The organism is Flagellimonas sp. 2504JD1-5, from assembly GCF_053618295.1.
In genome coordinates, this window is the sequence record NZ_JBSIOU010000001.1 from 1,104,008 (window position 1) to 1,161,678 (window position 57,671).

45 protein-coding genes and 1 tRNA gene (2 of these 46 running past the window's edge) are annotated in these 57,671 nt (G+C 40.5%); 22 read left to right on the forward strand and 24 right to left on the reverse strand.

The features are described from left to right. Nucleotides 1–633: the 3' portion of an aspartate kinase gene (locus ACULLG_RS05015; protein ID WP_452125664.1), read on the forward strand. Its footprint begins 618 nt before the window's first position; only the last 633 of its 1,251 coding nucleotides appear in the window; the start codon falls outside the window, past its left edge; its stop codon occupies nucleotides 631–633. A 78-nt stretch (nucleotides 634–711) separates the two neighbouring features. Further along, the gene (locus tag ACULLG_RS05020) at nucleotides 712–2,532 is read left to right on the forward strand and encodes a GNAT family N-acyltransferase (protein ID WP_452125666.1); all 1,821 of its coding nucleotides are present in this window, start codon (nucleotides 712–714) and stop codon (nucleotides 2,530–2,532) included. A gap of 16 nt (nucleotides 2,533–2,548) precedes the next feature. On the opposite strand, the gene ACULLG_RS05025 is transcribed toward ACULLG_RS05020, so the two are convergent. The 19 genes from ACULLG_RS05025 to ACULLG_RS05115 form a co-directional block, all read right to left on the reverse strand. Beyond that, nucleotides 2,549–2,971: an arsenate reductase ArsC gene (locus ACULLG_RS05025; protein WP_452125667.1), complete on the reverse strand. Its 423-nt coding sequence runs from the start codon at nucleotides 2,969–2,971 to the stop codon at nucleotides 2,549–2,551. A gap of 57 nt (nucleotides 2,972–3,028) precedes the next feature. Continuing rightward, complete coding sequence (locus tag ACULLG_RS05030) at nucleotides 3,029–3,520, reverse strand: N-acetyltransferase family protein (RefSeq protein WP_452125668.1); 492 nt, start codon at nucleotides 3,518–3,520, stop codon at nucleotides 3,029–3,031. Nucleotides 3,521–3,531: 11 nt separating this feature from the next. Next, nucleotides 3,532–4,035: a DUF6428 family protein gene (locus tag ACULLG_RS05035; protein WP_452125670.1), complete on the reverse strand. Its 504-nt coding sequence runs from the start codon at nucleotides 4,033–4,035 to the stop codon at nucleotides 3,532–3,534. Between the two features lie 2 nt (nucleotides 4,036–4,037). Next, on the reverse strand, nucleotides 4,038–4,361 hold the full coding sequence (locus ACULLG_RS05040) for an ArsR/SmtB family transcription factor (RefSeq protein ID WP_452125671.1): 324 nt from the start codon (nucleotides 4,359–4,361) through the stop codon (nucleotides 4,038–4,040). Nucleotides 4,362–4,454: 93 nt separating this feature from the next. Then, complete coding sequence (locus ACULLG_RS05045) at nucleotides 4,455–4,826, reverse strand: NINE protein (RefSeq protein WP_452125672.1); 372 nt, start codon at nucleotides 4,824–4,826, stop codon at nucleotides 4,455–4,457. Between the two features lie 52 nt (nucleotides 4,827–4,878). Then, nucleotides 4,879–5,265 (reverse strand): VOC family protein, encoded by a 387-nt coding sequence (locus ACULLG_RS05050; protein WP_452125673.1) that lies wholly within the window; start codon nucleotides 5,263–5,265, stop codon nucleotides 4,879–4,881. Continuing rightward, complete coding sequence (locus ACULLG_RS05055; protein ID WP_452125674.1) at nucleotides 5,266–5,733, reverse strand: DUF1801 domain-containing protein; 468 nt, start codon at nucleotides 5,731–5,733, stop codon at nucleotides 5,266–5,268. Between the two features lie 7 nt (nucleotides 5,734–5,740). After that, complete coding sequence (locus tag ACULLG_RS05060) at nucleotides 5,741–6,247, reverse strand: DUF4199 domain-containing protein (RefSeq protein WP_452125675.1); 507 nt, start codon at nucleotides 6,245–6,247, stop codon at nucleotides 5,741–5,743. A gap of 77 nt (nucleotides 6,248–6,324) precedes the next feature. Next, nucleotides 6,325–6,741, reverse strand: coding sequence for a response regulator transcription factor (locus ACULLG_RS05065; RefSeq protein ID WP_452125676.1), 417 nt, complete (start codon nucleotides 6,739–6,741; stop codon nucleotides 6,325–6,327). Nucleotides 6,742–6,750: 9 nt separating this feature from the next. Then, the gene (locus ACULLG_RS05070) at nucleotides 6,751–7,683 is read right to left on the reverse strand and encodes a 2-hydroxyacid dehydrogenase (RefSeq protein WP_452125677.1); all 933 of its coding nucleotides are present in this window, start codon (nucleotides 7,681–7,683) and stop codon (nucleotides 6,751–6,753) included. A gap of 20 nt (nucleotides 7,684–7,703) precedes the next feature. Further along, a complete protein-coding gene (locus tag ACULLG_RS05075; protein ID WP_452125678.1) occupies nucleotides 7,704–8,069 on the reverse strand; it encodes a cupin domain-containing protein in 366 nt (121 codons plus the stop codon). A gap of 11 nt (nucleotides 8,070–8,080) precedes the next feature. Beyond that, complete coding sequence (mgtE, locus tag ACULLG_RS05080; protein WP_452125679.1) at nucleotides 8,081–9,433, reverse strand: magnesium transporter; 1,353 nt, start codon at nucleotides 9,431–9,433, stop codon at nucleotides 8,081–8,083. Further along, the gene (rsmA, locus tag ACULLG_RS05085) at nucleotides 9,420–10,292 is read right to left on the reverse strand and encodes a 16S rRNA (adenine(1518)-N(6)/adenine(1519)-N(6))-dimethyltransferase RsmA (protein ID WP_452125680.1); all 873 of its coding nucleotides are present in this window, start codon (nucleotides 10,290–10,292) and stop codon (nucleotides 9,420–9,422) included. The genes mgtE and rsmA overlap by 14 nt, the downstream gene beginning before the upstream one ends. Nucleotides 10,293–10,310: 18 nt before the next feature. Beyond that, nucleotides 10,311–10,619, reverse strand: a complete 309-nt coding sequence (locus ACULLG_RS05090) for a gamma-glutamylcyclotransferase family protein (RefSeq protein WP_452125681.1) — start codon at nucleotides 10,617–10,619, stop codon at nucleotides 10,311–10,313. A 4-nt stretch (nucleotides 10,620–10,623) separates the two neighbouring features. Continuing rightward, complete coding sequence (locus ACULLG_RS05095) at nucleotides 10,624–10,941, reverse strand: DUF4286 family protein (RefSeq protein WP_452125682.1); 318 nt, start codon at nucleotides 10,939–10,941, stop codon at nucleotides 10,624–10,626. A gap of 34 nt (nucleotides 10,942–10,975) precedes the next feature. Then, a complete protein-coding gene (locus ACULLG_RS05100; protein ID WP_452125683.1) occupies nucleotides 10,976–12,763 on the reverse strand; it encodes a tetratricopeptide repeat protein in 1,788 nt (595 codons plus the stop codon). Nucleotides 12,764–12,843: 80 nt separating this feature from the next. Further along, a complete protein-coding gene (serS, locus tag ACULLG_RS05105; protein WP_452125684.1) occupies nucleotides 12,844–14,115 on the reverse strand; it encodes a serine--tRNA ligase in 1,272 nt (423 codons plus the stop codon). Nucleotides 14,116–14,166: 51 nt separating this feature from the next. Then, nucleotides 14,167–15,483, reverse strand: a complete 1,317-nt coding sequence (locus ACULLG_RS05110) for an HTTM domain-containing protein (protein WP_452125685.1) — start codon at nucleotides 15,481–15,483, stop codon at nucleotides 14,167–14,169. 1 nt (nucleotide 15,484) lies between these two features. After that, complete coding sequence (locus tag ACULLG_RS05115) at nucleotides 15,485–16,414, reverse strand: bifunctional riboflavin kinase/FAD synthetase (protein WP_452125686.1); 930 nt, start codon at nucleotides 16,412–16,414, stop codon at nucleotides 15,485–15,487. Nucleotides 16,415–16,597: 183 nt separating this feature from the next. Here ACULLG_RS05115 and ACULLG_RS05120 point away from each other — a divergent pair, with 183 nt between their 5' ends. Both ACULLG_RS05120 and ACULLG_RS05125 read left to right on the forward strand, forming a co-directional pair. Then, on the forward strand, nucleotides 16,598–20,263 hold the full coding sequence (locus tag ACULLG_RS05120) for a reprolysin-like metallopeptidase (protein ID WP_452125687.1): 3,666 nt from the start codon (nucleotides 16,598–16,600) through the stop codon (nucleotides 20,261–20,263). Next, nucleotides 20,260–20,946: a hypothetical protein gene (locus tag ACULLG_RS05125; protein ID WP_452125688.1), complete on the forward strand. Its 687-nt coding sequence runs from the start codon at nucleotides 20,260–20,262 to the stop codon at nucleotides 20,944–20,946. Before ACULLG_RS05120 ends, ACULLG_RS05125 begins: the two co-directional genes overlap by 4 nt. 2 nt (nucleotides 20,947–20,948) lie before the next feature. Here the strand turns inward: ACULLG_RS05125 and pth are convergent, their stop codons facing one another. From pth to ACULLG_RS05140, 3 genes are all read right to left on the reverse strand, one after another. Further along, nucleotides 20,949–21,578 carry an aminoacyl-tRNA hydrolase gene (gene pth, locus ACULLG_RS05130; protein WP_452125689.1) on the reverse strand — a complete coding sequence of 210 codons (630 nt, stop codon included), beginning with the start codon at nucleotides 21,576–21,578 and terminating at the stop codon, nucleotides 20,949–20,951. A 92-nt stretch (nucleotides 21,579–21,670) separates the two neighbouring features. Further along, nucleotides 21,671–22,327 (reverse strand): 50S ribosomal protein L25/general stress protein Ctc, encoded by a 657-nt coding sequence (locus ACULLG_RS05135; RefSeq protein WP_452125691.1) that lies wholly within the window; start codon nucleotides 22,325–22,327, stop codon nucleotides 21,671–21,673. 80 nt (nucleotides 22,328–22,407) lie between these two features. Then, nucleotides 22,408–23,349, reverse strand: a complete 942-nt coding sequence (locus tag ACULLG_RS05140; RefSeq protein WP_452125692.1) for a ribose-phosphate pyrophosphokinase — start codon at nucleotides 23,347–23,349, stop codon at nucleotides 22,408–22,410. Nucleotides 23,350–23,512: 163 nt separating this feature from the next. Here ACULLG_RS05140 and ACULLG_RS05145 point away from each other — a divergent pair. The 6 genes from ACULLG_RS05145 to ACULLG_RS05170 all read left to right on the forward strand — a co-directional run bounded on the left by ACULLG_RS05145 (nucleotide 23,513) and on the right by ACULLG_RS05170 (nucleotide 36,273). Further along, nucleotides 23,513–23,594, forward strand: a tRNA-Leu gene (locus ACULLG_RS05145). 323 nt (nucleotides 23,595–23,917) lie between these two features. Then, nucleotides 23,918–25,906 (forward strand): glycoside hydrolase domain-containing protein, encoded by a 1,989-nt coding sequence (locus ACULLG_RS05150; protein ID WP_452125693.1) that lies wholly within the window; start codon nucleotides 23,918–23,920, stop codon nucleotides 25,904–25,906. Nucleotides 25,907–26,031: 125 nt separating this feature from the next. Then, on the forward strand, nucleotides 26,032–30,069 hold the full coding sequence (locus ACULLG_RS05155; RefSeq protein WP_452125695.1) for a hybrid sensor histidine kinase/response regulator transcription factor: 4,038 nt from the start codon (nucleotides 26,032–26,034) through the stop codon (nucleotides 30,067–30,069). A 197-nt stretch (nucleotides 30,070–30,266) separates the two neighbouring features. Then, entirely contained in the window at nucleotides 30,267–31,787 is a 1,521-nt protein-coding gene (locus ACULLG_RS05160) for a GEVED domain-containing protein (RefSeq protein ID WP_452125696.1), read from the forward strand. 17 nt (nucleotides 31,788–31,804) lie between these two features. Further along, nucleotides 31,805–34,825, forward strand: coding sequence for a SusC/RagA family TonB-linked outer membrane protein (locus tag ACULLG_RS05165; protein WP_452125697.1), 3,021 nt, complete (start codon nucleotides 31,805–31,807; stop codon nucleotides 34,823–34,825). Nucleotides 34,826–34,836: 11 nt separating this feature from the next. Beyond that, nucleotides 34,837–36,273 carry a RagB/SusD family nutrient uptake outer membrane protein gene (locus tag ACULLG_RS05170; protein WP_452125698.1) on the forward strand — a complete coding sequence of 479 codons (1,437 nt, stop codon included), beginning with the start codon at nucleotides 34,837–34,839 and terminating at the stop codon, nucleotides 36,271–36,273. A gap of 674 nt (nucleotides 36,274–36,947) precedes the next feature. Here the strand turns inward: ACULLG_RS05170 and ACULLG_RS05175 are convergent. Together ACULLG_RS05175 and ACULLG_RS05180 are read right to left on the reverse strand one after the other, a co-directional pair. Further along, nucleotides 36,948–37,148 carry a helix-turn-helix domain-containing protein gene (locus ACULLG_RS05175; protein WP_452126531.1) on the reverse strand — a complete coding sequence of 67 codons (201 nt, stop codon included), beginning with the start codon at nucleotides 37,146–37,148 and terminating at the stop codon, nucleotides 36,948–36,950. A 77-nt stretch (nucleotides 37,149–37,225) separates the two neighbouring features. Continuing rightward, on the reverse strand, nucleotides 37,226–38,440 hold the full coding sequence (locus ACULLG_RS05180) for a phage integrase SAM-like domain-containing protein (protein WP_452125699.1): 1,215 nt from the start codon (nucleotides 38,438–38,440) through the stop codon (nucleotides 37,226–37,228). A gap of 335 nt (nucleotides 38,441–38,775) precedes the next feature. Between ACULLG_RS05180 and ACULLG_RS05185 the strand changes: the two genes are divergently transcribed. The 12 genes from ACULLG_RS05185 to ACULLG_RS05240 form a co-directional block, all read left to right on the forward strand. Beyond that, nucleotides 38,776–39,186, forward strand: a complete 411-nt coding sequence (locus ACULLG_RS05185) for a nucleoside deaminase (protein WP_452125700.1) — start codon at nucleotides 38,776–38,778, stop codon at nucleotides 39,184–39,186. A gap of 4 nt (nucleotides 39,187–39,190) precedes the next feature. Further along, nucleotides 39,191–39,817 (forward strand): pyridoxamine 5'-phosphate oxidase family protein, encoded by a 627-nt coding sequence (locus ACULLG_RS05190; RefSeq protein ID WP_452125702.1) that lies wholly within the window; start codon nucleotides 39,191–39,193, stop codon nucleotides 39,815–39,817. A 431-nt stretch (nucleotides 39,818–40,248) separates the two neighbouring features. Further along, a complete protein-coding gene (locus ACULLG_RS05195; RefSeq protein WP_452125703.1) occupies nucleotides 40,249–50,370 on the forward strand; it encodes a PKD domain-containing protein in 10,122 nt (3,373 codons plus the stop codon). 37 nt (nucleotides 50,371–50,407) lie between these two features. After that, nucleotides 50,408–51,328 (forward strand): PorP/SprF family type IX secretion system membrane protein, encoded by a 921-nt coding sequence (locus tag ACULLG_RS05200; protein ID WP_452125704.1) that lies wholly within the window; start codon nucleotides 50,408–50,410, stop codon nucleotides 51,326–51,328. A 1-nt stretch (nucleotide 51,329) separates the two neighbouring features. After that, nucleotides 51,330–53,282 (forward strand): OmpA family protein, encoded by a 1,953-nt coding sequence (locus tag ACULLG_RS05205; RefSeq protein WP_452125705.1) that lies wholly within the window; start codon nucleotides 51,330–51,332, stop codon nucleotides 53,280–53,282. A gap of 158 nt (nucleotides 53,283–53,440) precedes the next feature. Further along, complete coding sequence (locus ACULLG_RS05210) at nucleotides 53,441–53,980, forward strand: RNA polymerase sigma factor (RefSeq protein WP_452125706.1); 540 nt, start codon at nucleotides 53,441–53,443, stop codon at nucleotides 53,978–53,980. Next, the gene (locus tag ACULLG_RS05215; protein ID WP_452125707.1) at nucleotides 53,980–54,525 is read left to right on the forward strand and encodes a hypothetical protein; all 546 of its coding nucleotides are present in this window, start codon (nucleotides 53,980–53,982) and stop codon (nucleotides 54,523–54,525) included. The genes ACULLG_RS05210 and ACULLG_RS05215 overlap by 1 nt, the downstream gene beginning before the upstream one ends. Then, nucleotides 54,506–55,594, forward strand: coding sequence for a hypothetical protein (locus ACULLG_RS05220; protein WP_452125708.1), 1,089 nt, complete (start codon nucleotides 54,506–54,508; stop codon nucleotides 55,592–55,594). The genes ACULLG_RS05215 and ACULLG_RS05220 overlap by 20 nt, the downstream gene beginning before the upstream one ends. 93 nt (nucleotides 55,595–55,687) lie before the next feature. Continuing rightward, on the forward strand, nucleotides 55,688–56,350 hold the full coding sequence (locus tag ACULLG_RS05225) for a hypothetical protein (protein ID WP_452125709.1): 663 nt from the start codon (nucleotides 55,688–55,690) through the stop codon (nucleotides 56,348–56,350). Next, complete coding sequence (locus ACULLG_RS05230; protein WP_452125710.1) at nucleotides 56,343–56,522, forward strand: hypothetical protein; 180 nt, start codon at nucleotides 56,343–56,345, stop codon at nucleotides 56,520–56,522. Before ACULLG_RS05225 ends, ACULLG_RS05230 begins: the two co-directional genes overlap by 8 nt. Nucleotides 56,523–56,556: 34 nt before the next feature. Then, complete coding sequence (locus ACULLG_RS05235) at nucleotides 56,557–57,387, forward strand: GIN domain-containing protein (RefSeq protein ID WP_452125711.1); 831 nt, start codon at nucleotides 56,557–56,559, stop codon at nucleotides 57,385–57,387. A gap of 80 nt (nucleotides 57,388–57,467) precedes the next feature. Next, nucleotides 57,468–57,671 carry the 5' portion of a DUF6958 family protein gene (locus ACULLG_RS05240; RefSeq protein ID WP_452125712.1) on the forward strand. Its footprint extends 84 nt past the window's final position, so the window shows 204 of its 288 coding nt (coding positions 1–204); its start codon is at nucleotides 57,468–57,470; the stop codon falls past the right edge of the window.

Genomic DNA, 57,671 nt, shown 5'->3' on the forward strand with positions numbered 1-57,671 from the left:
TTGGCCTACTGTCTTAATGCTGACTCCGCTACCATCTGGAAGGATGTCCCAGGAGTTTTAAACGCCGACCCAAGAAATTTTGAAGAAACCCAGTTATTGGATAAGATTTCATATCGTGAAGCCATTGAACTTGCATTTTATGGTGCCTCGGTAATTCACCCAAAAACGCTACAACCTTTACAACGAAAAGAAATTCCACTTCATGTAAAATCCTTTGTAAACCCAAAAGGAAAAGGAACTAAGGTGTGCAAAGGGGTGGGAATCTCGCCTGAGATACCTTGTTTTATTGTTAAAAAGGACCAGGTATTACTAAAGCTATCATCACTCGATTTTTCCTTTATTGTGGAAAACAACATAAGCGAAATCTTCAGGTTGTTCCATGACCATCGAATGAAAGTGGATATGATTCAAAACTCCGCGATTAGTTTTTCGGTATGTTTGGATAACAAATTTAATGGACTTCAACCTATGTTGAACGAATTGCAGAAAAGGTTCAAAGTCGTGTGTCACGAAAATGTTTCCCTTTACACTATTCGACATTTTGATGATAATGCTGTAAAATCACTCCAAAACGGACGGTCTGTTTTGGTGGAACAACGTGGTAAAGAGACAGTTCAGCTTGTGGTGAAATAAAAATATCCACATTAGTCAAACGAAGGAAATTCCAAACTCGGGTTTTTTCTATCTTTACGCTTACCTAATTTAATTTTTATGGGGCTGGTTTCCGCTAAAGAGGTAGCAAAGGTCATTAATCTAGAAAAATACGGGTTTTTTGGCACCTTTGTTGGTTGGCTTTTGATGGTGGCCACGAAGATCACTACCATTAACCGTTTTTATAATAAGAACAGATCACTTTCAGGAAAGGATTTTTTGGATGAGATTCTGAATCATTATGAAATTGATTTTGATATCCCCGAGGAAGATTTAAAACGTCTTCCAAAATCAGGTCCCTATATCACCATAAGTAATCATCCACTTGGAGGAATTGATGGTGTTTTGCTTTTAAAACTCATGCTCCAGGAACGAGCGGATTTTAAGATAGTCGCCAATTTTTTGTTACACAGAATAGAGCCACTAAAGCCATTTATTATGCCGGTGAATCCTTTTGAAAACCATAAGGATGCAAAAAGCAGTATCATGGGTTTCAAAAATGCACTCTTGCATTTAGGAGAAGGGCATCCTTTGGGGATTTTTCCTGCTGGAGAAGTGTCAACATACCGGGATGGAAAGTTGGTGGTTGACAAACCATGGGAAGAGGCTGCACTAAAACTGATAAGGAAAGCTGAGGTTCCGGTTGTCCCCATTTATTTTCATGCCAGAAATAGTCGTCTCTTTTATAGATTGTCCAAAATAAATGATGTGTTCAGGACAGCCAAATTACCTTCAGAACTAACATCGCAGCGTAACAGACCTATAAAGGTTAGAATAGGGCAACCCATATCGGTTAAGGCACAACAAGAAGAACCGACTTTGGAGTCTTTTACCGAGTTGCTCCGCAAAAAGACCTATCTGTTGGCCAATGTGTTTGAAAAAGAACGTTTGATCGATAAAGTCCCCACAACTTTAAAAATCCCAAAACCACCAAAGAAGATTGCAACCGCAGTGAGCTCAAAAGTGCTTCAGGGAGAGATTGACAGACTGCGGGAAAAGGACTGCCGAATGCTACAGAGCAAAAACTACGAAGTTTTTCTGGCCCAGCAATCGGATATGCCCTTTATTTTAAATGAAATTGGAAGGCAACGAGAGATAACTTTTCGTGAAGTAGGGGAGGGAACAAACAATTCCATTGATTTGGATGAGTTTGATACTTACTATCACCACCTGTTTCTTTGGGACAATATTGAGCAAAGCATTGTAGGGGCTTACCGTATGGGATTGGGCACCGAAATTTTTAAAACCTACGGAATAGATGGGTTTTATCTGCAGGATCTTTTCCGTTTTGAGCCTGAGTTGTATGGAATGATGGAAAAGTCCATTGAAATGGGGCGGGCATACATCATGAAAGAGTATCAGCAAAAACCTATGCCACTCTTTTTATTATGGAAGGGTATTGTGCATACCACATTAAGGCATCCTGAGCATAAATACTTGATAGGAGGGGTAAGTATCAGCAATCAGTTCTCCAATTTTTCAAAATCGTTGATGATTGAATTTATGAAATCCAACTATTGGGATCCATATGTGGCACAATATGTAAGACCGAAAAAAGAATTCAAGGTTCAGCTGAAGGATGCGGACAAGGAATTTGTGTTTGATGAGACCCAGGCAGACCTAAACAAGTTTGATAAACTAATCAGCGAAATCGAAACCGGCAGTCTTCGCTTGCCTGTTCTGATAAAAAAATACATCAAGCAAAATGCAAAAGTAGTGGCCTTCAATGTGGATCCGCTATTCAATAATTCTGTGGATGGATTGATGTATATAAGAATTGCGGACTTGCCAGAAAGCACGGTAAAACCCGTAATGGAAGAATTCCAGGCTGAACTGGAACGAAAACTGACAGAAGGAAATGCCCACGCCACTCTTGAATAGGATAAAAACAGCCAGTTTAATTCAGTAGTTCCTCCTTTACAAAAACATGACAAAACTCTTTAATTTCATCCCTAGCTTTTAAAAAGGCCGCATGTTTAACATCGGGCGTACCTTCAACCTTAGAAGGGTCAAAAAAGTTATGGTGAATTCGTTCTGCGTTTTTAGAGGGGATAAATGGGCAGTTTTCCTTGGCATGGTCACAGACCGTGATGATAAAATCCCATTCAATGCCATCATACTCATCAACATGATTGGAGGTATGGCCTGAAATATCAATACCGTCCTCTTTCATGATGGAGACCGCTCCAGGATTAAGTCCATGGGTCTCAATTCCCGCGCTATAAATATTTGCGAGTGAATCTTGAAAATAGTTCAAATACCCATGGGCCATTTGACTACGACAGGAGTTTCCGGTGCAAAGCACCAATACGTTTTTCATTTTTTAATTTGTTCTTTTTTATGTCTATCTCGACAGTGCTCGATATGACAAGTTTGTTTAATCTATTCCAACTTTGGTACTTCTTCTTTCAAATAACAGGTTGTCTTTCCAAACCCCACCAATCTTACCCACTTTTTCGCGTTTTCCGATGAAACGAAAGCCAACTTTTTCATGTAAACGAATGCTTCCTTCGTTTTCTGGAAAAACCCCAGATTGTATGGTCCAGAACCCCGCTTTTTCACTTTCAATGATTAATAGCTCTAGTAAAAGTCTTCCAACACCTTTGCCTCGGGCATTTTTTGCAACGTAAACGCTGACCTCTCCCACGCCTCCGTATACACATCTGCTAGACACTGGAGATAAAGCTGCCCAACCAATTACATTCCCATTTTCTTCTACTACCAAACGACATTTCTCCAAATGGGCTTGGTTCCATTCGAGATAACTGGGTGTTTGCTGCTCAAATGTAGCAAAACCGGTGGCAATTCCCTCTTGATATATTTGAGAGACTTGCCCCCAGTCAGTAGCTTTCATTTCCCGGATATGCATGGTCAATGTTTTTAGCAGCAAGCACTAGTGCCTGTACAGCATCCTTCTTCGGCCGCTACTTTTTCCATCTTTTCTGTCTTTTCCGAAACTCCGCAGGTTTCTTTGGCCTTGCAATCTGTTTTTTGAACGGATAGCTTAAATGTCAATTTGTTTGAATCCAAGGCATAATCGTTCACAAACAGTTGTGCCGTATGAAAGCCGTCATTGCTATATTCAAATTTGACCTCCGCCTCTTTGGTCATGGGTTTAATACGGTCCACTTTGTTTAAAATGGCCAAAGCCTTATAGGCCGACATATATTCAGTTTTCCCAATTTCCTCAGGGCTTTCCCAAAGTTGTACAATGGTCTCTTTCCAAAAGTCGGTTTGGGCACCACAATCAATGGAATCAATAGTGATGTTTTTAACTTCGGTAATGTGGTAGTTTGCGCCAACAAATTTACCATCGGTATACTCAAACAATAGACTTTTGTCTTGGTGCTGTTTTAATAGTGATAAAAATTCTGAAGTATTCATGATTAACAACAATTAAAGTTAATATTGGAAAAGAACAGCTGAAAAGATTGTTGTAATTCTTGCCAGCGTTCTTCGTTTATGCAATAACAAAGATTTTTGCCCTCAAAAGTTCCTTTTAAAAGGTCAAGTTTTTTTATTTCATTCAAATGTTGGGAGATGGTGGGTTGGGCAAGGCCAATAACATCTACCAAATCGTTACAAATACAGCCTTCTTGTTTACTTATATATTCCAAAATGGCGATTCTAGCAGGATGTGCTAAAACCTTGGCAACTTGCGCCAACTCATTCTGTCTAGTTGTGAACATATGTGTCTTGGTAACTCCCATTTGAGGACAAATATATACAAATTATTTAATATTGCAATATTACGATAATAAAAGCAAATAAAAAGCCGAAGCGTATTTCTCCGGCTTATGGTTTTAGAACCAAGGTTTCTTTCCTACTTGGTATGTGTTATAGAATTCCTCATCTGATTTGGTGAGGTAAATAATTCCTTCAACCAAAGTTACTACCCAAACTATCATATTTGCAATGCCACAGGTAACAATACCAAGGATTATGGTGCAAACCAAAAGGATAATCCCTTCTTTGTTGTAGCCCAAAATAAATTTATGAACTCCGAATCCGCCTAAAACAATGGCCAAGATTCCCGCAAGAATCTTTTTGTTGTCTGCGTTAAGGGTTTCTTTAACCCCTTCACTAAATTCTTTGGCGGTTTCTTTTGCTTCTTCCGCAAACTCATTGGCTGCATCTTTGGCTTTATCTCCTAAATCTTTTTCTTCTTCGGACATGACATTGTTTGTTGGTTAATACTAATTCTAAATGTAACAAATAATTCAATATCTACAGAAAAGCTTTATCAACAGGTTCCCAAAGCTCCAATTTATTGCCTTCGGGATCTAGGACCCATCCAAATTTACCATAGTCGTATTCTTCTATTTCACCTACTATTGTAACACCTTCTTCTTTTAGAGCGGCCAAAAGCTCCACTAAATTTTCAACCCTGAAGTTCATCATGAACTGTTTTTCACTTGGTTGAAAATAGGTGGTATCATCTTTAAACGGGCTCCACTGGGTCATACAATCCTTTCCGTTTTTGTCTTTCCACCAAAAACTCCAGCCATATTGATCTGTTGGAATACCTAGATGCTCTTTGTACCACTTTTTAATATTGTCCGGATCTTTTGTTTTAAAAAAGAAGCCCCCCAATCCAGTTACTCTGTTTTTCATCTATTTAGTTTTTCGATTTTTTACGTTCTTTTCATAAAGCGCAATCCAAGAGTTTGGCGTCATTTTTTGGCATAGCTCCGCAATAAGGTCGTAGGGAATGGTTTCCATTTTTTTAAAACGAATACAGCTTTTGCCCATATCCAATTTGGTCTTTACATGTTTTGGATATTCACCAACAAACCAATCCAATAGGTTTTTGTCCGCATAAATTCCGGAGTGGTATAGGGCCACAAAATGTTTTTGTGATGCAATGTTTATAAAGGGGAGTGGAAGCTTTGTGTCACAATGGTATCCATCCGGATACAACGAATGCGGCACTACAAAACCTATCATTTTATAACTAATACACTCTTCAAAACCCGAAGGTAGATTTTCGCGTACCGTATTTCGCAATTTGGATACGGCCTCTTTTCTTCCCTCAGGCAGTTTGCCAATGTATTCATCTGGAGTTTTGGCGTCTATGGTCATATTGAAATTATTTTCGTTGTAAAATCAAAGCTGAAATCAATGAAATGATAAAACCTATCACAAAAACCATCATGGCCATAAAGGCAAATGAGACCAAGGGATTTGAGAACATCTTTTTTTCGGCATTTATTTCTGCCAATCTTTCTTGAAACTCATCGGGTGGAAGCGTATTTCTCAGCCCTTCAACAATAGTATCGTAATAGTCCGTCATAAAATCCGGATTCAATATCTGTGAATACACGGTGTCTAGAATTCCAAAGGCCAAAGCGGTTATAAGACTAATTAAAATTCCAATGATCAAGGCGTTTTTAAAAGTGACTGCCCCTTCATTTTCCTTATCCCTAAAGTGCTTGATTCCAAAATAGACAAAGCCCAGAGAAAGAACCATGGCAACATAGCCCAGGATTTCCTGGGTGGCGAAGGATAAATTGGCCAACAGAAACAAACTTATTAGAAATAGAATCCAAATAGTAACCGCTCCATATATTCCAAATCGAATTACTGTTTTTTTCATAATTATTTATTTAGATGGTTGCCTTAAATGTAGATTGCAGAGAATGTTTTGGAGTCATACTAAAGTACCAAAATCATTTAAACAGAGAGAATTTGAAGGTCTTTTGCCTTTTGAATGGCCTGTGTTCGGCGCTTGGCATCCAATTTCACCAAAAGATTGGACACATGTGTCTTTATGGTACTTTCCGAAAGAAATAGCTTGTCGGCAATTTCCTTGTTTGACATACCTTCAGAAATATGGAGAAGCACTTCATATTCTCTATTGCTAATGCCCAAATCACTGATTTTTTTTGCGTCAATTATTGACGAGGCAGCTGTTTTTTGAGTCAATGATTTTTTGTTCATGTAGACTCCGATGATAAAAAAGAGAACTGCAACAATGGCGATGGCAATTTCTATGGACATGTCCCCGGAAACATATGCGTATTTGCCCAATTGAAAGAGTACGAGCAAAGCAATAATCAGGGCAGAAAAAACAAAAATGGTCTTTTTCACCCACTAAATTTAGCAAAATCTATCCTGGATTTTATCCACAATGGTTTGAGCCAACTTTTCTTTGCTTTCTACCGTCCAACCCGCAACATGCGGGGTAAGAAGCACATTCTTGGCTTTTCGAAGATATTTGAAGGCTTTCGGCTTTTTGCCGAACATGTTTTCGAAAGACTTTTTTTCGTATTCGAGCACATCCAATCCAGCTCCCAAAATTGTTTGGGCTTTAAGCGCCTTGACCAAGTCTTTGGTTACCACACATGTTCCCCGAGCTGTATTCAAAAGCCAAAAAGGTTTATGAAACTTTTCAATAAATTCGGAGTTGACCATTCCAATCGTCAATTCTGTTTGCGGAACATGTAAACTGACCACATCAGATTTTTGCTTTAATTCCATGATTCCCACTTGCCGGGCATTTTCATCACCAACGCCACCAACAATATCATAACAGATTACTTCTACATCAAAGCCACGGAGCTTTTTGGCAAAAGCCTTCCCCATGTTCCCATAACCGATAATGCCCACTGTTTTTCCATCCAATTCCACCCCTCGGTTACCTTCGCGGTCCCATTTCCCTTTTTTAACCTCTCTGTTGGCCTTAGTTATTTTGTTCATTAGAGCGAGTAACATGCCCAACGTATGTTCCCCAACAGCATTTCGGTTTCCCTCTGGGGCCGAAGCCAAAAATATGTCTTTATGCTTTGCGTAATCAGTGTCAATATTTTCCAATCCGGCACCGACCCTACCAATAAATTTCAGATTGGTGGCTTTGTCCAAAAACTGTTGATCCAAGGTAAATCGGCTGCGGATTATTAAGCCGTCATATTGGTGAATCTTTTTTTCCACTTCTTCTTTGGAAGATTCATAATCCTCGTCATTTTCAAATCCCAATAGGGATAGTTGTTCCAAGAGTAATGGGTGGTTGGTGTCGAGGTGGAGAACTTTCATGGGGCCAAATATACAATTCCTTAAATTTTGGGATACTCGGTTTGTGTCTTTTCATGCTGAACTGCTCCAGTATGAGCCGTGCTCAGTTTTTCGAAAAGTAACACCTGTACTTCTTCACCATTTTTTGTCATGGGATTATGCTCCACGCCTTTCGGAACCACAATGATTTCTCCTTCATTGACAACTTCGACCCCATCTCTAAATTGCATATAGAGGGTTCCTTTTACTACCTGGAAAAGCTCATCCTCATGCTCATGGGCATGCCAAACAAATTCGCCCTGCAATTTTGCCAAAAGCACTTGCATATCATCTACTATGGCAATTTGATGTGGGTGCCATTGTTTGGTAAATTCGGCATGTTTTTGTTTTATATTGATGGGTTTCATCAGAAGAAAAATTAAATTCCTAAAATAATCTTGGCAATCCAGAAGTAGATCAAAATTCCAAAAATATCATTGCTAGTAGTTATAAACGGACCTGTGGCTATTGCCGGATCAATTCCCCTTCTATCCAAAAACAGCGGAATAAATGTACCAATAAATCCAGCTACTAGAATAACGGCCACCAAGGAAATGGATATGGCCAGAGCGGTCAAAAAATCCCCTTTCCAGATCCAGGTAAAGACCAAAAGCAGGGCGGACAAGATAAGTCCGTTCAACAAGGAAAGTAACATTTCTTTGATCAACCGATTGCTGATACTGCCTTTTAAATCATCGTTGGCGAGGCCCTGTACAATTATTGCACTGGATTGCACTCCAACATTACCGGCCATGGCGGCAATTAAAGGGGTAAAGAAAAATAAAATTGCATGTTTGGCAATCATTTCTTCAAACCCACCCATTATGGCAGCGGCGCCCAAACCTCCAAACAATCCCAAAATCAACCAGGGAAGCCGGGCCCGGGTCAATTCCCAAATGCTATCATCGGCCTCTACATCTTGAGAAATACCTGCGGCCAATTGGTAATCCTTGTCTGCTTCCTCTTTAATAACATCCACAATATCATCAATGGTAATTCTCCCAACTAACCTGCCTATTTCGTCTACTACAGGAATGGCCTCCAAGTCATATTTGGACATAATTTTGGCAACCTCTTCCGATTTTTCATTCACATTTACGGAGTCGACCTTGGGGATATACACATCTTTGATGTGTGTTTTTGTGGATGTGGTCAAGAGGTCTTTTAAAGAAAGCCTTCCCTTAAGTTTATCTTCATCATCCACCACATAAATAGAATGTACCCTGGTCACGTTCTCAGCCTGTGTCCGCATTTCTTTTACGCATGTAAGGACATTCCAGTTCTCCTTTACTTTTACCAATTCCTTGGCCATAAGTCCACCTGCGGAATCCTCATCATAACGCAATAGATCTACAATATCTTTTGCATGTTCTTTATCCTCAATTTCGGAAATGACCTCTTGGACAATTTCTTTGGGAAGTTCGTTGACGATATCCGCAGCATCATCGGTATCCAGTTCCTCGAGCTCACCGGCTATTTCTTTCACCGAAAGATTGTTGAGTACCGCTTCGCGGATATCTTCGTCCATTTCGGCGAGGATATCTGATGTTTTTTCGCTATCGAGCAGTTTAATAAGATAGGTGGCCTCCTCCACTGTGAGTTCATCGGCTATCTCTGCGATGTCAGCATAGTGAAATTCCTTCATCATTGCCCGAAGGTCACCGTTTTTGTTTTCGGTGATCATCTGTTTGATGTCGGCAACAAGCTCGTCTGTGAGTTTAAACGGGGTCATCGGCTATCTTTTGCGTCAGCCCAATAAAGTCAGCTACGCTTAGCTGTTCTGGACGACGGTCAAAGATAGTATCTTCTTTTAGATTTTGGGAAAGGTTGAATGTTTTAAGACTGTTGCGAATGGTCTTTCGTCTTTGATTGAAGGCCAGTTTAACCACTTTAAAGAATAAATGTTCATCACAAGGAAGGGTTATATTATCCTTTCGAATCAAACGCAAAACTCCGGAATGGACTTTAGGTGGAGGGTTAAAAACATCAGGAGGGACGGTGAACAAATATTCCGCATAATAAAACGCTTGAACAAGAACCGAAAGGATCCCGTAGGTTTTGTTCCCGGGTTTTTCACAAATCCGTTGGGCAACCTCTTTCTGAAACATTCCAGAAAACTCTGGAACCTGTTGTCGCATTTCCAGCATTTTAAAAACAATCTGGGTAGAGATGTTATAAGGAAAGTTTCCTGTAATTGCAAATGACTCATTTCCAAATAGTTGTTTTAAATCATACTTTAGGAAATCGCCCTCTATTACTTTTAAGCTGTTGTTGCGTTCCAAAATTGCCGGATGTTCCAATCTAAAGCTGTGATTCAAATAGATTATGGATTCCGAATCCAAATCCATTGCAACCAAATCCAAATCCCTTTGCAGAAGATATTTGGTCAAGACCCCCATACCGGGGCCAATTTCTATGACATTGGAATAACCATCCAGGGATAAGGTTTCCGCTATTTTTTTGGCTATGGATTCATCCTTTAAAAAGTGCTGCCCTAAATGTTTTTTCGCTTTGACCTCGCTTTCGAAGTTCCGGTTATTAGATTTTTGCGTTTGGTGATGGGCAAACTTCTTTTTCTTTTTTTTGGACACGCGACTCTTTTTTGCAAGTTAGTGTGAATTTTCAACATAAACCCAGGCTGAAATGCCCGAAGTCAACCTCATTTTTACCCGTTTGTAGGCATTGGTTTCGTAAATATCGGCCTTGCTCAATTCTTCCAAAGAAACTTCATATGCCTTCCCTTCCACTTTATCTTCGGGCTTATTGGTTTGTACTACAATTGCATAACGACCGTAAACGGCATTTTCAAAACGTTTGAAACCAGGAAGTGAATCCGGTTGACCTTCAAGACTCCGTTGAAAAATATAGTGCTGTACTTGATTGTCTTGAAGGGTGCCGTAGGTGAAAAGATATTCCAAAGTGCTATGGAATTTGTTGGCTTACAACTTCAAGTTCGGTTCTGAATGCTACAAATTTATCTGCAAACAGTTTAAGCGCATCACCACGAAGCCGTTCTGCATCTTCTTTATAGTATGCTTCCAGGGTTGCACGATCTTTTGTGGTGTACTGTACCGAATATGTAATGCCCCCCAAGTCTTCTTCAACCAAAACTTTTGTCATTTTTGCATGGGAAAATTTTCCTGTGGCCAACATATCGGGAACGTGTTTGTCCTTCATCCATGACAGCCATTCGCTGTGTACACTTTCATCGATATTAATGGTAACATTGTAAATCAGCATTGTCCTTTGTTTGATGGTTCAAAGTAACAAAGAATTAGTTGATTGCATCGCCCCTGAGCCGCCTAAAATGCTTGCGGGCCTTTGGAAAGTAATAGCTGTCTTGATAATCATAAATAATTTTCTCGTAGTGTGCCCTTGCTTTTTCGGTCTCACTCAATTGGTTTCTATATAATTCACCCAAAGCAAAATGGGCATCATCTGCAAGAATCCCGTCGGCATAAAACTCCACGATCTTTTTATAGTTGAACTCGGCATCGGAATACGATTTTTTTTCCTCTAAAAGCTGCGCTTGTCTTAAAAGAGCTTCGTCCTCGATTTTTTCGCCTTTATGGTTCTGTAAAATATCTTCCAAGACCTCAATGGCCTGTTCTTTTTTGTTTTGATAGGCCAACAAATCGGCACGAGCGTATTTTTTAAGTGCGGTTTGGGTCGAATCTTCCAGCGAATTATCTGAAATCAAAAGACTTAATTGCATGGCATCGTTGGCAATCAATTGCGAGGTTGATCCACGGAGCACTTTCAATTGTGTAAGCGCCCAATCGAAATCGCCTTTGTAAAAACTGGTCTGTGCTACTTTATAACGGGCATCTTGACCCAGGACATCATTTTTTAAGCTTTTCTGTACTTGGGTAAAATAAATCAATGCCTGGTTGAATTTTTGGTCGAACACCAAAATATCACCAAGGGCCAATTTAACATAGGCAATGCCCATGCGGCTTAGAGGAAGTCGAAGACTTTCCTTTAACATGGCAATAGCTGGGGCAGCGCTTTCTTTTTTAAAGGTTAGAAAATTGGCATACGCTATTTGCAATTGAAGGGTCCTGCTCTGATTTCCGTATTGTAAAACAAGTTCCTCGAACTTCTTTTCCACTGCATCCAAGGTTTTTCTGTTGGAATCCACAAGTTGAATATCTATGAGATGAAGTTCGGCATTCAGTTTGGCCACTGGGTCGTTGCTGTTTTCTACAATAAATTCAAAAATTGAGTTTGCCGAGACATAGTCTTTGTCTTCCAAAGCAATCTGCCCTAGGCTGTTGACTCTGTCCATTGAACTGCCGTCGGTACGTTTGTAGATCGCTTTTTCCTGTCCAAAAGCGCTTTTATATTGTTTTTGTTGAATAAAAAGCCAACTCAATAGTTCATTCCAAAGCACATCTGGATTTTGTTGTGCATTTTTCAACAGTACTTTTCTAAGCAGTATGTTATTCTCATTGGAGGGTTCTTCAGAAATAAAATCATCGATGTTTCTTAAAACATTGGATCGAGAGGTTCTGCCTTCGGCTATAAGGTTTAGATAGGATTGATACATTTTTGTGATGTCGCCTTGTTCCCCATAGATTCGAGCTAGCTGAAAATCGTAGTTCAAATCGGGTTTTAAGGCCATTGCTCGGGTGTATGCTTCTATGGCATAATCCAGAAGAGCGTATTTTTGAAAGCGATATCCCACACTATAGCCATAATTGGGATTTTCATCAATTTTTTGAACTGCCTTTTCGTAGTATGCGATGGATTGTTCGGATTGGTTTTGCAACGTATAGTTATAGCCCAACTCAATAAAAAATGTTGGAAATGCATAGGTGTCCTCAATTTTTTTCAACAAAAAATTCTCCGCATCCGAATATCGTTCCAGTTGTTGGTAGCAGGCCACCAATCCTTCGGAATAATCTGTACGCCTTGGATTCTTTTGCGCCAGCTTTTCATAGAAAACCACTGCTTTTTCGTAATCCCCGTCATTGAAATACTGTTTGGCCAGGAAATCTTCTTGGGCATATGAAAAAGTCTGGAGTACGAAGTACACAATAAGAAATAGCAGGTATCGCAATGCGTTGTTTTAGTTCAAATATAACGTAGAAACCTACTATATTCTGTTAAGTGAATCCAAATAAAAAGATTAAAAGGGACTTACTTGATCACATCAAACCCACAATAAGGAACCAAAACTTCCGGAATTTTAATGCCATCTGGTGTCTGATAATTTTCCAAAATTCCGGCAAGTACCCTGGGTAGTGCCAAAGCACTTCCATTGAGTGTATGGGCCAATTGACTTTTGCCATTTTCATCTTTAAAACGAAGTTTTAGGCGATTGGCTTGGAAGGTCTCAAAATTGGAAACTGAACTTATTTCGAGCCATCTGTCCTGAGCTGTCGAAAACACTTCAAAATCGAAGGTAAGGGCAGCAGTGAAGCCTAAATCTCCTCCACAAAGACGTAAGATTCGATAAGGTAACTTTAATTCTTCCAATATGTTTTTTACATGTTCTACCATTTCGTCCAAAGCTTGGTAAGAATTGTTGGGGTGTTCTATACGAACCACTTCTACCTTATCAAACTGATGTAGGCGATTTAATCCACGAACATGGGCGCCATAACTTCCTGCTTCTCTTCTAAAACAAGGCGTATATCCGGTGTATTTGATGGGGAAATCTTCCCGAGCAACCATATCACCCCTATGCAAATTGGTAATGGGAACCTCAGCCGTCGGAATCAGGTATAGATCATCAGCTTGCACATGGTACATTTGACCTTCTTTGTCCGGCAATTGTCCGGTTCCGTACCCTGAAGCTTCGTTGACCATAAGAGGAGGTTGTACTTCCAAGTATCCGGCATCGGTATTTTTATCCAGAAAATAGGAGATTAAAGCGCGCTGCAAACGCGCACCTTTGCCCTTGTAAACAGGAAAGCCAGCACCTGTTACCTTAACTCCGAGTTCAAAGTCGATGATATCATACTTTTTGGCCAATTCCCAGTGGGGCAAGGCATTCTCTGAAAGAGCAGGAATCTCGCCATGACGAAAAATTTCTTCGTTGTCCTCATCAGAATTTCCAGCGGGAACAGATTTGTGAGGTATATTGGGGACCTGATATAATTGTTCTTGTAAAGCTTCGGCGGTTGCGTTGAGCTCTTCACCCAATTGTTTGGAGGCATCTTTTAGACCAGCAGTTTGAGCTTTAAGAGCATTGGCTTCTTGTGCTTTTCCAGATTTGAAAAGCATACCTATTTCCTTGGAAAGTTTGTTGGATTCGGCCAAAGTGCCATCCAGTTCGGTTTGAAGGGAACGTCTTTTTTCATCTAAATCCAGAATGGCTGACAAAATAGGTTCGGCATCAATGTTCCTCTTTTTAAGAGCGATAATGATACGTTCCTTATTTTCCCTAATTGTATGTAACTGAAGCATGGCCTTGTTTTGAGCCGCAAATTTAAGTCAATCTGAATAGTTGCCCAACTATTATTCTTTTTGCGAAGGTCTAATCCATTCGTTGTGTGAGAAATGTTTCCAGGGAACATTTGCCAAATCCACTTTAGGGTCCACAAACTCTTGGTATTTTCGATTGTTCACTTTGGCTTGCCCATATGCAAAAACTTGAATGTCCTCTCCCTTTTCAGCATATTCCTTTTTTAAGTGCTGGGCAAATTGCCATACAAAATCAGGATATGTGGCGACTTTGCGTCTCTGTTTTTTGGTCAGGTATTCATCCAAATCAACATATTGTCCTTTATTGGTCTGTTTGTTAACGACCTTGAATCGGATGTTTCCTGAACGGCTTCGAAGCATCATTCTCCAACTCATGCGGTGTCCTTCCTCAGTCCAAAGTACATCGTCCTTAAAAGTATGGTGCCTTAGTGGTAAGAGAACTTGCACGATAAAATAAAGGCAAAGTGCACTTGCGATCCATTTTCCATTTTTGGGATAGTCCAATGCATTTTCAATGGTAATGGTTTTAGGTTTCAAAAAGATATTTCGTATGGTCTGCGGAGGAAAGAAAAACACAATAAAGGCCAAGGACAAATAGGGGAAAATCCCGATTTGGAAAACAATGCTATTGAAAAGATGGAAAAATATGGAGAAAGCAAAAGCTATTTTTCGTGTTGGTTTCCAAAGTAAGGCGGGGACAATGAGCAGGTCGAAAAGAATTCCGAATACCCCAACTATTTTATGCACCCATTTTTGTTGAAGGAATTCACCGATAATATAATAATCACTTTTTGACTTCATCAAGATTTCGATGATGCTGAAATCCAACCAATCCTCATACAATTTGGCCACCGAAGCATAGGTGTATACTATAAAAAGCTGTAGAATGATGGTCCATCTTACCCAATTGGGCATCGCATATGCTCTTACAGAAGGATTTAGCTTGGCGTCTATGGAAAAATCCCGGCCAGCGGGAAAAAATGCCATGATGTACGCCAAAAGCATTAATAAATAGTAGTGATTGTTGTATGACGTTTTTTGCATTAAATAAACTGCCGTCCACATAAATGCAAAGGCAAAGGCGCTGTATCGATATTTGTATCCTACGGTAATCAGAAGTCCCAAGGTGCCCATTATGGCAAAATAGATGTACATGCCATTTCCTGGTAATGGCTGTAACCACTCAAAACCAATAAAAGTAAATGTGAATTTAGGTTCAATCAGGGTTTTTCTGACCCAACCGGTGGCAATGGCCCCATAGCATTCCGCGCTTACCAAAAGCCCATAAAATATTCTGAAAACTATGAGTTGGGCGTTGTCAATTTTCTTAAAAAGAAATTGGTTGAGCATTTTATTTGGAAATTAACAAGAGCGACTGTTTCTTGTCTTGTTTCAGTTGTGCTTGTAGTTCTTTTACAGAATCAAATTTGTGTTCATCACGTATGCGATGTAAAATGTTCACTTGGATTTTTTTGTTGTACAAATCACCTTCAAACTCAAAAAAGTTGACCTCTATGCTTTTTTCGGTACCTGAAACTGTCGGATTGAACCCGATGTTCATCATACCATAATGTTTGTTACCGTTGATTAAACTTCTTACCACATACACACCATTTTTTGGAATGAGTTTATAATCTTCTGCTATATGGAGGTTAGCTGTAGGAAAACCGAATTGTTTGCCCAGACCTTTTCCTTTTTTAATGGTTCCTGTTAGCATATAAGGGTAGGTTAGGTAGCTATTTGCAGTGGCGATGTCCCCATCAAGTAATGCATTTCTAATTTTTGTGGAGCTAACTGACACCTCGTCGATTTCCTGGGCAGGGATTTCCTCTACTTCAAAATCAAGGGTGTTTCCAAATGCAATAAGGTCTTGGATATTGGCGTTGCGGTTACGACCAAATCTGTGGTCATATCCGATAATGATTTTTTTGGTTTTTAAACTGTTTACTAAAATATCCCTAACAAATTCGGTAGCAGAAAGTCGTGAAAAGTCTTTTGTAAAAGGATGAATTATGAGATAATCCAATCCCATGGCATCTAAAATCTGAATTTTTTCATCTAGCGTATTCAACAGCTTGATATCCGTGTCTTTTTGCAAAACCATTCTAGGATGCGGAAAAAAAGTAAGGACTGTAGACTTTAACCCTTCATTTTTGGCATTATTTATGAGGCGTTCCAATATCTTGGCGTGTCCCAAGTGAACACCATCAAAAGTGCCTATGGTCACGGCAGTTTGAAATGAAATATCGGAAAACTGAGAAATGCCTTGTACTGTTACCACGCAATCAAGAAAATAAAAAAGGCTATTTTTGAATTTGACATATGCCCCATTCGTATGAAAGCTAAATTACATCTTGTTTCAACAATAACCATATTTTTTACCTGCTTTTGTACTTACGCGCAACAAGGTTATTGGAAATCCATACCGAAAGAATCTAATTTTAAGAGCGTTTCAGTAAAGGATATGAACAAGAGCGGAGCGATCTTCGCGTTGGATGATCATCTTTTTTCCAAAGAACTTAGATTTACAAAGATGTTAAAAGGAGGAGGGCATACTTTGTACCTTCCTTCAGTTGACGGCAAAATGATTGCTTTTGCCATAAAGGAAACATCGGTACTTCACCCTGAACTTGCAAAGAAATATCCCTATATAAAATCCTTTTCAGGGCAAAGCTTGGATGGAAAATATAGAGTTAAGCTCAGTAGTTCCCATAAAGGCCTGCAAAGTATGATTGTAGATTTGGAAGGTAGTGAAACCACATTCATGGAGCCTTTACTGAATAAAAAGGGAAGCTATGTTATTTATAAGAAAGAGGCGCATGCAAAAATCGCGTTTGAATGTGGCACTGAAAAATTGCACCAAAACCTAGAAAAAAAATTAAACCAAAGTGCCGGAAAAACCATTGTCCCGTTGGTGGGGGACCAAACGCTTCGCAAATTTCGTATAGCGGTTTCAACCACAGGCGAGTATGCTCAATTTCATGGTGGTACCGTGGCAGATGCGCTGGCTGCAATCAATGCAACTTTGACCCGTATCAATGAGGTTTTTGAAACCGATTTAGGGGTAACCTTGGAGTTGGTAGCTAATAATGACCAGGTTATTTTTACAGATGCCACAACCGATCCTTATAATGGAAATTTAAACGCACAGGTGCAAAGTACGTTGACCTCAACAATAGGAGAGGCAAACTATGATGTTGGGCATCTTTTTAATAAGGTCGCATCAGCAGCTCAGAATAATGGGAATGCAGGATTTATTGGTGCTGTTTGTGTGGATAATAGAAAAGGAAGTGCGTTTTCTGCGGCATTTGAACCACAGGGTGATGTTTTTGACCTTGATTTTGTTTCGCATGAATTGGGTCATCAATTTGGCGCCAACCATACTTGGTCATTCGAATCCGAAGGAACAGGCGTTCAGGCTGAACCCGCAAGTGGAACTACGATTATGGGTTATGCGGGAATTGTACCAGGAAATAATGTAGCACTTAATGGGGATGACTATTTTCACTACCATAGCATTGTTCAAATTTCCAATTATTTACAAACCGTTTCATGTGCACAAACAACGGCATTGACCAATACCCCGCCAGTAGTTACACCAATGGGAGATTATGTGATTCCAAAAGGTACGGCATTTGTGCTGGAAGGCTCGGCAACAGATGGTGACGTTGGGGATGTACTTACATATACTTGGGAACAGATAGACGATGGCGTGGTTGTCACAAATAATTTTGGCCCCGATAATCCAAGTGGAGCTAATTTTAGATCGTTGCCACCAACCACTGATCCATCAAGATATTTTCCAAGGCTTTCCAGGATAATTGAAGGAAATCTTATCCAAACAACACCCCAAACAGATGATGCATGGGAAACAGTAACCAATATAGAGCGTAATTTAAAATTTGCCCTCACGGTAAGGGATAATGCTACTGGAGGTGGACAAGTGGTTTCGGACCTTCTTGATGTTCAAGTACTAAAGTCCGCCGGACCTTTTGTTGTGACATCGCAAACTTCAAATGTGGTTTATGAAGGAGGTTCATCCCAGGAGATTACTTGGGATGTGGCCAATACCAATGTGCTGCCAATAAATGCAAAAAATGTCGATATCCTATTGTCTTTGGATGGAGGAAATACCTTTCCCATTACACTTGCTGATGACACCTTAAATGATGGAAGCGAAAATATATTGATCCCTGGTGATGCAACTACCACCGCCCGGATTATGATTAAGGCCAGTGACAATGTTTTCTTTGCTGTCAATACATCAGATTTTACGATTCAAGAATCACCTGTAGTGCTGAATTTTCAAGATTTAACACATCAAGTATGTCAACCAAACAACAGTGTTATTCCATTTGTTTATGAAACTTTTGGTGGATTTGTAGAGACTTCAACCTTTTCGGTCACAGGATTACCTGCTGGGGTCACTGACAGCTTTTCACCCACCACGGCAAGCGCCGATGATACCACTGTGAATTTGACAATTTCCAATACCAATGCCACAACTCCCGGAACATATTCTATTACAGTAACAGCTACTTCAGCGTCCATTACCAAAAATATCCCCTTGACCTTGGTAATCAATGATAGCAATTTTGTTGATGTTGTACTTACATCTCCAACCGATACTGAAGCCAACACATCCATACGTCCTTTATTACAATGGGAGAACAATCCATTGTACTCCAATTATGATATTGAAATAGCCACTGATATTGGCTTTTCAAGTATAGTGGAGTCTGCTTCGGTGCCATTTAATTTTTATCAAACCACAAGCTTGGCTGAAGAAACCGAATACTTTTGGAGGGTGAGACCTAACAACAATTGTGGGATAGGCACGTTTGGAACACCTTTTAGCTTTACCACAAATCAGGTTGATTGTAAAAATTTAAACCCTAGCGGACTTCCGTTGGAAATAATTGCTTTGGGAACACCGACGGTTATATCTTCTGTACAGATTTTTGAGGATTTACAAGTTTCAGATGTCAATGTAAGCATAGAACTTACACATACCTTTTTGGAAGATTTAATTATTGACCTTATTTCACCAGCGGGTACACGGGTCACCTTAATTTCAAATGCCTGCGGTGATGCCAATAATATTAATGCGGTTTTTGATGATTCTGGTGTTGATTTGGTTTGTTCGGGCAATCCAGCTATATCAGGTACTGTTGCTCCTTTGGGGTCATTATCTTCCTTAAATGGGGAAACTACTTTAGGGGAATGGACATTGGAGATTCGGGATACCGCCGCAAACGATGGTGGTTCTTTGGTGGCTTTTTCATTGGAAGTGTGTGCCGAAGGTGCCTTCCGGCCTGATGATGATGAGGATGGTGTTTTTGACGATGGTGATGATCTTTGTTTAGGCACTCCCAAGGGAGTAGAGGTTGATACAAGTGGTTGTCCCGTGAATAGATTTGCCGCGGATAATTTCAATGTTCAGATTCACAGCGAGTCTTGCCGTGACAACAATGATGGTTCTGTAGACATAACTGCGGTGGACACCTCAATTACTTATACTGCGGTTTTGGTAGGTGGAAGCACCAATTTGAATATGGACTTTACCGACACGCATTCCTTTCAAAATTTAAATGCGGGAAGTTACTCACTCTGCATTACGGGTACTGATGGAACTAATGTATATCAAGAAGTTTGTTTTAATGTGGTTATAAATGAACCCGCACTACTTTCCTCATTCGCTAGTGTAGAGGAAAACATGTTGAGCCTTACAATGGATGGAGGCTCATTGTATAATGTTGAATTAAATGGCTTGGTTACCCAAACCACGGAATCGGAGATTCAACTGGAGCTGAAAGAGGGGTTAAATACCCTAAAGGTGTTTACTAATTTACCCTGTCAAGGTGCTTTTGAAGATACTTTCTTTGTTTCGTCAAAACCCATTCTGTACAGAAACCCCGTGGGGGCAGACACTAGAGTATTCCTAAATGGTTTTGTGGGTGATTTGGATATTCAAGTATTCTCCACCAACGGACAATTGGTGATTAGGACCACGAAAAGAGTGGAGGGAAATGAACTTGAAATGGATTTTTCAGGGTTGCATACCGGGATTTATTATATGAAAATCCGAGGTTCGGAAATAAATGAGGAGTTTAAATTGATCAAGGAATGAAGCGGATTTTTCAAAGTTTTGGAATACTTATGATGTTATGGTCTTGTGGAGGCAATGATGATCCGCCACCCGTACCTGAAGGAGCTAATTTGGTCTTTCCAAATCAGAATTCCGAATGCACAACGGGAATTAGTGTAAACGAAACCCTGAGTCAGGTCACGTTTCAGTGGCAAGTCTCAGCCAATACAGATAGCTACACTTTAAATGTGGTCAATCTAGAAACTAATATTCCACAGACTATTTCTACAGCTTCAGCCTCAGCTAGTTTATCCATTGTAAAGGGCGCTCCTTATTCGTGGTCGGTAACTTCTTTAAATTCAAGATCTGATCAGGTAGCTACAAGCGAAACATGGCTGTTCTATAATGCAGGTTCGCAAACGACCTATGCTCCATTCCCCGCCCAATTGGTTGGCCCGGCTTCAGGCTCTACAGTACAAAGAAATATAGATAATGAGGTACTATTGGCATGGCAAGGTGCGGATGTGGAGAACGACATTACGGGGTTCGAAGTTTTCTTTTCCACAGAAGACCCTCCAACAACTTCCATAGGCACAACCGATACCAATACCATGGAATTAAGTGTGGCTGTTGAATCTGGAACAATCTATTATTGGAAGGTTATTACCACCGATGCCGTCGGCAACAATTCAGATTCAGGAGTTTTTGAGTTTAGGGTATTTTAGATTTAGGTTCCGTTGAATTGGTTCATGGTGTTCTTTACACCTGAATAGATAAATGAACGAATAAGGTCTGCTGATTTTTGTAGACGTTCTGGTAGATTTGCGGTTTCATTTTCATTCCATTTACCGAGAACATGGTCCACTTGTCTTCCTTTTGAGAATTCAGCACCAACTCCGAACCTAAAACGATTGTACTTTGAGGTCTGTATAGTATTTTGAATGTCCTTTAAACCGTTATGCCCTCCGTCACTTCCTTTGGTCTTCAGGCGTATTGTTCCGAATGGTAAATTTATATCATCAGTAATGATCAAGACGTTATCCAAAGGAATTTTCTCCTTTTCCATCCAATATTTTACCGCTTTTCCACTTAAGTTCATATAGGTGGATGGTTTGAGGCACAATACACTTTTTCCTTTGTGTTTAAAAGAAGCAATTGCTCCTAATTTTGCACTTTCAAAGGAACACTCTTCCTTTTCTGAAAGAAAATCCAAGATTTTGAACCCAATGTTATGTCTGGTTTCTTCATACTCGGCCCCAATGTTTCCAAGTCCGATGATCAGGAATTTTTTCATACTGTCCGCTTCTTGTAAAATGCTTTGTGGTTTGCCAAAAAGTGCTTTGATAAATTGAAACATTCGAAGGTCTGCATTTGCTCAAAAATACAAAAGCATCCCAAACTTCATGAAATCATAAAGTTGGGATGCTTGTTTTAATTTATAGTACGAAACTATTCAGTCGCTTCAGCGGCCGGAGCTGCTGCATCAGCACCTTCTGCTGTTGCTTCAGTTCCTTCTGCTCCTTCTTCAGTTTCTTCTTCTTCCTCCACGTCATCAACAGATGTTCTAGAGGCCTTAACCTGTACAACAGCTGTACTGTCTGGGTGAAGAATGGTATAGTCATCATTCAAAAGTGTTTCCACCGGAATGGTTCCACCGATTCTCAATTTTGAAATATCGATAGTGATAAAATCAGGCAATAAATCTGGTAAAGCCTTAATGGCCAATTTTCTTTTTCTAAATAACAAACGACCACCGTTTCTTACACCAGGAGAATTTCCTTCCAAACGGATAGGAATATTCATGGTTACAGGCTTGTCGTTGAACAATTGATAAAAATCTATGTGAAGAATTTTATCGGTAACAGGATGGAATTGAATATCCTGTAATACAGCTTTCAGCTTTTGGCCGTCTTCCAACTCAATCACAACAGTGTGTGCGTTAGGAGTGTACACCAAATGTCTGAACGATAGTTCATCAGCTGAAAAGTGCAATGGTTTATCCCCTCCGTAAAGCACGCAAGGGACCTTTCCAGCATTACGTAGGGCTTTGGTCGATGCCTTGCCCACGCTTTCTCTTTGGGATCCTTTGATAGTAATTGACTTCATAACTTCTGTTATATATAAAATTTAATTTGTTCTGTTCATTTTCGAATTGTCAAGCTTGTCAGCCTGAGCGTAGTCGAAGGCTACATTAAAAATTTTGATGAAATGGAAGTATTGTGATGAACCCGGTGCATAACATCTGCAAACAGGTTGGCGCAACCCAATACTTTTATTTTTTCTCGAGTATCCGATATCGGAATAGAATCGGTAACTATGAGCTCGGTTAATTTGGATTCCTCAATTCTTTCATAGGCATTTCCAGATAACAAGCCGTGTGTTGTAATAGCGCGTACACTAATTGCACCCCGCTCCATCATTAGGTCGGCAGCTTTTGTAAGTGTGCCCGCAGTATCGACCATATCATCCACCAAAACCACATTCTTGCCTTTAACCTCACCGATTAATTCCATATGTGATATGACATTGGCTTTTGCTCGCTGCTTATAGCAGATGACCACATCACTTTCTAAGGCTTTGGAATATGCATATGCTCTTTTAGAACCGCCCATATCAGGAGAGGCAATACAAAGATTGTCTAGGTTAAGACTTTTTAAATAAGGTAAAAATAATGTTGAGGCAAAAAGATGATCTACAGGTTTCTCAAAAAAGCCTTGAATTTGATCCGCATGCAAATCCATGGTAATGATTCGAGTTGCGCCGGCGGTTTCCAACATTTTGGCAACCAGTTTGGCAGCAATGGGAACACGTGGTTTATCTTTTCTATCCTGTCTGGCCCAACCAAAATATGGCATAACGGCCGTAATATGTCTTGCGGAAGCTCTTTTGGCAGCGTCCAACATCAACAACATTTCCATTAAATTCTCTGGGCCTGGATTGGTGGATCCGATGATAAAAATTCGAGCTCCACGAATAGATTCCTCAAAAGAAGGCTGAAATTCACCATCGCTATATCTTGAGAATAACACATTGCCCAAGTCGGCACCATAAGATGCTGCTATTTTCTCACCCAAGGCGGTACTTTGGGTACAGGCAAAAATTTTAGGTTCTGGAACTTGATATGGCATGGTAAACTGTTGTCGACTAGCTTATTAAAGTTCTTTTTCACAAAAGAGGTGCAAATTTAAAAATTAATTCGGGTTGCTAAAGTATATTTCAATGTATTTTTGGTGGTAAACAAAATAATTTTTTAGCTTTGCAGTCCCATTTGAAAAAGGGGACTATTTTTTTGCCTTGGTGGCGGAACTGGTAGACGCGCTGGATTCAAAATCCAGTTCTTTCGGGAGTGTGGGTTCGATTCCCACCCAAGGTACTCAAAGAGAAGGCCGAGATTTTAGATCTTGGCTTTTTTGTTTTGGTACAACATAGGTACAACAAACTGAAGCTATTTGAAGATATTCATTTTGAATATACTTGTTTGGGTTACTTTAAAATTTGACGCTTCGCTAATCGGAGAGTTGCTGGTTTTAGTGGATAATGGCATGAATAGCAAGTCTTCGTAGAGATTAACTCTTAAATTTTTTTCAAAACCATCCCACAACAATTGGGATAACTTTTACCAAATACTAAAATACCTTCCCTAAAATCTTAAAATTTCGCCGTTGTTGTTTGTTCATGTGTCATTTCTTTGAGGGTATGCGATTACTACACTTTTCTATGTGCCTTTCGGTACTTCTAGGCTTACTTTTTCTGAGTTCTTGCAACATAAGGCCAAAGGCCAAAGTTTTAGAAAAACCTATTTTCCAAGAAACCAAAAACCCTCCGGAATGGTTAAAACTAAATGTGAATGAAGCTCTTCCCGAGGGGGACTGGGTGACTTGGACTCCAACAGGTAAGTTTAGTACGTCTTCATTGATAAAGGTTCCTAGATACCCTAGAAAATACAGTCCAAAAGAATTGAAAGAAAATCCAGCTTTAAAGGATTTCAAAATTTCCCTCCTGGATACACAGGATACACTTAAACTGACTGGGGTTAGAAATGAACAAATTTCTGCCCAGCTGGCATTCGCATCAAGAAAAGGCGTGTCAGCAATAAAGGTTAAGGTAAACGATTTGATGTCATTGGATGGCGGAATCCTTTGGGAGAAAAATTGTCAGGTAAGAGTTGTGAAGTATTTGCCTGTTGCACGAGCCAGAAGCGAATATGTTTGGTCTCCCATGATGGAGGAGGTTATCGGAGAGGAGGTTAGCGGTAGCATGAACCCGAATGTGGTGGCAGATGCCTTGGTGGAGGGAGGTTTGGAATCGCTCGACCCCTATACAGCCCAGCCTTTCTGGTTTACTTTTTGGATTCCAAAAAAAACAAAACCAGGAATTTACAAAGGGTCAATCTTTTTAGAAGCTGCTGAATTTGGAGAAAGAAAATACCCCCTGCAAATAGAGATAAAGAATGAAATTGTACCAGATTCAGATGAGTATGCTTTTCATTTGGAACTTTGGACAAACCCAAGTGCCATAGCGGAATACTACAAACTAAATTATTGGTCTGAGACCCATTGGGATTATATTGAAAAATACTTGGAAGATTATGCATCCAGAGGCGGAAAAACCATTACGACAACCATAATCCACGAACCTTGGCACAAGCCTTGGCTCGATGATTCCACAAGGTCACAGACAGCTTTTGGCTACAAGAGCATGGTAGCCTGGATTAAGGAAAAGGAAGGAGGTTGGAGGTTTGATTATTCCATTTTTGACAGATACGTAAAACTATCAAGGGAAGTCGGGATTAAAGGAAGTATCAATGCATATTCATTGACTCCTTTTCTTACCAAACAAAAAATACCTTATTGGGACGAAGCCTCTGAATCCCAAAAAGAAATCTACTTGGATGTGGGAGACCCAGATTATGCACCAACATGGGAAGCTTTTCTGACTTCATTTAAGAATCATTTGGTCCAGAAAGGATGGTATGACGAAACTTATTTGGGTTTTGATGAAAAACCAGAAGAAGTACTGAAAACGGTAATGTCAGTTATCAAGAACTCCGCTCCGGAATTTCTGGAAAGAATTGTAGTTGCCGGACATACGGAAGCTTCAAGCTACGCTGATAACTTATCCATCTCGTATATGTTTTTTCCTGGTCAACCCTTGGAAGGAAAAGGCAAGATACCTGTTGATTCAGCCTTGCGGCAACGACAAGCGAGGGGTAAGGCAACCACTTTTTATCTCTGTGCAGAGCCCGCTCACCCTAATACCTTGACTTTTTCCCCTGCCGTTGAGAGCCAATTGATACCCTGGCTTGCGCTAAAATATGGAACAGATGGTTATCTGCGTTGGGCCTACAACAATTGGACCTCTGACCCTTTCAATGCCCCTGTCTTTTTGCATACCCAAGGAGATGATTACTACGTATACCCAGGAGAAAATGGTCCCATTTCAAGTATCCGATGGGAACTGTTGAAAGAGGGAATCGAAGATTATGAACTGTTTCGAACTATTAAGGATAAAGGAACTGCATCCGAAGAAACACTTCAGGAAGCGATTGAGTTCGCTACAAGAAATCAGGATGGGAGGTATAAAAGGACAACTGATATTACTCAAGCACGGGAACTGTTGTTGAAGTCCAATGACACGAGTTTCCTTAAAACGCCTAAAGCTCAGGAAATGGCACATGAAAAATAATTTTCTGGGGATTCTCGTTGCAATTTTTGAGCTTTAAGCTTAACAAAATTATACTACCGTTACTGAGCAAGCGGTTTTTGGACTTCCTTATGTAAATTTATAAAGGGAATAAATTTTTGGAATGAGTGAAGTATAGTTTTAAATCCATATTGGTTTTATTTTTTTTGGTCTTGGTCAGGGCTACATTCTTTGGACAGCACGACCATCGCTTCATAAGTTTAGCAACGGATGATGGGCTATCAAATGGAAATGTCACTGCCATTGTTCAGGACAGTATCGGGTTTGTTTGGATTGGAACAAAAAATGGCTTAAACCGCTACGACGGAAAACACTTTAAAATTTACACCCAACAGAATAGCAGCCTCTCTTCCAACGATATTTCTGATCTACTTATAGATCAATCGGGTAGAATGTGGGTAGGTACCATCGGTGGTGGAATTAGCAGGTATGATTTGGCTTTAGATTCCTTTGTCCGATATACACCTGAAGAAGATATAAATCGTCAAGGTTTAAAATCGAGCATTGTCCATTCCCTATTCCAGGATAGTAATGAACGTGTTTGGGCTTCCACGGATGGCGGCCTAAGCCTTTTTGAGGAGGAATCTCAATCTTTCACCACTTTTATTAATTCAAATGTCAAAGGCGAGATGCTTTCTGAGACCAACAATATCTTGAGTTTTTATGAGGATCCGAAGGGAAGGTTTTGGGTCGGGACCAATGGGGCTGGTTTATATCTTTTTGACCCTGGCACAAAGCGGTTTATGAAATATGGAAGCAACAATTCCGATATTTTCCCAGATTATATTTTGGATATCACCGGTTTTGACCACGATAAATTGTTGTTGGGTACGGCGGGAAATGGTCTTATAGGACTGAATTTAGAAGACGGAGCTCTATTTGATATTTTTAAGGAAAATAAGTTGGACGGACCACAGATTGTCCGCACTTTTAGGAAGGACAATGAATCCAACATCTGGATTGGCACTGATGGTGATGGCCTGTATCAAATGTTACCCAACGGTACAATTAAAGGGCATTATCTTAAAGATAATCAGTTGCCATCTTCCATAGCGAACAATTCTATAAATGCAATTTTCCAAGATAATCAGCAAAATTTATGGTTTGGAACCGCTTGGAGGGGCCTAAGTGTTTGGAAAAAACATTCTGAAAATGTTTTACGCTACTATAGTGATGGTATAGGGTATGATTCTCAACCTGTGCTCTCCATTTATGCGAATGATGAACGTTTGGTCATGGGGCTTGATGGCTCGGGTTTAAGCTTTTTGGATCTGGCTATTGACAATCCTAAAAATGTTGATTCCGAAACAGTAATAGAAGACGGAGCTAGTTTTATTCAGTGTATTTCCCCTTTAAAGGAGAATAGGTATTGGTTAGGGACCTTTACCAATGGACTATTACTATTTGATAAAGACAAGGGTGTTCAGAAACAATATAAGAGGGAAGGTGTTGGCAATTCTCTCCCTTTTGACGACGTCAGGGATATTATAAAACTGCCATCAGGGAACTTATGGATTGCCACTTGGGGAGGTGGGGTAAGTTATTTTGATATTCAGAAACAACACTTCACGAATTATAAGCGCCATTCCGATTCGGTTGGCACTTTGAGTAATGATAATGCCATTGCGTTGCTTGACGATGAAGATTATCTCTGGGTAGCCACACACGGCGGTGGACTGAATAGATTTGACAAAACGAAAAAACAGTTCAGGAGCTACCATCCCACTGAAAATGAAAAAACTTCGTTGCAAAGCAACTATGTTTTCTCCGTTAAAAAGGGAAATGATAATGATTTATGGCTTGGAACTAAAAATGGCCTCTCAAGGTTTGATAAAAAACAAGAGACGTTTACCAACTACACCATTGGCAATAACATAAATTCCAATACTGTTGTCAGCATTGCCATAGATAGCAATGGTTTTTTATGGACAGGCACCAAAAACGGAATATTTAGATTTGATTCAAAAACAGGAAAATCATTTCCAATCCCTGACACCCAATCTGATTTTCATATTAATGCAGTCTATTTGGATAGCCAAGGCAAAGTATTCTTTGGAGGAATCGATGGGGTAACCTCCATAGATACCAAAATGCCTCTTGCACAAGTTTCTGAACCCGCTATTGTTTTCACAGAATTTAAGCTGTTTAATGAAAGTCAGTCGGTATCCAAGGAAGGAGTGCTATCAAGGAATATTGCAATCAGTGATAAGCTTACGCTAAAACCAAATGAAAATGTTTTTACCCTAGGATTGGCCAATCTCCAATTTCCCATTACCATTTCAGAGGGATATGAGGTAAAAATGGAGGGTTTTGAAGAGGAATGGAGGAGTATTGGGGCACAATCTAGCATTACCTACACTAATTTATCACCAGGGACTTATACATTCCGAGCTAGACAGGAAGGCTTTGAAAATAGTTTGGGAAAATCGATACATATTGAAGTATTGCCTCCGTTTTGGCGAACCTGGTGGGCATACATTACCTATGTCGTAGCATTTATGGCTTTGCTATGGCTCTACAGGTATTACACCTTAAAGTGGGTAGAGATAAAAAACAACTTGAAGACGGAAAAACTGAGACGTGAAAAGGAAGATGAGGTCCATAAATTAAAGCAACGGTTCTTTACCAACATATCCCACGAAATCCGTACCCCATTGACCTTGATTATGGGTACTTTGAATGGTCTGGTCAAGACCAATCATAATGCAAAAGAGCAAAAACAGTTAACCGCCGTAAAACATAGTGCAAGTCGCTTGATGACGTTGGTGAACGAATTGTTGAACATTCGAAAATTGGAAACAGGAAATGTGGATTTGCATGTGACGCAGAATAACCTGGTTACCTTTGTCCAAGAGATTTTTGTGGCCTTTTCCCAACAGGCCATTGCCAAGAATATCGACTATGAATTCACGCCCAAAATGAAAGCGCTTGAGGTTTGGTTTGATAAGGTACAGATGGAAAAGACCATTTATAATTTATTGACCAATGCTTTTAAATTCACTCCCGAAGGAGGAGCAATAGAGGTTATTGTCAAAGAGAAAAATGATTTTGGAATAGTAATCGTGAAAGATTCTGGACCAGGGATTCCAAGTGAAAAACTGGCCCATGTTTTCGAACGTTTTTATCAAAATGAAAACGAATTAACACATAATATTGGTTTTGGGATAGGGCTGTCAATAACCAAAGATATTGTTGAACTTCATAATGGTGTCATTACCGCTAAAAATCGAAAAAATAAAGGAAGCTCATTTGAAATTGGATTGCCCTTAGGGGAAGGTCACTTTAGTGACTCCCAAATCGTTAAGGATGCCTTAGATGTTGATCATACAACGCATTATCGAGCTACTGGCACAGGAGAACTTTGGGATACTGATTCCAGCGAAAATGCCACGATTTTAGTGGTTGAGGATAACGACTATCTAAGAAAATTTTTGGTTGAGCTTTTATCAAAAGAGTTTAAACTTTTAGAGGCGGCAAACGGTAAGGTCGGATTGGATTTGGCTAAGGAACACCTTCCTGACTTGGTGCTTTCCGATATTGTGATGCCTGAAAAGGATGGTGTTTCCCTCTGTTATGACTTAAAAACCAATATGTTGACTAGTCATATCCCTGTGGTATTGCTTACTGCCCGTGATATGGTCGAGAGTATTATGGAGGGGTATGACACCGGTGCTGATGATTATTTGGTAAAACCGTTCCATGAGGGGGTATTAAAAACCAGAATACGGAATTTACTCCATGGACGAAAACAGCTTAGGGAGCATTATGTAAATGAGACTTTACTGAATCCGAAGGAAGTAGCTTTTACCTCACCAGACCAGGAATTTTTGTCCAAGCTTCAAGATATTTTGGAAAATAAGCTTAATGAACCAGAATTTCATATAGATAGTTTAGCATCCGAAATGGCCATGAGCCATTCCAGTATGTATAAAAAGCTAAAGGCTCTTACCGGTATGACCTTGGTGGCGTTTATCCGGGATTTTCGATTAAAACGGGCAGCGCAACTCCTGCAGCAACATAAATTCGCCATCGCTGACGTTAGTTTTAAGGTGGGTTATACCGATTCCAAGCATTTTAGTAGAGAATTCAAAAAGAAATTTGGCAAAAACCCTTCCCAATTTGCCAAAGATCATAGCGCTGACTAAAAACTTCAGGGTTCAATTGTTATCGGGTTAAAAAATGCTTCAAAGCCCGATAATTGCCTTTATATAGGCGCTTTACGAAAATACCACCCTTAATTTCCTATTTCCCTAAACCTTCCCAAGTGAATTGGAAAATACTTTAGTTGACCGTAAAACCACTTAACATGGTTGTAATGAAAACTAACTTTAATCAGTACCTAATGCTTAAAAAAACGAGAGCCAGATTGTTGTTTTTTTTAATGGTCACAGGATTGGCTTTTCTTTCTTGTGATGATGATGAAATAACTGAAATTTTGGTAGAACAGATTACTCTGACCGAAACCGACATTAGACTCGGAATTGGAGAAGTCAGAGGATTGGTCTTGAGCCCAACACCTGAAAATGCGAACACTTCAGATGTGACCTGGACCAGTAGCGATTCATCAGTCGCTCAAATTCAATTTAGTGAAAATGGACTTGTGGCCGGAGTCAAGGGAGTGGCACTTGGGTCCACCACACTAACAGCTTCCTCCAGCACTTCAGGAGTTCAATCCCAAACTATTGTTGTCGATGTGATAACAAAGATTCAAGAAATCGCACTGGAGGAAGAAGAAATTGCCGATCCAGCACAAACCAAGTACAACGTCATATTTACTCCTGAAGATGCATCAATCAAGGACATTGTATGGGCATCCAGTGATCCAGGAGTTGCTATAGTGGATTCCAATGGAAATATTACAGCCGTATCAGCCGGGGTAACCATAGTATCAGCTACTGCAGAAGAAGGAGGCCACACCGCTACAGTTGAGGTAATTGTGAGTGGTAACCCACCCGTACTTGGACTTATTTATTGCTCAGCATCGGGAACAGGAAGTTATAACCCTCAAGAGGTTGTTACATCTGGTGGAGGAACTAATATCAACAACACACAAGATCAGCCCGGAAACAATTACAATTATTATGAAGGGGAGAAGTTAACCGTGGCCCCCGGAGGTTCTTTTGACATTTCCATTGTACAATCCAATAATTGGTCTATGACAGTTGTGTGGATCGATTGGAATGGAGATAAAGATTTTTTAGATGATGGAGAACGGGTTCAAGTGTTTGGACTGCAAGCCCAACTCAATGACGGCCCCTTCAATGCTTCAATTGGAGTTCCTGTGGAAGCTGCTCCCGGATTGGTTCGAATGAGAGTGTTGACCGGTGATGCATGGACAACCGATCCAGATGCTGACCCTTGTGGAGAAATTGCAAATAGTACCACCAAGGATTTTGATGTGGAAATTGTAGGTAAGATATATTGTCCTGCTTCTGGAACAGGGGGCTACAATCCCGATTCAGTAAAAACTACTGGCGCAACCACTGATATTGACCATAACAGTGGTCAACCAGGGGGTAACTATGAATTTGTGATCGACCAAACCTTGATGGTAAGCCCAGGAGGGAGTTTCACCTTGGATGTGGTACAATCCAATAACTGGTCCTTGACCGTAGTATGGATTGATTGGAATTCCAACGGAGACTTTTCAGATGCGGGGGAACGTGTACAAGTATTTGGGCAACAAAGTCAATTAAACGACGGGCCATTTAGCGCTACGATTGACGTACCTACTGACGCTTCCATTGAAACGGTACGGATGCGGGTGCTGACAGGAGATGCTTGGACCACGGACCCTGATGCAGACCCTTGCGGTGAGATTGCCAATAGTACTACTAAGGATTTTAACGTGGAGATTCAATAACCAAACCAAATTGATTTATGAAAAATAAGATAAGATTAAGTCTATTGCTATTGACCTTCTGCGGGTGGGTGTCATGGGCACAGACAACAATAACCGGAACTGTAAAGTCGGCAAATGACAATGCACCATTGCCAGGAGTGTCAATTGTATTAGAAGGAAGTCGTACTGGAACCACCTCGGACTTTGATGGTAATTTTTCGATACAGCTACCCACAAAGAATGGAGCCCTACTTTTTAGTTATATCGGATTTTTAGATGAGCGGGTTGTGATAGACGATCAAACGGTCCTTGAGGTACTTTTGGAGGAAGACATAGCCAAATTGGATGAAGTAGTGGTGGTTGGTTATGGTACTCAAAAGAAGAGCGACATAGTTGGGGCTGTAACCTCAGTCAAAGTAGATGAACTTCAGGATGTTCCAATCGCTAGGACTGACCAAGCGTTGCAGGGACGTGTTGCGGGATTACAAATCACCAACAATGATGCTTCTGCGAACGGAAGCGTTACTATTCGGATAAGGGGAATTAGTTCAATAAATGGTGGGAGCAATCCACTTGTCATTATCGACGGGGTACAAGGGGCAACCTTGGGTGATGTTCATCCCAACGACATTAAAAGTATTGAAGTGTTAAAAGATGCTTCCGCAACGGCCATTTATGGTTCTCGTGGGGCTAGTGGGGTAATTTTGATAACCACCAAAAAGGGAAGGAATCAAAAACCGACCATTACCATTAATTCCTATACAACCGTGCATCAACTGCTTAAAAAGTTTGACTTTTTAAATGCCCATCAATATGCGACGCAGGTTAACACCAATAGACAATCTAGAGGGTTGCCCACGGTGTTTTCCGATACAGAATTACAAAGTTTTGCAACCGATGGAGGAACCGATTGGCAAAATGAAATATACAGATCTGGTTTTTCCCATAACCAACATATTAATGTAAGTGGAGGTACGGAAAACATGAACTATAGTGTTTCAGGGGATTATTTAGAAAATAATGGGATTATTATCAATTCATCCTTTAGGAGATATTCGATGCGTTCCAACATAGCAGCGAATCTTGGCGAAAAGATAAAAGTTGGATTAAATGCATTTTTAAACTTTTCTAAGGACAATCCAATTGTTTTGAACTCACGCGATTCACAAGGAAGTCCGGTATATGCTGCTTTATTGTTTGCACCGACTCGACCAATTTTTGAGGCAGATGGATCCTACTCTCAACCAGGTGGAGGACATGGTCCTGTCACCGAATATAATCCGGTGGCCTTGGCCAGCGAGCCCATAAGGGACAACTATTCCAATGGCATGATTCTTAACCCCACCTTTGAATATGAATTTTTAAAAGGATTGAAAGCCAACATCAATGTGTCTTATCAACTGTTCGACAGGGAAAATGGGTTTTACATCAATGAGCGGATAACCAATGGGAATGAAATGGACAGGCAGGCATCCATTTATAACAGCAAATGGAGCAACTTTCAGAGTACCAACATTCTGACCTATGAGGATGAGTTTAATGGAAAGCATGACCTAAAGTTGACTGGAGTTTACGAACAGCAAACACAAAAATTCAATGAAAATTGGGCTGGGGCCAGAGGTTTTTTGACCAATGCCGTAACCTATAATAACCTTGGGTTAGGGGAGACACCATCAAAACCCAGTTCCTTTAGGAATAAATCGTCCTTAGAATCTTTTATGGGACGTTTGAACTACGCATTTGCCGAGAAGTATTCTGTTACCTTAACGGGAAGATCGGATGCCGCTTCGGTCTTTTCAAAAAACAACAAACGTGCATTTTTTGCCTCTGCGGGATTGGCTTGGACCATTTCCAATGAAAGTTTCCTTAAAGAGTCGGAAGCCATCAACAATTTAAAATTGAGAGGTAGTTATGGTGAGGTAGGAAATGCTGCGATTCGACCCTACCAATCCCTTTCAAGACTGGATACAGGTTCCGACTTTTCATTCAGTGGCTCCAATCTCAATACCGGAATTACATTATCCACTCAAGCCGATAATCCCGATTTAAAATGGGAAACCACGGAGAGCTACAACGTAGGTCTTGATCTGTCTATGTTCAATTATCGTTTGAATCTAACGGCCGACTACTATAATAAGACCACTTCCGATTTGTTGTTGGAACGCGCTTTGTTCCAGGCTTCCGGTTTTCAGACCCAATTGGTTAATGCCGGAAAGGTTGAGAACAAAGGAATAGAGATCGCACTTTCCGTGGTTCCAGTTCAAAGTGAACATTTTAAGTGGAACTCTGACGTTACTTTTACCAGAAATGAAAATAAAGTATTGGCTCTTAATAGTGGTGAAACCGAACTCCGTTTGGGTGGAGCAGGACTTCCAGGGCATTCCGATGCCGTTTGGTTGGAGGTTGGGCAACCCATAGGCTTAATCAGGGGATTGGAATTTGACGGTCTCTGGGGAACGGATGAAGCCATTTTGGCCGAAGTATATGGAGTTACTCCTGGGTCGGAAAAATACGTAGATCGAAACAATGATGGAGTCTACAGCATAGCTGATGCTACGAATATTGGTAATGCCCTTCCTGATTTTACCTATAGCTGGAACAATACTTTTACTTATAAAAACCTTAGCCTTAACATTTTTGCGATAGGAGTGCAAGGCAACGATATTTATAACATTGGACGGTCCTTGATAGAAGGTGGCGATGGACTGAGCGTTGCCAATTTAAATGTTTGGACACCAGAAAATCAAGATACCGACATACCTGCGCATAATGCCGAAGGTGGTTTCAGAAATTCGAGCAGGTGGATTGAAGATGGATCTTACTTCAGAATAAAGAACATTACTCTGGGCTATACTTTTCCAAGTGATTTTACAAACAAATTGGGAATAAGTTCTTGTCGAGTTTACACTACAGCAACCAACTTGTTAACCATTACAGATTATTCTGGCTATGATCCAGAGTCTAATAGCTCTGAAGGGTCGGATACTTTCGCAGGCATTGATTTGGCCTCATACCCTTCTCAAAAACAGTACACCTTGGGAATTGATGTAAAATTTTAAAAAATAAGACTATGAAAAAAATAAAATATAAAGCGCTATTCTTTTTGGTGGCAATGCTTGCTGTTGGTTGTGCCAAAGTTGAGCTGGATGAAACACCACCTTCTTTATTGAGTCCAGATTCATTCTTCACCTCAGAGAGTGAATTTCAAGCGGCTTTGGCAGGAACCTTCAGACCACTTTATTCAGGCTGGCAAAGTTTTGATTATGCCTATCCGCTGATTATGACTTCAGGAGCAGAGGATGTGATGTCCAATGCAGGAATATTTAGAAACTTGAATACCCTGAGTGCCACTGACAGTGATCAATCCATATTGGCCGTTTGGCAACGCATGTATCAAACCATAGCCAACGCGAATGTGATTATTGGGAACCTTGAAAATGCCGTGAATATTCCTGAGGACAGATTGAATGCTATCGAAGGACAGGCAAAATTCGTTAGGGCATTCTGCTATTTTCATTTGGTGCGATGGTTTGGCGAAGTGCAACTCACCACTTTTGAAAATCAAACGGACATTGAAAATTTAAGACAGGCCTCAGAAGCAGAAATTTATGTTTCGATTGTTGAAAATTTACAAGATGCGGAAGCAAAACTGCCATTGAGCTTTGAAGAAAGAGGTCGTCCTACCCAAGGCGCAGCTAAAGCTTTATTGGCCAAAGTATATTTAACGATGGCCGGATGGCCGTTAGAAGACACCTCCAAGTATGCAGACGCACGTGACAAGGCCAAAGAAGTAATTGATGCGGGCACTTATAGTTTGGAATCAAACTTTGCTGATTTATGGGTGCAAGCCAACAGGTTAACAAACAACGAATTTATTTTTGCCTTTTATGGTTCAACAGAAAACGATGGAGCCTCATCGAGTCATTTGCATACTGCATCCAGACATTGGGGCAATGGTGAAGGAGGCTGGGGCGACTTCCATAGTGAGACGCGTTTCTTCGATATTTTTCCCGATGGACCTAGAAAAGATGCCACTTTCACTTCCATTTTTGCTGATGGCACTTCATTCGTTGATGCTGGGGTAGAACCTCATATTGCCAAGTTTAGGGATGCAGGAAACACAGTTGGAGGTGGACTTAGCGGAGAAGGTTTTAATGTAATGCAACGTTATGCTGATGTGTTGCTGATTTATGCCGAAGCCGCTAATATGGCTGAAGGGGGGCCTTCCGCCGCTGCTTATGATGCCATAAATGAAGTCCGGAACAGAGCTGGTCTGGCAGATTTGGCTTCCGGATTATCCCAAACAGATTTCGATGATGCCGTAATTGCTGAAAGGGCATGGGAATTGGCCTTTGAGATGAATCGTTGGTTTGATTTAGTCAGGAAGAAGATGGTAGTTGAAGTTAACCAAACAGAGCATCCAGGAGTTACCGAAACGGATAGATTGTTGCCGAAGCCGGGAACACAATTAATTCCTGGCATGCTTGAGCAGAATCCGGGCTACTAATAACAGCGAAAATATAGTTTTAGATAGTTAGTTTGTAATTAGTAAGAACAGGGCAGAGTTGGTTAGATTCTGCCTTTTCTTTCTTTTAAGATTAACCTAAAACTCATTAGATAGAGGTATTGTTGCTTAGCCATCAATAGAAACTAAATATCTTCAAAAAGTTAAATTGCATAATCATCGAGAGCTATGGATTTTGAAGCTATATTGATGGTGATAATCAAGGCACTCTGTGTTTATATTATTTGTCCTGCTTGCAGGACGGATAATGTAAAGCGAGAGGGTAGCACGCTAAAGCGGTGCTACGTTGTCCAATTTCTGGCCGAAAGGCCGGTAAACTTAATACTTTGAATAAAACTGTGAACATTTGAAAATTCTGACCAAATTGTGACAATTCTTTTGGGAAAGCCTATGAATACGGGAAAATACTGTCACAATTCACATTTTCCAATGCAGATAATGATTATGTGTAATTTCAACTCCACATCAAGATTGGGAGCAAAAAATAAAGCTTTATAAAAAAGGGGGGGTACTGTAATTACTTTGAAAACTATTGAAAACACAGAGATTTTTTACAGTAAATAGCCCTTTCCCTCGCTCAGTAGTATTAGTCCTTGGTATGATTTGGGGCTTGCAGCGTGAAACTTCGTTCCACTCGCTTTCTGTTTATAGTAAACTTATGGATTTGCTGGTGAAGCTTTTCGATATTCTGTCGGGGTCTTTCCGAATTGCTGTTTGAAACAAGTGCTAAAGTATTTTGGATTTGAAAAACCTGTAAAATCACTTATTTCATTTATGGTATAATCGCTATCCGAGATTAACTGTTCTGCCCTTTTTAGTCGTATTGACTTTACAAAATCATTGATGTTTTTGACCAGTTCAGGCCATTATTTTCCTGTAAAGAACAGAATGACTCATTCCAATTTGTTTTGTTATGTCGGACACTTTAAACGCGTTAGAAATTGACTACACTTTGAAGCGCTTCATCCGTTTTCTTATTCATAAAGTTGGATTGGTACATCATAGTAGTAGTTATCGAGGAATGTCTGTAAAGCTGTTGAAGCAATTGAACGGGTATTTTGTCACCGGCAATATTTCCAAAACTATGCCTAGCTATATGCATGGTTACCTTTTTGCTTATACCTGCCTTTTGAGCTATCAAATTTAAATGCGTGTTGATTTTTCTAATGGCCAGTTTGGTCTTATTCCATAGAATTTTATCGGTATCACAATTTATCCATTTAAGATGGGGAAAGATAAAGTCGTTACGGCCTTGTTTTGTGTTTTTGTAGTGCTCAAGAATTTCCAATGCCTTATGCGGAATGACCAATGAAAGCATTTTAGAATTTTTATTCATTTGATAATACAACCTATTATCATGAATGTCACCCCACTTCAGTTGCAGCGCATCAGCGGCCCTAATCCCAGCAAGGTAAAAACTGAAAAGCCAAATGTTTTTGGCATCCATTTCATCATTGGTTAGATGATCTAAATGTTCAATCTTTGTAATTTCATCGGCGTTTAATCCTATTTTCTCGGTTTCCGGAAATCTAATCACAATTTTTCCATGCCCAAAAGGATATAGTTTTCTATCAACAAGTCCAGACTTAATCCCTCTGTTAAAAATGGTTCTAACCACAATAAGATTATTTACGACTGATCTTTGGGAAACTTTTCTTTCGGTCTTGAGGTAAGCTATAAATCCGTTTAGAAATTTTACATTGATTTCTTTAAAAGGGAGGTGCACGGACTTGGTATATCTCTTTAGATGATTGACTCTGGGTCTGTCTGAGGAGAGTTGGTTTAATTTGTTATTGGATTCAAGTTCATTTAAATATTCCTGTGCTACTTGGAAAAAGTCTTTTTTGTTAATGGTCGATTCTATTTCATCTTTAAGTTGAGCCGTGGATACATCTTTATTGTCGGTTTGTAAACCCAAAATGATTCTACCAATATCTGCGAGCTTGGTTTGTAAGAAGCTGTTCAATTGGGCGTGGTTAGGATGTGATTTTTTGATTCGCATTTTTTTATCATCCCAATCTTTAGTTTCGACATAATGACCCAAATAAATATAGCTGGTTTTTCGTTCCTTGGATATTCTCAATGCTAAAGGGAATTCGCCAGCTTTATTTGGCTTTTTTCGAAGAACAATTTTCGTGCTACTGGCCATTTTTGACATTTTTGTTGGATAAAGATAGTATAAATTTGGTACAACATAGGTACAACATTTTTTGATTTTTATTGATTTTAAATGAATTCAATAAAAATTAAAACACTGATAAACAATTGATTATGAAATAATTAAGGATATTTTGAAATAATTTGAACTGGATTCAAAATCCAGTTCTTTCGGGAGTGTGGGTTCGATTCCCACCCAAGGTACTCAAAGAGAAGGCCGAGATTTTAGATCTTGGCTTTTTTGTTTCCGATCATTTCTGCCCAACTCAACCAATCTAAATTATAATTCTGTAAGGTTTTTACAATTTTAATGGCTAAGGAGATACTATGGAAAATGCCAATAAGTTTATGGCCCGATGCGAAGCATTGGCAAGTCAAGCAGCTACCAAAGGGAACAGCCCAGTAGGAAGTTTGTTGGTAATGGATGATAAGATTGTGGCAGAAGCCGAGGAGTCCGCGACAACAAAACAAGATGTAACTTGCCATGCTGAAATGGAAGTGATTAGGAAGGCAAGAAAAATATTGGGGAAGAACATGTCAAACGCGATACTTTACACCACAAAAGAGCCATGCGTTATGTGCAGCTACGCCATTAGGTTTCATAAGATAAGAACCGTTGTGTTTAAAGAGAAATCGGTTGAACTTGGGGGTGCCAACAGCACTTATAATTTGTTGATATCAGATAATGTTCCCAAAAGTTGGGGACCTCCAGTAAAATGTGTGCATCTAGAAGCATAAAACTATGAATTATTCGAAATTAGCTTTCACAGATACAATCAAGGAAATTCAAAAAGAACAAGGTAGCAGATATGCCTATGAGCGCATGGAACGTCAGGAATTGCCAGATGGCCTGTCTTTTAGGGAAATGAGCTTTATTCAGGAACGGGATAGCTTTTATATGGCATCATTTGGTGAGAACGGATTTCCTTACATTCAACACCGAGGTGGGCCCAAGGGCTTTTTAAAGATGATTGATGTAAAGACATTGGCATTTTTGGATTTTACTGGCAACAAGCAATACATCTCCACAGGAAATGTAAGAACGCATAAAAAAGTCTCCCTAATCCTTATGGATTATGCGAACAGGGCACGCTTAAAAATTTATGCAGAAGCAGAAATAGTTTCATTGGAAGACAATCAAGAATTGGCAAAAGAATTGGAGTTGGATTACGATTACAAAGCCGAACGCATTTTTCTCTTTCATATTAAAGCTTTTGATTGGAATTGCCCGCAACATATTACGCCACGATATACCATTGAGGACATTTCAAAAATGAATAAAGAAAAAGAAGATCATATACTGAAATTGGAAAACCAAGTTAAAATCTTAAACCAAAAATTGAGCGGTTTCGAATCAAATAATGAGTAATCAAACCTCTTCTTTTGATTTTCCAGTTTGATAACAGCTAGATTATAATATTTAGTGTCGTTTAAACTTTTCCGGCTTTTTTTCTTACAAAAAAGATGTGTCCGTTTGTATACTTGGACCATCATTTATAGCCTTACTATTTCACATCATTTTTTAGGTTGAAATATCCCATTGGAAGTAACAATTAATCTTGTAATGGGCAGAAAGTTAACTGCTTAATAATCAAATATTTTGGAATGTGAAATTGAGGATATATCATAGGAATGTTCTTCAGTATTGGTAAAAATGGGTGGAGGAATGAAAAACCTTTCATCGTTTATCCGATGTTTCACAACAAATGATCGATGAAATACAACATATTTTCCTTTTACAGGATTCTAGTGGATATGTTTGAATATTCCCACAAGGAAAAACAACCTCATTTTTAAACTATGATTGCACTAATAAACCGTCTCAAAAAGAGTAAATTTCTGCTGTCTTTTTTGTTTTTGTTTGGAATGATTCAAATGGGTCATGCCCAGAATTGCTCCATAAATGCGGGAATACCTGAAACGGTGTGCGAAAATATCGGAACTTTCAATCTATCTGGATCTGCAGGGGGTTTGGTTCAGAGCGGACCAACATGGTCGCAAGTTGGAGGGCCATCAGTGATCATAGATGACCCATCAAACCTCGCTACAGGTATTACGGGACTTATTGGGGGAAACACATATACTTTCAGGTTGACAGCTGTCTGTTCGGATGGAAGTACCCAATTTCAAGATGTAAATATTACGGTTGAACCGATCACTGTTGCAGATGCTGGCAATGATATTGCCTCATGCCCTGATAATTCCGGAACAGTTGTTACCAGCGCGAACACTCCACTAAATGGCGGTGAAACAGGCCTGTGGAGTATCGTGGGAAACAACGATGCGGGTGTAACCATAAATTCACCAAGTTCGCCCACGACTAGTTTGACCCTGGCGGAAGGTAATGCAGGCATCACCACCTTGCAATGGACAATAACTGGACCTGACTACGCCCCTGGGCAATTTTGCGAATCGAGTTCAACGATGACGGTAACCAACTATGGGGGTGCTTCTGTAATTGATGCTGGTTCGGACCAAAATTTGGACAATTGCTATACGGTTAGCCAATCAACAGCAATGGCTGCCAGCTTTGGCGGAAACAATATCAATGGTCAGCAAGGCACTTGGTCTTTTGTAAGTGGCCCCAACGTTCCTACAATTGCTGATGTAAATGATAATAATTCCAACATTTCAAACCTCATTGAGGGTTCATATGTTTTTAGGTGGTCGGTTAGTGGACCTTGTGCAACTGGAGAAGATACAGTTACCATTAATGTGGCTGCTGCAACACAAGATATTTCAACGGCATCAATTCAAGATGATAATATTCGGTTTTGTGATGCCACCATTACCACGGTCACTCTTGAAGGTTCCTTGCCCCAATTTACAGGTGAAACAGTGACGTGGACCCAAACTTCAGGCCCCGGTGGAATAAGTATTTTAAATCCGAACTCTCCAACCACCCAAATAACAGGATTGGATGGAAGCAGTACGTATAACTTCACCTATACCATTGAAAATTCAACAACACTTTGTAACGATTCGGCAACAGCTACAGTTCGATATTCAACCAATCCCGTTTCCATTACGGCGAATGGAGGAAGTGACATGGTAGCAACCTGTGGAATTACAAGTGTGGATATTCCTTTTTCAACAACTGGAAATGGAACCAATACCTACAGTATTATTAACGGGCCGAGCAGTTCAGCACTGGTTAATCCGGGTACTTTTACCAATACCGGTACGACACCATTGAACATTGACTTTGATGTCGAGGGAACCTATACAGTTTTATTTCGAAGAGCACTAAGTGGAACCATACAAACTGGATGCGATGTTGCAACCGATGCAATTAATGTAACAGTTGCCCTTACCCCAACAGCCTCCAATGCAGGAACGGATCAGAATTTGTCCTGTAATGTTACCAGTACAGATATTACAGGTAACACTGTAACCGTAGGAAGTTCACTTTGGTCGCAAATCAGTGGGCCAAACACAGCAACTATTGCAACACCTTATGCGACTACGACCAATGTTTCCAATTTAGTTCCTGGAACTTATGTGTTCCAGTATGGAGTTTCAGGTGGTAGTGCCTGTGCGCCGTCAATGGAAGATACAGTTGAGGTCGTGGTATCTTCAGATGCTCCGGTGCCCACGGATGCAGGTTTAGATCAAAATATATGCTTTGGTGCTCCAACCCAGCTGGATGCCAATGCACCACCATCCACTAACTTGGAAGGAACCTGGACAGTCGATACAGCCCCAGCTGGAGCAACCATTGCGTTTGCTGATGCAAATGACCCAAAAACCCTGGTTTCAGGATTGGATGATCCAAGTGAAACTTATGTTTTCCGTTGGACAATAGACAACCCAAACGACCCTACCTGCCCCAACCCGGGTACGGATACGGTTACCATCTCGACAAATGCGACCCAAGGGCCACAATTGGCGGACGCTGGGCCTGATCAATGCTTAGCCACGGGGTCTTCTTCCGGAACTTTGGCAGGAAATCAACCTGCAGTTGACGAAATTGGAGCATGGACAGCCATGCCTTCCATCGGGATAGCGTTTGATGACCCCAACCAATTTGATACCGATGTTACAATCACTATAGAACAGAGTTACATTCTTACTTGGACAATCTCAAATATCACACCTGGTTGCCAATCCACTTCCGATGAAGTTGAAATAACGGTTGGCCCGAATGCTGTTGCAGATGCAGGACCGGATCAAACTGCCTGTCAATCAGTTTTTACCATGGATGCAACAGGATCCGTAGGAAGTGATGGCATCTGGACACAAATTTCTGGCCCTGGAGGATTTACAATTGATGATAATACCAGCCAAACAGCACAAATTACCTTTGGTTTTTCTGGGCAATATGTTTTTGAATGGACTTCAAACAATGGTTCTTGTTCTTCAGACACTGATCAAGTGATATTAAATGTTGGAATTCCCCCAACAATAGCTACTGTTACAAGTCCGACGGAAACTATCTGTTCCTCTACCTCCATTATATTGGATGGAAACACTTTTGACAGCAATATAGAATCAGGATATTGGACCTTGCTTTCAGGAGCTCCGAACACACCAACTTTTTCCGATGTAAATGACCCTAATGCCACGGTAACAAACATGGTTTCTGGGACATATACCTTTCGGTGGACCATTGCAGGAGACCCAAACTGTCCCGTTAGCTTTGCTGATAAAACAGTTGATGTTTTTGTGCCTGCAGATGCTGGCCCTGATTTGGAATTATGTCAAGTTCAAAACTTCTTGTTGGAAGCAACCTTCGGATCAACAGGTACTTGGGTTCAGACCTTTGGACCTGGTGTAGGCGGACTACCAGGTACTCTAGCAACGATATCACAGAATCCCGTGGATAGCAACGTTGCCGAAGTCAGCAATATTGAATTGGGAAGGGTTTATAGATTTCAGTTCACTACAAATTACCCTGGAGCTACAGGTTGTGGCAATACTTCTGATGAAGTGCAAGTAGAGTCAAGTGGTTTACCAACCATTTTGCCAGATGCTGGACCGGACCAATTGTTATGTCTTGGGGATTTGGTGGTGCCAAACCAAACTACTTTGGCCGGAAATACGCCTCCAGATGATGTGGATGAAGCGACTTGGAGTTTCACCGAACAACCAGCAGGAAGTACAGCAGTAATTACCAATATTAACGACCCTCTTTCAACAATTACAGGATTAACTGTACCAGGGACTTATATCCTGGAATGGAATTTCGAATCGGGATTTTGTTTTACAACATCTGATGTAGTTCGAATTGAAGTTTATGACGCTCCTTCTGCAGCAGATGCTGGACCTGATCAATTAAGTGCATGTCAGGTAGATGCTCAATTGAATGCCGTTGCACCCGCAGTTGGAACGGGTACCTGGAGCTTTACCGTTGATCCTTCCGGGGGAGCAGCCGTAATCGACAATCCAAACTCGCCCACTTCAACAATATCTAATATTACCACCACAGGCACCTATACCCTAACATGGACTGTCGCCCATAATGGCGTAGCGTTTGTAGATAGTCCTTCCGCTTGTGATCCTACATCGGACACAGTGGATATAACTTTTCCGGTAGATGCACCATCGACAGCGGATGCTGGGGCGAATCAAGAATTTTGTGCTGCAACCCAAACCAATATGGCAGCCACTGCAATTGTAGTGGGAACCGGAACTTGGACGCAAACTGCCGGCCCAGGAGTTGGCGGAACGCCTGGAACTCCAGCAAATATTGTTGCACCTAATAGCGAAACAACGCTAATCGATACATTGGAAGCAGGTACTTACGAATTTACATGGACCGTAGTAAATGGTGGTTGTACATTCGTTGATACAATGGAACTGGTCAATTATGCCGACCCAGGAAGTGCAGATGCAGGTCCAGACCAAAACTTAAATCAATTTTCTTCAGTTACCTTGGCCGCTGTTCCAGCAACAGCTGGAGTAGGCACCTGGTCTCAAATTTCAGGACCTACTACTGCAGGGTTTGTAAATGAAAATGATCCAAATACAGAAGTTTTTGGGGCTACAAACGGAACTTATGTTTTTGAATGGAGAATTTCCAATGGTATATGTGCTGATGTATTCGACACTGTTGAAATTACTTTGGAAGCCGTAGATTTGGAATTGACCAAGTCGGTATTACCTACTTCCGCGAATCCTGGTGATACGGTCACCTTCGCGATAGATGTTTTTAACAATGATACATCAACAACTTCAGATGCGACCGGAGTTTCGGTTCGAGATGTTATTCCATCTGGATATACGCTAGTTCCTGGAACAGTAAGCAATGGAGGGCTTTACAATGCCGGGGATTTATCCCTTACATGGTCGAACCTGTCCATCACAAATGGAAATACATTAAGCCTTACGTTTGATGCTACGGTCAATGCATCTGGAGCTTACATAAATACTGCCGAGATAACAGCAAATGACACTTTCGATATCGATTCTACGGTAAACAATGGATTGGCTGGTGAAGATGATCTGGATACCGCGGAGGTTACTCCCACAATTGCCGACTTAACTCTATCGAAAGATATTAGTGCTGGATCTAGTCTTACACCCAATGTCGGTGACACTGTGGTTTTTGAATTGACAGTTACCAATGTCGGACCTGTCACCGCTACAAACATTACTTTGGAAGATATTATTCCATCTGGATTTACCATTGGAACCATTAATAATGGCGGAATAGAATCTGGGGGAACCATCAATTGGACTATAGCATCCTTACCAGTTGGTTCCACAATCGTATCCTATGAAGTGACAGTCAATGCCCCAACAGGAACGCCTAATGAATATGTAAACACTGCCGAAATAACAGCATCGGATCAGTTTGACCCCAACAGTTCGCCAAACAACGATGATGGGGATCAAAGCGAAGATGATGAAGATTCAGTAACAATAACAGTTACAGAAGAAGCTGACCTGAGTATAGCCAAAAATGTGATTGTAGGATCAACAACTCCAAATGTTGGTGATGCGCTTACCTTTGAGCTGGTGCTTTCCAATGCTGGACCAAATGATGCAACTGGAGTTTCGGTGGAGGATGTTCTTCCAGTTGGATTTACACTTACGGCTGTGAATGGTGGAGGATTATTGGTGGGAAATACAGCCAGTTGGACTGGATTGTTCATTCCTTCTGGAGGAAATACAGCCCTGACCTATCAAGCTACAGTAAATACACCTACAGGTGCCCCAGGAGAATATACGAATAGTGCTCAAATTACAACCAGCAATCAAAGCGACCCTGATAGTGATCCTGCAGTTGGACCAGGAGCTGATGATTTGGGAGACGCCATTGCCGATGATGATGAAACAAGCTTAACCGTTACTCCTCAAGTTGCCAACCTTTCCATAGATAAATCTGTGGACAACACCACTCCAGATGTTGGAGATACAGTAACCTTTACCGTTCAGTTGGATAATGCAGGACCAGATGCAGCTTCCAATGTAACGATTGAAGATGCAGTTCCATCTGGATATACCATAGTCGGAGGAAGTGTTTCCAATGGAGGAATCTTCAATTTAGGTGGTTCGGAGGTAATCTGGAATTTGGCCACGGCACCATTGGCAGGGGTGACCTTGACTTATCAGGCAACAGTAAATGCACCTACCGGGGCACCGGGAGAATATGAAAATATCGTACAAATTACCGCTGTGGATCAATATGACCCCAACAGCACACCTAACAATGACGATGGAGATCAAAGTGAAGATGATGAAGATGCACAAGTTGTGGTGCCTACATCAGCTGATCTCAGTCTGGTTAAAGACATTAGCGCAACATCATCGGCTACTCCAAATGTTGGAGATACCGTGGTTTTCGAATTGACCGTGACCAATTCTGGACCAAGTACGGCAACCAATATTGTTTTGGAAGATATTGTTCCTTCAGGATATACATTGGGAACAGTGAATAATGGCGGAAGTGCTATCGCAGGAACATTCATTACATGGAATATTGCAAGTTTGCCCGTTGGGTCCACAACAGTGTCCTATGAAGTCACTGTGAATGCTCCAACTGGATCCTCAGATGAGTATTTGAACACGTCAGAAATTGCCTCGGTAGATCAATTTGATCCAGATAGCACCCCAGGTAATGACGATGGTGATCAAGATGAAGACGACGAGGATTTCTTTGTTATTGTTCCTCAAGTCACAGACGTTGAACTGGAAATTTTGGCCAGTAATACCTCTCCAGATGTGGGTGATGTGATTACCTTTACCATCAATTTGAGCAATTCAGGACCTAATGCCGCAACCGGTGTTTCTGTGGAAAACTTGGTGCCATCCGGATTTGGAACAATCGTAGGAATTAACAACGGAGGGACTTATAATTTTGGGTCAGGAATCATTACATGGACAGGCCTTACTGTCCCCGTTGGGACAAATACCACTGTACTTACTTTCAATGCAACCGTTTTGACTCCAACAGGTACTTTGGGTGAATTTACCCATATTGCCGAAGTAACCTTCAGCAACCAATTTGATTCGGACAGCACACCAAATAATGATGATGGAGATCAAAGCGAAGATGATGAAGATGCAATCACATCCGCTCCGCTGCAGGCAGACCTTTCACTGACCAAAATTGTGGTTGACAATGATATTACTCCGAATGTGGGTGATGAAATAAGTTTTGAAATCACCATTTCCAATACAGGACCCAATGATGCGACCAATGTTGTGGTCACAGATTTGCTTCCAACAGGATTTGATTATGTCTTGTATAGTTCAACGGCTGGAATTTATGATGATACCACTGGAGAATGGCAAGTAGGCACAGTTGTAGGCGGAAGTTCGGAGACTTTAATAATTGATGTATTGGTAAATGCCACGGGCAATTTTGTAAACACCGCCCAGATTACTGCTTCTGACGCCTTTGATATCGATTCAACGCCCAGCAATGGAGTTTCTGCAGAAGATGATCAAGATGAGGTCACCATTACTCCAAGCGCTTTGGTAGACCTTTCGTTGACCAAGAATGTGGATAATGCGAACCCTGTGGTCAACACAAATGTGGTTTTTACATTAACCGTTTCCAATACTGGACCAAGTGATGCCACTGCAATTCAAGTGACGGATCAATTACCCTCAGGGTTCACCTATGTTTCTGATGATGGAGGGGGAAATTATGATGATTCCACCGGAATTTGGAACGTTGGGGCATTGGCTAATGGAGGAAATACCAGTTTGAATATAACCGCTACGGTAAATCCAACCGGAATTTATACCAATATAGCCGAGATTACCGCCCAAGGTGAAACCGATAGTGACTCAACCCCAAACAATGGTGTTGCAGGAGAAGATGACCAGGATCAAGTGGTTATCAATGCTGCTCCGCTTGTTGATATTTCTGTTACCAAAGCAGCAGATAACCTAACTCCAAATGTAGGAGACCCAATTGAGTTTACCATTACCGTACAAAACGATGGTCCCAATGATGCAACCAATGTGGTGGTTACGGATGTGTTAGCATCGGGTTACGGATTTGTGAGTGCAGTTGCGTCTACCGGTGTTTATGAATCTTTGAATGGATCTTGGACGGTTGGAAATCTTGCCAATGGCGTATCTGAAAATATTGTAATAACGGCCAATGTATTAGCTAATGGAGATTATACCAATATTGCAGAATTGACAGGGTTGACAGAAACGGATGTAGATTCAGAACCTTCCAATAATGATGATACAGAAGATGATCAGCAAACCATTGAACCTGTTCCAGTATTGGTTTCTGATCTTGTTTTGCGCAAATCAGTCAATATTTTGAGTCCGTTGGTGGGTGAAGAAGTAATTTTCAACATCAGCATTACCAACAATGGCCCAAGCGATGTTACTGGAGTTGAAGTATTAGATTTATTGCCATCGGGATATTCTTATGTATCGAATAGCAGAACGGCAGGAGTTTATGAGCCAAATACGGGCATTTGGGAATTGAACGGGGTAATTCCGAATGGAACCACGGAGACCATGAATATTGTGGCAGTTGTAAATCCGACTGGAGATTATTTCAATGTTACTGAAGTTTTCTCATCCAGTAATCTGGATCCAAATTCCACTCCGAACAACAACAACATATTTGAAAACGATCAAGATAGTGCTGGTACAACACCCATTCCAACGGCTGACCTGTCTTTGGATAAAACCGTGGACAATGAATTTCCTGATGTAGGGACCAATATAACATTTGCCATTACTGTGACGAATGATGGACCAAGTGATGCCACCAATGTAGTGGTTTCGGATGCACTTCCTTCAGGATATAATTACGTTTCTGACGATTCTGGTGGAACATACAGTGCGGCAAGCGGGTTATGGAATATTGGTACTATTACCGGTGGAGGCAATGCTATTTTAAATATTACCGCACAGGTGAATAGCTCAGGGGACTACAATAACGTAGCAGAGGTAATAGCTGCTATTCAATTGGATCCTGATTCAACACCTGGAAACAATATACTTTCTGAAGATGATCAAGACCAACAATCGGTAACGCCAAGATTGGTAACCGATATTTCCGTATCTAAAACAGCGGATGACCTTAGTCCTTCAGTTGGAGAGCAAATCGTATTTACGGTAACAGTTACGAATTCGGGCCCTAATGAAGCTACCGGTGTGGTTGTTGAAGATGCTTTGGCAACGGGATATAGTTTGGTTTCCGCAGTGGCCACATCAGGAACTTATGATCAAATTACTGGAGTTTGGGCAGTTTCAACAATTGCCAACGGTTTATCTGAGACGCTTACAATTACTGCAACAGTACTTCCCTCAGGAAATTATAGCAATACTGCAGAGTTGATTCGGTTAGATACTTTTGACCCAGACTCAACTCCAGATAATAAATTAAGTACTGAAGATGACCAAGATACGGTTATACCTGTACCTAATGGAATGGCAGACCTTTCTTTGACAAAAACAGTCGATAATGCTACCCCAAATGTTGGAGATGTAATCGAATTCACTGTAAGTATCACCAACAATGGGGCAAGTGATGCCACAGGCGTGGAAATTACAGACTTGTTACCAGTAGGGTATACCTATCAATCCCATATTACAACCGCGGGAACCTATGATGCGAACACTGGAATATGGAATATTAACGGAACAATATTCAATCAAAATACAGAAAGTTTAGTGGTTTTGGCCACTGTCAATGCCCCAAGCGGAACTGTTGATGAATATTTGAATATTGCGACCATCTCCGCTAGTGATTTGGCCGACCCCGATAGTGATCCTAATCAAGGAATCGACCAAGATGATTTTTCCGATGGACTGGCGGATGACGATGAGGTTGTCATTGGGGTTATACCTCAAACAACGGATATCGCAGTTACAAAAACTGTGGACAATGCTTCCCCAAATATCGGAGACCAAGTGATTTTTACCATAACGCTGACCAATCAAGGTAATGTTACGGCTACCAATATTGGAATAGAAGACCAATTGCCTTCCGGTTATCAATTAATAACCTTTCAGGCATCGGTTGGTGCTTTTGACGAGATCTCTGGGTTTTGGGAAATTGATTCCCTGGATCCATTGGGAACTGCAAGTCTTCAGTTTACTGTTGAAGTATTGGATATCAACAACTACTTGAATACAGCGAGTTTGGCATATGTTGATCAATTGGATGTGAATAGAAGCAATGATTCCGATCAAGCCTTCGTTGAACCTTCCTGTTTAACGGTTTACAATGAGTTTTCACCAAATGGTGACGGGGTAAACGATCTCTTTAAAATTGATTGTATTTCCCGATACCCTAACAATGTACTCAAGGTTTACAACCGATGGGGCAACATTGTATATGAACAACGCTCCTACAACAATGATTGGGATGGAAGCTCAAATGGTCGTGCCACGGTACAACAAGGAGATCAATTGCCAGTGGGCACCTATTATTATGTGCTTGATCTTGGAGACGGTTCAGCACCTAGAACAGATTGGTTGTACATAAATAGATAGGAAAATGGGTAGGGAAATAGCGAAAAATAGAAAACGGATGAAAAACCAATTACAATATACTTGTCTTGTGGTCTTACTGCTGCTAGCCTTTAAAGGAATGGCGCAACAAGATCCACAATTTACCCAGTATATGTACAACACATTGAATGTCAACCCGGCTTATGCAGGTTCAAAGGGACATTTGACCGCCTTGGTGATGCATCGGTCCCAGTGGGTGGGAATCAACGGGGCCCCAAGCACTCAGGTTTTGGCTGTTGATGGTCCAATGGGCAACAATGTGGGGCTTGGATTAGTGCTGTCACACGATGCCTTGGGCCCGGCCGCGGAAACGTTTGTCGACGCCAATTTTTCGTATACGCTTAAATTGGATGAGAACAACAGGAGACTTTCATTTGGACTTAAAGGAGGTGGAAGGTTGTTCAATGTTGATTTTTCAAAAGGATTGACCGAGAATCCGGACATTGCGTTTCAAAATAATATCTCAAACAAATTTTTCCCAACAATAGGTGCTGGTGTGTACTACCACACAGGGAAAAGTTTTTTAGGGCTTGCCGTACCTAATTTCTTTGCCCAAGACCACTACGATGGACAAGAACAAGAAATTGCTGCCGAGCGCTTACACTATTATTTAATAGGTGGTAAAATCATTGACCTTACCCCAGATATAAAGTTTAAACCCGCATTTTTTGTAAAATGGGTTCCTGGCGCTCCTTTAATTGCAGATATATCGGCAAATGCCATGCTTAAAGAAACCTTTACGGCGGGACTGGCCTACAGATGGGATGATTCCTTTTCGGCCTTATTGGGACTTCAGATATCGCCAGATCTAAGTGTTGGTTATTCCTATGATCTAACTACATCCGATTTGAGAAGTTATACCAGTGGTACGCATGAAGTATTCCTTAGGTACGAGTTCAAGACAGTAGAAAAGCGATTAAAATCCCCTAGATTCTATTAAGATGAAGATTTTTAAAACAAACATACTGGCAATACCTCTATTTCTTCTTGTTTTTACAACGAACGCCCAGTTGAAGTATCAGAATGCAGACATCAACTTTGATAACCTGATGTATGTAAGAGCTGCAAAACAATATGAAAATATTGTGCGAAAAGGTGATGACTCCCAACAGGTGTTAGAGCGTTTAGGAGATGCATATTTTTTCAACACTGATATGGAAAATGCGGTAAAATGGTATACTACACTTTTTTCAAAATATGAAAACGCGCTGTCTTCAGAATATATTTTTAGATATGTGCATGCCTTAAAAGGTGTTGGTAATTATACTTTGGCCAAGGCAATTATGAAGATTTATTCCACAAGGTTGAAAGAAGAAGGTTTGTCGGTTGATCATCTAAAGGACAATGATGAAAAATTGGATGAAATCCTGAACAGACAACCCCAATTTTACATATCAAACTTGGCGATCAATACCCCGGTGGCCGATTTTGGGACCATGTATTATAAGGACAAAATTGTATTCTCATCAAGCAGGGATACCTTGAACTTGGAAACCCGGGTCTATGAATGGAACCAACAGCCCTATTTGGACTTTTTTATGGCCGACACCATCAAATTAGGATCCGACTTGGCTAGTGTGACTCCGTTTTCTTCCATTTTAAATACCCGTTACCATGAAGCTGTTGCGGCATTTATTCCCGAAGGGAATGTAATGTATTTCACAAGAAACAATTTCTCCAACCAAGTTCTAGGGGGAGACGATGAAGGGACCAACCATTTAAAAATGTATACCTCCCAACTTCAAGGTGGAGAATGGACAGAAGCAGAGGAAGTTCCTTTCAATAGCGAAAAGTATTCTGTTGGGCAACCTGCCATGAGTCCAGATGGAAAGAAACTATATTTTGTTTCCGACATGCCGGGAAGCATTGGAGGGACAGACATTTTTGTGGTGGATATTAACCGGGACGGAAGCTTTTCAGAACCCAGAAATTTGGGTCCAACTGTAAATACGGGCGGAAGAGAGATGTTTCCGTACATCACCGAAGAAAAAATATATTTCGCATCTGATGGACACCTCGGTCTTGGCGGATTGGACATATTTGAAACTGAGATTAGCAACAACGGATTCTCCGAACCCAATAATCTGGGTCAACCCGTAAACAGCAATCGTGACGATTTCGCATATATCGTAGATGAAAAAACACAACGCGGGTATTTTTCTTCCAATAGAGAAGGCGGCAAGGGAGATGATGACATTTATTCTTTCCAACGAATGGAAGAAACCTGCCAACAAACCGTAAAAGGAAGTGTGGTACGAAGCGCGAATGCCCAACCCATTGTAAACGTCAATGTTGAATTAATTTCATCCGATGGTACCTCCTTGGCAAAGACAAGAACCGATCCGTATGGTGCATTTGATTTTGACATTCCTCTGGAATGCGAGTCAACCTATGCCATTAAAATTGAAAAAGAGGGATTTGAATCTGGAGGTGCAGGCTTTAGTACATCAAAAACAAAAGATTATGTCCATGACGTACCTATGGAGATAACCAAAGAGCTCAACAAACTTATTGTACGCGAAAATGGAGTGCTAAAAATCAAGATTGACAATATCTATTTTGACTTGAATAAGGCCGAAATCCGTCCAGATGCCGCTCAAGAGCTCAATAAAATTGTTGAGGTAATGAAAGAATACCCCAAAATGGTGATTAAAATCGAGGCACATACCGATGCAAGAGGAAGCGACCGATATAACGAAACCTTGTCGGACAAGAGGGCAAAAGCCACTGGAAATTATATCGCTTCACAAGGAATAGACGCAGAAAGAATTGAGAGCGCCATTGGTTATGGAGAAAAACTACTGTTGAACCATTGTAGTAATGGGGTCAAGTGCAGCACCGAAGAGCATGATGCCAACAGAAGATCAGAATTTATCATTGTTAAGCTCCAATAATCAACCAACAAAAACCTATCCTCTTAAAACCTTCAATATTTATTGAAGGTTTTTTTGTTAAAAATGGTTCTAGGTGCAACCCTAGCATTTTTGATTTGTCTTTGGAATAGATGAATAAGGATTATTTTTAGCCGTCATTGAATAACCGTCCAGGATTTTTGGAAGCAAACGTACGTTTTACACATCAAGCTTTGGTAGAACAAAGCAAAGAAGGCAACAGAAATGCCCAGTACCAGTTGTATGGACTATACGTGGATGCCATGTTCAATGTGGCTATGCGATTGTTGACGATTAGAGAGGATGCCGAAGATGTTTTACAGGAGAGTTTTGTTGAGGCATTTAAAAAACTCGACACCTTCAGGTTCGAAAGCACTTTTGGCGCATGGTTAAAGCGGATTGTGATCAACAGAAGTATTAATCATTTAAAAGCAAAACGTCTCCTGTTGTCTTCATTGGAAAACGAAGGAGAACCTTTGGAAGATGACGAACCGGAAACAGATGTCAAGTTCGAAATTGAAAAAATAAAAATTGGTTTGAGCCAGCTTCCGGAAGGGTACAGGCAGATAATCACCTTGTATTTGATTGAAGGATATGATCATGTAGAAATTGCAGAGGTTATGGGAATTTCCACCTCCACCTCCAAATCACAATACCATAGGGCAAAAAAGAAATTGATTCAAATTGTAAATGAACTGTAATGGACAATTTTGAAAAATACATAAAGGAAAACCAGCAAGCTTTTGACGTTCACAAGGTGGATAAGGATAAGCTTTGGGGCACTATTTCCGAAGAACTCGACACAGAGGAAAAAGTAAAAGTGATTCCGTTGTGGAAATCCTCCAAATTTAAAATGGCCGCATCCATCATACTATTGGTCGGGTTGTCTTTGACGACATTTTTAATGATGAATAACCCTGTTTCAGATACTATGGACGGTTATGCCAATGAAGAACTGTTTGAAATTGACCTTCACTATAAAAATCTGGTTTTTCAACAAGTACAATTGGTGAAAAATCACCCAAGCCTTGCGGATGCTGATAAGGAAGAGTTTTTATCCTTTATGGATGAGCTGGACAGGGAATACGAACAGTTAAAACTGGAAATGCAGAACAATTTGGACAATGAGCTGATTTTGGAGGCCATTGTAAACAATTATAAAAAACGAATTGAATTGATTGAGAACTTACTCAAACAGATCAACGCTTCTAAAAATGAAATGGATTATGAAGGGTATATATTATAAAAGCACCATATTGGCCGTAATAAGTTGCTTTTTGGCAACAATGGTGTTGGCCCAAAGTGAACGTTCCAAACAATGGAATAAGAGCTATGGCCTCTCGGCCACTGGAATCGTTCAAATTGAGAACAAGTATGGGAATGTATCCATTAATGGGTGGAACAAGGACGAACTAAAAGTCTCAGTTTCAATGACCGTAACCCATCGAAAAGATGACAATGCCAAAAAACTTTTGGACAGAATTCAACCGAAGGTGACCCAAGCAGGTGATTTTATCAAGATTTCCTCGGAAATAGCCGAAAGGAGTTCCAGTATTTTTAGCAGATACTTTAACAAGGCCAACCCTTTTGATTTTGATAAATCCAACATCCAGATTGATTATGAAATATATATGCCCGTTAATGCGGAGCTGAATATTACCAACAAATTTGGAGATGTGATCATAGGAGCTTGGAAAGGAGATTTGGATGCCAACATACAGCATGGGGACCTTTGGGTGAATGAGGAAATATCCACTGCGAAGATTGATATGCGTTTTGGAAAATTGAATTGCGGTAACTTGGGTTATGGGAATATTAAAATGAGCAATGGAGCAATTGATATTGACAAGGCGCAAAAGCTTAAAATAATAAGTAACGGAAGTGAAATAAAGCTCGATGAGGTCGCCACCTTAGAGCTTTATTCGAACAAGGACGAGGTACTCCTGGAAAATGTAGGAAGTCTAAGGGGGGATTTTAAGTTTTCCAAAGCCGATATTTCAAGCGTTGACACTGAATTATTCTTGACCTTAAGAATTGCAGAAATTGATATTCAAAAAATCTTAAAACAAGATGCAGAGATTGATATTGTTCAAGAATCTTCAGAAATTAACTTGAACATCTCCGGCCTTTCTTTTGACTTTAGGGCCACTTTGGAACAAGGTTTGTTGCGAGTTCCCAAATCTTTTGAGAATGTAAAGACCAATATGACCAATGCAGGAAGGAAGATAAGGGACATTTCAGCTATATACGGGTCAGGGCTTCGGGGAGATTTCTCCATCAATGGTATAAAAGGTGTGATTATACTATCGGACTAAAACTAATCAACAACAAATTATTTAAAAAGACGAGGTATGTGCAACCTTTTTTCACTTCACTTGTCTTTAATTCAACAACCTAATCAAAAAACGATGAAACAAAACAGATTACTACTCCCAATGCTACTTTTATTTGCGTGCAGTGCATTCGCTCAAACAGAAGATGAGGGGGATTACATTGAATTTAATGATCGACGAAATGTGGTCCATGGTGTATATCTTGGACTTGGCACCTATTTCGGCGAAATTGATGGTAAAAATACGTATCACGGACACTTTAAAGTTGCATATGTGGCCAATCAACAAGTGGAGGTAGGCTTCGCTGCAGTTGGATTTTATTCTCAACAAAACCTCCCGCTAAATGCTTTTGAGAATCTGGATTTTGCCGGAGGTTATGGTGGACTTCACATTGAACCTATACTATTTGGTAAATCAAAAATTAATTTGTCGTTTCCACTAATGTTGGGGGCGGGCGCAGTGATCTATGTTGAGGATAACAATAGGGATGTGGATATTGATTTTGATCGGAATGAATGGGATGAGGTATTTGTAGTGGAACCTGGACTGAATTTATTGTTTAACCTTTCCCGGTATGTACAATTGGAAGCGGGGATGAGATACAGGTTTTCAAGTAAGGTTGATTTAGCTCCAGATAGAATAAGGAATATCAATGGCTTTTCTGCCGGATTCGGAATTAAAGTTGGTGTATTCAATATGGGCCGAAACAGATATAAAAAACATTTACGCGATGAATAACAAATCAAAAAACGAACGGCCAATCAACCAAGGTCTAGCAGCTAAGCATGTATTTTCAAAGAACGGATCTGTATTTGTGAGAAGCTCGCAAAATTTGGAAATGGATGAGTGGTCGGCCATAAATTTCCATTGGATGCCCGTACTGCAGTTAAATAAGGAGTTGGGGTATTAAACCCTGGCACATCATCAATCAAAAAACATAAATCATGACATCAATCAAAAGAATTTTTTTTGCTTTGGCATTCGGGATAACAATTTCCTCATGCTCTTACGAAACAATTCGGGTATCCGATGAGGTATCTACCCGGGAATATGACTTTAATAATGTTACCGCGCTATCGGTGGCTACTAATTTCAAAGCATATGTTACTTTTTCAGATACAGAAGAAAGTGTTCGGATAAAGGCCAACGATAATTTGTTCGAGAAGATAAAAATCTACGAAGAAGGAGGAAAACTTACGGTAAAACTTAAAAACGTAAACATTAAAGGAAAGGAAACCCTACAGTTGTTTATTACCATGAAGGAGATTAGGAATTTCAAGGCCTCTTCGGATGCGGCCATTTTTTTAGATGATCCTTTAAGTGCCAGTGAAGTGACCATTGATTTAAGCTCGGATGCCTATTTTAAGGGGGATATTTCCACTGTCGATTTTGAGCTTCGGGCTTCTTCGGACAGCGAAGCAGATTTATATTTGGAAGCGACCCGGACCTATATGAACCTTTCCTCAGGCGCCAAAGTGGAAGGTCAAATGGAGACTCAAAATGCAACACTTAAATTAACTTCGGATAGCTCTATAGATGCAGTGGGAAAAATAGATAATTTAAAAGCTTCCCTATCTTCCGACAGTAGGCTGAAGGATTATGGCTTGAACATTGAAGATTTAGAGATTTCGCTCTCATCAGATAGTGATGCCTACCTGACCGTTTCCAATACTATCGATGTTGCCGCTAGTTCAGATGCCAGACTTTTTTATAAGGGAAATGCAGAGATTATAAGGCAGGTATTGTCAAGTGATGGTAGAGTTATTAAAAAATAAATGCCTATAATTAGAGACCAGGAATAAAGTGGGAAATTGTATATTTCACTTCAATAAAATGTGTTTATAAACCTATTAAAATGTCCAAAGAGGAAAAAATTATCACTCTGCACCCACAAGGAAAAGCAGGGGTAAATATTCTGAAAAGGCGTTACGATTTTATCAAGGACTTTATTATAAAGACTGTTTCTGAAAAGGAGCCCATTACTTTTGATAAGCTTGGAGATATGGCCATAGAGGAGTTAACAGAAAGTTTTGATGGCAAAGTACTGTGGTATATTGTA

Bases quoted from the DNA above. Each gene is read 5' to 3' on its own strand.
- ACULLG_RS05205 (WP_452125705.1), top strand. From the start codon at position 51,330: ATGAAGATTTTTAAAACAAACATACTGGCAATACCTCTATTTCTTCTT.
- ACULLG_RS05075 (WP_452125678.1), bottom strand. From the start codon at position 8,069: ATGAAACCCATCAATATAAAACAAAAACATGCCGAATTTACCAAACAA.
- ACULLG_RS05060 (WP_452125675.1), bottom strand. From the start codon at position 6,247: ATGAAAAAAACAGTAATTCGATTTGGAATATATGGAGCGGTTACTATT.
- ACULLG_RS05135 (WP_452125691.1), bottom strand. From the start codon at position 22,327: ATGAAGTCAATTACTATCAAAGGATCCCAAAGAGAAAGCGTGGGCAAG.
- ACULLG_RS05185 (WP_452125700.1), top strand. From the start codon at position 38,776: ATGGAAAATGCCAATAAGTTTATGGCCCGATGCGAAGCATTGGCAAGT.
- pth (WP_452125689.1), bottom strand. From the start codon at position 21,578: ATGTTTCAATTTATCAAAGCACTTTTTGGCAAACCACAAAGCATTTTA.
- ACULLG_RS05020 (WP_452125666.1), top strand. From the start codon at position 712: ATGGGGCTGGTTTCCGCTAAAGAGGTAGCAAAGGTCATTAATCTAGAA.
- ACULLG_RS05070 (WP_452125677.1), bottom strand. From the start codon at position 7,683: ATGAAAGTTCTCCACCTCGACACCAACCACCCATTACTCTTGGAACAA.
- mgtE (WP_452125679.1), bottom strand. From the start codon at position 9,433: ATGACCCCGTTTAAACTCACAGACGAGCTTGTTGCCGACATCAAACAG.
- ACULLG_RS05040 (WP_452125671.1), bottom strand. From the start codon at position 4,361: ATGGGAGTTACCAAGACACATATGTTCACAACTAGACAGAATGAGTTG.
- ACULLG_RS05110 (WP_452125685.1), bottom strand. From the start codon at position 15,483: ATGCTCAACCAATTTCTTTTTAAGAAAATTGACAACGCCCAACTCATA.
- ACULLG_RS05035 (WP_452125670.1), bottom strand. From the start codon at position 4,035: ATGAATACTTCAGAATTTTTATCACTATTAAAACAGCACCAAGACAAA.
- ACULLG_RS05235 (WP_452125711.1), top strand. From the start codon at position 56,557: ATGACATCAATCAAAAGAATTTTTTTTGCTTTGGCATTCGGGATAACA.
- ACULLG_RS05180 (WP_452125699.1), bottom strand. From the start codon at position 38,440: ATGGCCAGTAGCACGAAAATTGTTCTTCGAAAAAAGCCAAATAAAGCT.
- ACULLG_RS05150 (WP_452125693.1), top strand. From the start codon at position 23,918: ATGCGATTACTACACTTTTCTATGTGCCTTTCGGTACTTCTAGGCTTA.
- ACULLG_RS05140 (WP_452125692.1), bottom strand. From the start codon at position 23,349: ATGCCATATCAAGTTCCAGAACCTAAAATTTTTGCCTGTACCCAAAGT.
- ACULLG_RS05165 (WP_452125697.1), top strand. From the start codon at position 31,805: ATGAAAAATAAGATAAGATTAAGTCTATTGCTATTGACCTTCTGCGGG.
- ACULLG_RS05055 (WP_452125674.1), bottom strand. From the start codon at position 5,733: ATGACCATAGACGCCAAAACTCCAGATGAATACATTGGCAAACTGCCT.
- ACULLG_RS05050 (WP_452125673.1), bottom strand. From the start codon at position 5,265: ATGAAAAACAGAGTAACTGGATTGGGGGGCTTCTTTTTTAAAACAAAA.
- ACULLG_RS05120 (WP_452125687.1), top strand. From the start codon at position 16,598: ATGAACAAGAGCGGAGCGATCTTCGCGTTGGATGATCATCTTTTTTCC.
- ACULLG_RS05095 (WP_452125682.1), bottom strand. From the start codon at position 10,941: ATGCTGATTTACAATGTTACCATTAATATCGATGAAAGTGTACACAGC.
- ACULLG_RS05200 (WP_452125704.1), top strand. From the start codon at position 50,408: ATGAAAAACCAATTACAATATACTTGTCTTGTGGTCTTACTGCTGCTA.
- ACULLG_RS05215 (WP_452125707.1), top strand. From the start codon at position 53,980: ATGGACAATTTTGAAAAATACATAAAGGAAAACCAGCAAGCTTTTGAC.
- ACULLG_RS05025 (WP_452125667.1), bottom strand. From the start codon at position 2,971: ATGAAAAACGTATTGGTGCTTTGCACCGGAAACTCCTGTCGTAGTCAA.
- serS (WP_452125684.1), bottom strand. From the start codon at position 14,115: ATGCTTCAGTTACATACAATTAGGGAAAATAAGGAACGTATCATTATC.
- ACULLG_RS05030 (WP_452125668.1), bottom strand. From the start codon at position 3,520: ATGCATATCCGGGAAATGAAAGCTACTGACTGGGGGCAAGTCTCTCAA.
- ACULLG_RS05225 (WP_452125709.1), top strand. From the start codon at position 55,688: ATGAAACAAAACAGATTACTACTCCCAATGCTACTTTTATTTGCGTGC.
- ACULLG_RS05220 (WP_452125708.1), top strand. From the start codon at position 54,506: ATGAAGGGTATATATTATAAAAGCACCATATTGGCCGTAATAAGTTGC.
- ACULLG_RS05045 (WP_452125672.1), bottom strand. From the start codon at position 4,826: ATGTCCGAAGAAGAAAAAGATTTAGGAGATAAAGCCAAAGATGCAGCC.
- ACULLG_RS05190 (WP_452125702.1), top strand. From the start codon at position 39,191: ATGAATTATTCGAAATTAGCTTTCACAGATACAATCAAGGAAATTCAA.
- ACULLG_RS05170 (WP_452125698.1), top strand. From the start codon at position 34,837: ATGAAAAAAATAAAATATAAAGCGCTATTCTTTTTGGTGGCAATGCTT.
- ACULLG_RS05230 (WP_452125710.1), top strand. From the start codon at position 56,343: ATGAATAACAAATCAAAAAACGAACGGCCAATCAACCAAGGTCTAGCA.
- ACULLG_RS05125 (WP_452125688.1), top strand. From the start codon at position 20,260: ATGAAGCGGATTTTTCAAAGTTTTGGAATACTTATGATGTTATGGTCT.
- ACULLG_RS05160 (WP_452125696.1), top strand. From the start codon at position 30,267: ATGCTTAAAAAAACGAGAGCCAGATTGTTGTTTTTTTTAATGGTCACA.
- ACULLG_RS05195 (WP_452125703.1), top strand. From the start codon at position 40,249: ATGATTGCACTAATAAACCGTCTCAAAAAGAGTAAATTTCTGCTGTCT.